At 65.7% G+C, this 57,671-nt stretch carries 50 protein-coding genes, 2 tRNA genes and 3 pseudogenes (2 of these 55 running past the window's edge); 43 read left to right on the top strand and 12 right to left on the bottom strand.

The window, feature by feature from the left end; all coding sequences use genetic code 11:
• The 4 genes from G6N15_RS00885 to G6N15_RS00870 all read left to right on the top strand — a co-directional run.
• Positions 1 to 320, top strand: partial view of a ribose-5-phosphate isomerase gene (locus tag G6N15_RS00885; protein WP_083084603.1) — the 3' portion only. Its footprint begins 172 nt before the window's first position; the window shows 320 of its 492 coding nt (coding positions 173-492); the start codon falls outside the window, past its left edge; the stop codon is at positions 318 to 320.
• Positions 321 to 323: 3 nt separating this feature from the next.
• Positions 324 to 1,130: an Fpg/Nei family DNA glycosylase gene (locus G6N15_RS00880; RefSeq protein WP_083084307.1), complete on the top strand. Its 807-nt coding sequence runs from the start codon at positions 324 to 326 to the stop codon at positions 1,128 to 1,130.
• Between the two features lie 96 nt (positions 1,131 to 1,226).
• Positions 1,227 to 1,577 (top strand): hypothetical protein, encoded by a 351-nt coding sequence (locus tag G6N15_RS00875; RefSeq protein ID WP_083084606.1) that lies wholly within the window; start codon positions 1,227 to 1,229, stop codon positions 1,575 to 1,577.
• A gap of 195 nt (positions 1,578 to 1,772) precedes the next feature.
• Positions 1,773 to 1,997 (top strand): hypothetical protein, encoded by a 225-nt coding sequence (locus tag G6N15_RS00870; RefSeq protein ID WP_163747882.1) that lies wholly within the window; start codon positions 1,773 to 1,775, stop codon positions 1,995 to 1,997.
• Here G6N15_RS00870 and G6N15_RS00865 read toward each other — a convergent pair.
• The gene (locus G6N15_RS00865; protein WP_083084312.1) at positions 1,967 to 3,151 is read right to left on the bottom strand and encodes a serine hydrolase domain-containing protein; all 1,185 of its coding nucleotides are present in this window, start codon (positions 3,149 to 3,151) and stop codon (positions 1,967 to 1,969) included. The two genes, G6N15_RS00870 and G6N15_RS00865, sit on opposite strands and share 31 nt — an antisense overlap.
• Before the next feature lie 53 nt (positions 3,152 to 3,204).
• A tRNA-Gly gene (locus G6N15_RS00860) sits at positions 3,205 to 3,275 on the bottom strand.
• A gap of 125 nt (positions 3,276 to 3,400) precedes the next feature.
• Between G6N15_RS00860 and G6N15_RS00855 the strand changes: the two genes are divergently transcribed.
• From G6N15_RS00855 to clpP2, 4 genes are all read left to right on the top strand, one after another.
• A tRNA-Pro gene (locus G6N15_RS00855) sits at positions 3,401 to 3,477 on the top strand.
• Positions 3,478 to 3,532: 55 nt separating this feature from the next.
• Positions 3,533 to 4,945 (top strand): trigger factor, encoded by a 1,413-nt coding sequence (gene tig, locus G6N15_RS00850; protein ID WP_083084314.1) that lies wholly within the window; start codon positions 3,533 to 3,535, stop codon positions 4,943 to 4,945.
• Positions 4,946 to 5,100: 155 nt separating this feature from the next.
• Positions 5,101 to 5,685 carry an ATP-dependent Clp protease proteolytic subunit gene (locus G6N15_RS00845; protein WP_139797678.1) on the top strand — a complete coding sequence of 195 codons (585 nt, stop codon included), beginning with the start codon at positions 5,101 to 5,103 and terminating at the stop codon, positions 5,683 to 5,685.
• Positions 5,682 to 6,317, top strand: coding sequence for an ATP-dependent CLP protease proteolytic subunit ClpP2 (clpP2, locus tag G6N15_RS00840; RefSeq protein ID WP_083084318.1), 636 nt, complete (start codon positions 5,682 to 5,684; stop codon positions 6,315 to 6,317). The genes G6N15_RS00845 and clpP2 overlap by 4 nt, the downstream gene beginning before the upstream one ends.
• Positions 6,318 to 6,357: 40 nt before the next feature.
• Here clpP2 and mmuM read toward each other — a convergent pair whose 3' ends face one another.
• Positions 6,358 to 7,245 (bottom strand): homocysteine S-methyltransferase, encoded by an 888-nt coding sequence (gene mmuM, locus G6N15_RS00835; RefSeq protein ID WP_083084321.1) that lies wholly within the window; start codon positions 7,243 to 7,245, stop codon positions 6,358 to 6,360.
• A gap of 253 nt (positions 7,246 to 7,498) precedes the next feature.
• On the opposite strand from mmuM, the gene clpX reads away from it, so the two are divergent.
• The 5 genes from clpX (at position 7,499) to G6N15_RS00810 (ending at position 14,495) form a co-directional block, all read left to right on the top strand.
• Positions 7,499 to 8,782: an ATP-dependent Clp protease ATP-binding subunit ClpX gene (gene clpX / locus G6N15_RS00830; RefSeq protein ID WP_083084323.1), complete on the top strand. Its 1,284-nt coding sequence runs from the start codon at positions 7,499 to 7,501 to the stop codon at positions 8,780 to 8,782.
• A gap of 304 nt (positions 8,783 to 9,086) precedes the next feature.
• Positions 9,087 to 11,045 (top strand): 2-oxoacid:acceptor oxidoreductase subunit alpha, encoded by a 1,959-nt coding sequence (locus G6N15_RS00825; protein WP_083084326.1) that lies wholly within the window; start codon positions 9,087 to 9,089, stop codon positions 11,043 to 11,045.
• Positions 11,042 to 12,130 carry a 2-oxoacid:ferredoxin oxidoreductase subunit beta gene (locus G6N15_RS00820; RefSeq protein ID WP_083084328.1) on the top strand — a complete coding sequence of 363 codons (1,089 nt, stop codon included), beginning with the start codon at positions 11,042 to 11,044 and terminating at the stop codon, positions 12,128 to 12,130. The genes G6N15_RS00825 and G6N15_RS00820 overlap by 4 nt, the downstream gene beginning before the upstream one ends.
• Position 12,131: 1 nt before the next feature.
• The gene (gene mobA / locus G6N15_RS00815) at positions 12,132 to 12,776 is read left to right on the top strand and encodes a molybdenum cofactor guanylyltransferase (protein WP_083084331.1); all 645 of its coding nucleotides are present in this window, start codon (positions 12,132 to 12,134) and stop codon (positions 12,774 to 12,776) included.
• Positions 12,777 to 13,931: 1,155 nt separating this feature from the next.
• Positions 13,932 to 14,495 (top strand): transglycosylase family protein, encoded by a 564-nt coding sequence (locus tag G6N15_RS00810; RefSeq protein WP_083084332.1) that lies wholly within the window; start codon positions 13,932 to 13,934, stop codon positions 14,493 to 14,495.
• Between the two features lie 60 nt (positions 14,496 to 14,555).
• Here G6N15_RS00810 and G6N15_RS00805 read toward each other — a convergent pair.
• A pseudogene (locus G6N15_RS00805) lies at positions 14,556 to 15,713 on the bottom strand (FAD-dependent monooxygenase).
• 59 nt (positions 15,714 to 15,772) lie between these two features.
• Here G6N15_RS00805 and G6N15_RS00800 point away from each other — a divergent pair.
• The 14 genes from G6N15_RS00800 to G6N15_RS00735 all read left to right on the top strand — a co-directional run bounded on the left by G6N15_RS00800 (position 15,773) and on the right by G6N15_RS00735 (position 33,235).
• Entirely contained in the window at positions 15,773 to 17,773 is a 2,001-nt protein-coding gene (locus G6N15_RS00800; RefSeq protein WP_083084333.1) for a S9 family peptidase, read from the top strand.
• On the top strand, positions 17,770 to 19,023 hold the full coding sequence (locus G6N15_RS00795) for a saccharopine dehydrogenase family protein (RefSeq protein ID WP_083084334.1): 1,254 nt from the start codon (positions 17,770 to 17,772) through the stop codon (positions 19,021 to 19,023). The genes G6N15_RS00800 and G6N15_RS00795 overlap by 4 nt, the downstream gene beginning before the upstream one ends.
• Positions 19,024 to 19,119: 96 nt before the next feature.
• The gene (locus G6N15_RS00790) at positions 19,120 to 19,704 is read left to right on the top strand and encodes a DUF937 domain-containing protein (RefSeq protein WP_083084335.1); all 585 of its coding nucleotides are present in this window, start codon (positions 19,120 to 19,122) and stop codon (positions 19,702 to 19,704) included.
• 170 nt (positions 19,705 to 19,874) lie between these two features.
• Positions 19,875 to 20,486 carry a LysM peptidoglycan-binding domain-containing protein gene (locus G6N15_RS00785; protein WP_083084338.1) on the top strand — a complete coding sequence of 204 codons (612 nt, stop codon included), beginning with the start codon at positions 19,875 to 19,877 and terminating at the stop codon, positions 20,484 to 20,486.
• Between the two features lie 102 nt (positions 20,487 to 20,588).
• On the top strand, positions 20,589 to 23,252 hold the full coding sequence (locus G6N15_RS00780) for a valine--tRNA ligase (RefSeq protein WP_083084341.1): 2,664 nt from the start codon (positions 20,589 to 20,591) through the stop codon (positions 23,250 to 23,252).
• On the top strand, positions 23,249 to 24,667 hold the full coding sequence (gene folC / locus G6N15_RS00775) for a bifunctional tetrahydrofolate synthase/dihydrofolate synthase (protein WP_083084344.1): 1,419 nt from the start codon (positions 23,249 to 23,251) through the stop codon (positions 24,665 to 24,667). The genes G6N15_RS00780 and folC overlap by 4 nt, the downstream gene beginning before the upstream one ends.
• A complete protein-coding gene (locus tag G6N15_RS00770; RefSeq protein WP_083084346.1) occupies positions 24,664 to 25,077 on the top strand; it encodes a DUF4233 domain-containing protein in 414 nt (137 codons plus the stop codon). The genes folC and G6N15_RS00770 overlap by 4 nt, the downstream gene beginning before the upstream one ends.
• Before the next feature lie 45 nt (positions 25,078 to 25,122).
• A complete protein-coding gene (gene ndk, locus G6N15_RS00765) occupies positions 25,123 to 25,554 on the top strand; it encodes a nucleoside-diphosphate kinase (protein WP_083084349.1) in 432 nt (143 codons plus the stop codon).
• 342 nt (positions 25,555 to 25,896) lie between these two features.
• Complete coding sequence (locus G6N15_RS00760) at positions 25,897 to 28,701, top strand: Rne/Rng family ribonuclease (protein WP_083084351.1); 2,805 nt, start codon at positions 25,897 to 25,899, stop codon at positions 28,699 to 28,701.
• A 191-nt stretch (positions 28,702 to 28,892) separates the two neighbouring features.
• Positions 28,893 to 29,204: a 50S ribosomal protein L21 gene (gene rplU / locus G6N15_RS00755; protein WP_083084354.1), complete on the top strand. Its 312-nt coding sequence runs from the start codon at positions 28,893 to 28,895 to the stop codon at positions 29,202 to 29,204.
• Positions 29,205 to 29,218: 14 nt separating this feature from the next.
• On the top strand, positions 29,219 to 29,485 hold the full coding sequence (rpmA, locus tag G6N15_RS00750) for a 50S ribosomal protein L27 (RefSeq protein ID WP_083084356.1): 267 nt from the start codon (positions 29,219 to 29,221) through the stop codon (positions 29,483 to 29,485).
• A 73-nt stretch (positions 29,486 to 29,558) separates the two neighbouring features.
• Entirely contained in the window at positions 29,559 to 31,001 is a 1,443-nt protein-coding gene (gene obgE, locus G6N15_RS00745; RefSeq protein ID WP_083084358.1) for a GTPase ObgE, read from the top strand.
• Complete coding sequence (gene proB, locus G6N15_RS00740; RefSeq protein WP_083084361.1) at positions 30,998 to 32,104, top strand: glutamate 5-kinase; 1,107 nt, start codon at positions 30,998 to 31,000, stop codon at positions 32,102 to 32,104. Before obgE ends, proB begins: the two co-directional genes overlap by 4 nt.
• A 51-nt stretch (positions 32,105 to 32,155) precedes the next feature.
• Positions 32,156 to 33,235 carry an NAD-dependent epimerase/dehydratase family protein gene (locus G6N15_RS00735; RefSeq protein WP_083084363.1) on the top strand — a complete coding sequence of 360 codons (1,080 nt, stop codon included), beginning with the start codon at positions 32,156 to 32,158 and terminating at the stop codon, positions 33,233 to 33,235.
• Here G6N15_RS00735 and G6N15_RS00730 read toward each other — a convergent pair.
• Both G6N15_RS00730 and G6N15_RS00725 read right to left on the bottom strand, forming a co-directional pair.
• Positions 33,213 to 34,073, bottom strand: a complete 861-nt coding sequence (locus tag G6N15_RS00730) for an NAD-dependent protein deacetylase (protein WP_083084608.1) — start codon at positions 34,071 to 34,073, stop codon at positions 33,213 to 33,215. The genes G6N15_RS00735 and G6N15_RS00730 overlap by 23 nt on opposite strands.
• 97 nt (positions 34,074 to 34,170) lie before the next feature.
• Positions 34,171 to 34,710, bottom strand: coding sequence for a cysteine hydrolase family protein (locus tag G6N15_RS00725; protein ID WP_083084365.1), 540 nt, complete (start codon positions 34,708 to 34,710; stop codon positions 34,171 to 34,173).
• Between the two features lie 58 nt (positions 34,711 to 34,768).
• Between G6N15_RS00725 and G6N15_RS00720 the strand changes: the two genes are divergently transcribed.
• Positions 34,769 to 36,811 (top strand): NAD(+) synthase, encoded by a 2,043-nt coding sequence (locus G6N15_RS00720; RefSeq protein ID WP_083084367.1) that lies wholly within the window; start codon positions 34,769 to 34,771, stop codon positions 36,809 to 36,811.
• Positions 36,812 to 36,909: 98 nt separating this feature from the next.
• Positions 36,910 to 37,188 carry a hypothetical protein gene (locus G6N15_RS00715; protein ID WP_139797669.1) on the top strand — a complete coding sequence of 93 codons (279 nt, stop codon included), beginning with the start codon at positions 36,910 to 36,912 and terminating at the stop codon, positions 37,186 to 37,188.
• A gap of 18 nt (positions 37,189 to 37,206) precedes the next feature.
• On the opposite strand, the gene G6N15_RS23005 is transcribed toward G6N15_RS00715, so the two are convergent.
• Positions 37,207 to 37,563: a hypothetical protein gene (locus G6N15_RS23005; RefSeq protein WP_139797670.1), complete on the bottom strand. Its 357-nt coding sequence runs from the start codon at positions 37,561 to 37,563 to the stop codon at positions 37,207 to 37,209.
• A gap of 109 nt (positions 37,564 to 37,672) precedes the next feature.
• Positions 37,673 to 37,888, bottom strand: a pseudogene (locus tag G6N15_RS23690) (serine hydrolase domain-containing protein); the annotation flags it as partial.
• Between G6N15_RS23690 and G6N15_RS23000 the strand changes: the two are divergent.
• Positions 37,836 to 37,991, top strand: a complete 156-nt coding sequence (locus G6N15_RS23000; protein ID WP_232070319.1) for a hypothetical protein — start codon at positions 37,836 to 37,838, stop codon at positions 37,989 to 37,991. The pseudogene G6N15_RS23690 and the gene G6N15_RS23000 sit on opposite strands and share 53 nt — an antisense overlap.
• A gap of 159 nt (positions 37,992 to 38,150) precedes the next feature.
• Here the strand turns inward: G6N15_RS23000 and G6N15_RS00705 are convergent, their stop codons facing one another.
• Together G6N15_RS00705 and G6N15_RS00700 are read right to left on the bottom strand one after the other, a co-directional pair.
• A complete protein-coding gene (locus G6N15_RS00705; RefSeq protein WP_083084372.1) occupies positions 38,151 to 38,984 on the bottom strand; it encodes an enoyl-CoA hydratase/isomerase family protein in 834 nt (277 codons plus the stop codon).
• Between the two features lie 14 nt (positions 38,985 to 38,998).
• The gene (locus G6N15_RS00700) at positions 38,999 to 39,844 is read right to left on the bottom strand and encodes a PfkB family carbohydrate kinase (RefSeq protein WP_083084374.1); all 846 of its coding nucleotides are present in this window, start codon (positions 39,842 to 39,844) and stop codon (positions 38,999 to 39,001) included.
• A gap of 272 nt (positions 39,845 to 40,116) precedes the next feature.
• Here G6N15_RS00700 and G6N15_RS00695 point away from each other — a divergent pair, with 272 nt between their 5' ends.
• From G6N15_RS00695 to G6N15_RS00680, 4 genes and pseudogenes are all read left to right on the top strand, one after another.
• A complete protein-coding gene (locus G6N15_RS00695; protein ID WP_139797671.1) occupies positions 40,117 to 42,222 on the top strand; it encodes an adenylate/guanylate cyclase domain-containing protein in 2,106 nt (701 codons plus the stop codon).
• Positions 42,219 to 43,655: a mechanosensitive ion channel domain-containing protein gene (locus G6N15_RS00690; protein ID WP_083084376.1), complete on the top strand. Its 1,437-nt coding sequence runs from the start codon at positions 42,219 to 42,221 to the stop codon at positions 43,653 to 43,655. Before G6N15_RS00695 ends, G6N15_RS00690 begins: the two co-directional genes overlap by 4 nt.
• A 281-nt stretch (positions 43,656 to 43,936) precedes the next feature.
• A pseudogene (locus tag G6N15_RS00685) lies at positions 43,937 to 44,572 on the top strand (class I SAM-dependent methyltransferase); the annotation flags it as partial.
• A gap of 9 nt (positions 44,573 to 44,581) precedes the next feature.
• Entirely contained in the window at positions 44,582 to 46,111 is a 1,530-nt protein-coding gene (locus tag G6N15_RS00680; RefSeq protein ID WP_083084378.1) for a serine/threonine-protein kinase, read from the top strand.
• A gap of 7 nt (positions 46,112 to 46,118) precedes the next feature.
• On the opposite strand, the gene G6N15_RS00675 is transcribed toward G6N15_RS00680, so the two are convergent.
• Both G6N15_RS00675 and G6N15_RS00670 read right to left on the bottom strand, forming a co-directional pair.
• The gene (locus tag G6N15_RS00675; RefSeq protein ID WP_083084379.1) at positions 46,119 to 47,129 is read right to left on the bottom strand and encodes a phospholipase D-like domain-containing protein; all 1,011 of its coding nucleotides are present in this window, start codon (positions 47,127 to 47,129) and stop codon (positions 46,119 to 46,121) included.
• A 26-nt stretch (positions 47,130 to 47,155) separates the two neighbouring features.
• The gene (locus G6N15_RS00670; RefSeq protein ID WP_083084380.1) at positions 47,156 to 48,934 is read right to left on the bottom strand and encodes an ABC transporter ATP-binding protein; all 1,779 of its coding nucleotides are present in this window, start codon (positions 48,932 to 48,934) and stop codon (positions 47,156 to 47,158) included.
• A gap of 553 nt (positions 48,935 to 49,487) precedes the next feature.
• Here G6N15_RS00670 and G6N15_RS00665 point away from each other — a divergent pair.
• The 9 genes from G6N15_RS00665 to octT all read left to right on the top strand — a co-directional run.
• Positions 49,488 to 50,186, top strand: coding sequence for a hypothetical protein (locus G6N15_RS00665; protein WP_083084381.1), 699 nt, complete (start codon positions 49,488 to 49,490; stop codon positions 50,184 to 50,186).
• Between the two features lie 184 nt (positions 50,187 to 50,370).
• Complete coding sequence (locus G6N15_RS00660; RefSeq protein WP_083084383.1) at positions 50,371 to 51,663, top strand: serine hydrolase domain-containing protein; 1,293 nt, start codon at positions 50,371 to 50,373, stop codon at positions 51,661 to 51,663.
• 67 nt (positions 51,664 to 51,730) lie between these two features.
• A complete protein-coding gene (locus G6N15_RS00655; RefSeq protein ID WP_083084385.1) occupies positions 51,731 to 52,978 on the top strand; it encodes a glutamate-5-semialdehyde dehydrogenase in 1,248 nt (415 codons plus the stop codon).
• A 23-nt stretch (positions 52,979 to 53,001) separates the two neighbouring features.
• Positions 53,002 to 53,877, top strand: coding sequence for an AAA family ATPase (locus tag G6N15_RS00650; RefSeq protein WP_083084388.1), 876 nt, complete (start codon positions 53,002 to 53,004; stop codon positions 53,875 to 53,877).
• Positions 53,877 to 55,319 (top strand): vWA domain-containing protein, encoded by a 1,443-nt coding sequence (locus G6N15_RS00645; RefSeq protein WP_083084390.1) that lies wholly within the window; start codon positions 53,877 to 53,879, stop codon positions 55,317 to 55,319. Before G6N15_RS00650 ends, G6N15_RS00645 begins: the two co-directional genes overlap by 1 nt.
• A 145-nt stretch (positions 55,320 to 55,464) precedes the next feature.
• The gene (gene nadD / locus G6N15_RS00640) at positions 55,465 to 56,091 is read left to right on the top strand and encodes a nicotinate-nucleotide adenylyltransferase (protein WP_083084393.1); all 627 of its coding nucleotides are present in this window, start codon (positions 55,465 to 55,467) and stop codon (positions 56,089 to 56,091) included.
• Positions 56,088 to 56,456: a ribosome silencing factor gene (rsfS, locus tag G6N15_RS00635; protein WP_083084395.1), complete on the top strand. Its 369-nt coding sequence runs from the start codon at positions 56,088 to 56,090 to the stop codon at positions 56,454 to 56,456. Before nadD ends, rsfS begins: the two co-directional genes overlap by 4 nt.
• Positions 56,453 to 57,115 carry a glucosyl-3-phosphoglycerate phosphatase gene (gpgP, locus tag G6N15_RS00630; RefSeq protein ID WP_083084398.1) on the top strand — a complete coding sequence of 221 codons (663 nt, stop codon included), beginning with the start codon at positions 56,453 to 56,455 and terminating at the stop codon, positions 57,113 to 57,115. Before rsfS ends, gpgP begins: the two co-directional genes overlap by 4 nt.
• Positions 57,105 to 57,671, top strand: partial view of a diglucosylglycerate octanoyltransferase gene (gene octT / locus G6N15_RS00625; RefSeq protein WP_083084401.1) — the 5' portion only. 222 nt of this gene lie beyond the right edge of the window; only the first 567 of its 789 coding nucleotides appear in the window; its start codon is at positions 57,105 to 57,107; its stop codon lies off the right edge, out of view. The genes gpgP and octT overlap by 11 nt, the downstream gene beginning before the upstream one ends.

The raw sequence follows: 57,671 nt of genomic DNA, 5'->3' as shown, positions 1-57,671 counted from the left end.
CGGGCAGCTTGGGCATTGTGCTGGGTGGGTCGGGCAACGGCGAGCAGATCGCTGCCAACAAAGTGCCAGGCGCCCGGTGTGCCCTGGCGTGGAGCGTCGAGACCGCGACGCTGGCACGCGAGCACAACAACGCCCAGCTGATCGGCATCGGCGGCCGCATGCACACCGTTGGGGAGGCGCTTGCCATCGTGGATGCCTTCTTGACCGCACAGTGGTCGAAAGCCGAACGGCACCAACGTCGTATCGACATTCTCGACAAATACGAACGTACCCACCAACCCCCGCCGCTGCCCGGCGCTGAAGCCCCGACGGCGGGCTGACCGTTGCCCGAAGGGCACACGTTGCACCGGCTAGCACGGCTGCATCAACGCCGTTTCGCCGGCGCGCCGGTCGCGGTGTCGAGCCCGCAGGGCCGGTTCGCGGGGCAGGCCTCCGCTGTCGACGGCCGGGTACTGCAACGCACCAGCGTTTGGGGCAAGCACCTATTCCACCACTACGTCGACGGCCCAACCGTGCATGTGCACCTCGGTCTGTACGGTCATTTCACGGAATGGGCCCGTCCGCCCGGACTCGCGATGCCGCCACCGGTAGGGCAGGTGCGGATGCGTATGGTCGGCGCCGAATACGGCACCGATCTACGCGGTCCGACGGTGTGCGAACTGCTCGACGATGCCCAGGTCGCTGACGTCGTGTCGCGGCTTGGACCCGATCCGCTGCGCCGCGACGCGGACCCGGCGTGGGCCTGGACGCGGATCGCCAAGTCCCGCAGGCCGATCGGCGCACTGCTGATGGACCAGACAGTGATCGCCGGCGTCGGCAACGTCTACCGCAACGAGCTGCTGTTTCGACACGGCATCGACCCCTACCGGCCCGGTCGGACGATCACCGACGCGCAATTCGACGCGGCGTGGCGAGATCTGGTGGAGCTGATGAAGATTGGCCTGCGCCGCGGCAAGATCACCGTCGTGCGCCCCGAGCACGACCACGGCGCACCGTCATACCTGCCGGACCGACCCCGCACCTACGTGTACCGCCGTGCCGGTGACCCGTGCCGCGTGTGCACCACCACAATTCACACTGCCGAGCTGGAGGGTCGCAATATCTTCTGGTGCCCAACATGCCAACGGTGAAGATGGCATCCGGCTAACCCTAGCATATTGGCAGCACGTTACCAGGAAGCTATGGCGAAAATCACTGTTGCCCAAGAGCTTTCCGGCCAGGTCGGCATGGTATTGGTGAAACGTGAAGAAATACACGCGATTGCCGCAACAACAGCCGTTATGGCCGCCGGCTTAGGGCTGGTCGGTTTGGGCGCAGCAACCGGTGCCCAAGCCCAGCCTCGCCCGTTGCCTGACTACCACTGGTGCCCGGGCCAGTTCTGGGATCCAGGCTGGGGTCCCAACTGGGACTGGGGCAACTGCCACGACGACCATCACCGAGACATCGACGGACCCGACCACGGCCGTGATTACTGGGGTGGTCCCGGCGACAACCGGGGACCTGACGATCGCGGACCTGGCGACTGGCACCCAGGCCCCGGTGGACCTGACGACCACGGGCCCGGCCCCGGACGCTAACCCCTAACACCTACCCGGGCCGGACGGCTGCCTCACTGTGCTTCCGAGGGGCGGGTACGCGTTCGGGTATGAGGAAAACAACGCGGTTTGCAGCAGTGACGATCATGACCGCCGGTTTGGGCCTTAGTGGGCTCGGCGTGGCGAGCGGTATTCAAGCCCAAACGCCGTTCCCGAGCTACCCGTGCAACCCTGGCGATGACTGGAACCCCGGCAACGGGCCGTATTGCAATAACCCAGGGCCCGGACCCAATGGCCCGGGCGGTTACAACAATGGAGGCGGCGTCGGCGGCCCCGGCGGCCAGGGTGACAACGGTGCTGGTGGCCGTCAAACCGGCGGCGGACACGACGGCGGCGGCGGTGGCGGCGGACATTAGCGCCGCCGAATTCGCTCAGCCGTTTCTGACACCCAAGGCCGTGTAGACCTCGTCGCTCAAGGCGACACTGCGCGGATCGGCGTTGGCTTTGGTGGCGTCGTAGCGATTCATGACATACGCGTAGCCGATCCGGTACTCCAGGTCGACGAACGCGAATGACCCGCCCAGGCCGCCGTGCCCGAAAATCCCCGGGTTGGGTCCGTTGAGACAGCGCTGGTTGAGCATGTATCCCAGGCCCCACCCGTGGTCGGCGACCCGAGGGCCCAGCACCAGATCAGTTTCGAAGCCGCCCTGGCACACCCGCACGAGTTCCATGTGGCGGCGGGTCAGCAGCTTCTCTTCGGCCAGCGCGTTGTAAAAGGTCGCCATGCCGAGCGCCGACACCTGCGCATTGTTGGCGGGGAACTCCAGTTCGCGCCACAGCATCAGGTCGTTGGAGCCCAGTTCGTCATCGGGCGCGAAGCCCATTCCGACGGCCAACCCGGCTTTGGGGTGTTCGTCGAGTGAGGAAGGGCACGTCGGTGCCTGGGCGGACGCCAGGATTTCGCGGATGTGCGGCTTGTTCACCGGATCCGCACACCGGTGATGTTCGCTGGCGGGCAGGCCGATGTGGACGTCAATACCCAGCGGCTCCGCGATCTCGTTGCGCAGGTACTGACCAACCGTGGTGCCGGTGATTCGACGGAACACCTCGCCGAGGATGAAGCCAAAGGTGAACATGTGGTAGCCCTGCGCGGTATTGGGCTTCCACCACGGCTCGCCGGCGGCCAGCCGGTCGCACACCAAATTCCAGTCGGCCATCTGCTGCCACGGCACGGGCTTGCGCGGCCCAATGACGCCCGATCGGTGGTTCATCACCATCGCGACGGTGATGTCTTCCTTACCTGCCTGGCCAAATTCCGGCCAGTAGCGGGCGACCGGTGCGTTCAGGTCGATCTCACCGCGCTCAGCAAGCTGGTGCACACACGTGCTCGTCAGGCCTTTGGTGCCGGACAACACGGTGGCCAACGTGTCTTCATGCCATGGCCGCGTACCGGCGGCATCGGCCGAACCGCCCCACAAGTTGACGACCAGGTCGCCGTCCACCCAAACCGCGATGGCGGCTCCGACCTCGTTGCGCTGGGCAAAGTTCTGCTCGAACGCGTCACGTACCCGCTCGAAGCGCGGCGCGCACGTTCCGCGAATGTCGACGTCGGCCATCTGCTTGATCGACGTCCTCCTCAGCTTTATCGGCTATCGGGAGCCCGGGTCCGAGCGGGCGACGGGAATCGAACCCGCGTCGCTAGTTTGGAAGACTAGGGCTCTACCATTGAGCTACGCCCGCAGAAAATTCTCGAGCGCGACTGTACGTCGGGGCAGACATCAAATCCAAATGAGTCCGTCCCGTGACTTCGCTGTGAGGCAGCTGCCGGGACGGCGGAGTCGCGCCGTAGGATCGCGAGGTCAGCGCGGGGTGTAGCGCAGCTTGGTAGCGCATCCGCTTTGGGAGCGGAAGGCCGTGGGTTCAAATCCCGCCACCCCGACCAGCCCAGCCCGCATCCATGAGCCACCAGCCACGAATCGACACCGAGGAGCACAGCAGTGAAAAGCACCGTTGAGCAGTTGAGCCCCACCCGGGTTCGGATCAATGTGGAGGTGCCTTTCACTGAGCTCGAACCGGATTTCGAACGGGCCTACAAGGAGCTGGCCAAACAGGTTCGGCTGCCGGGTTTCCGTCCCGGCAAGGCGCCAGCCAAGCTGCTCGAAGCGCGTATCGGACGCGAAGCGATGCTCGATCAAGTCGTCAACGAGGCGCTGCCCAGCCGCTACGGGCAGGCGGTGACGGAGACGGATGTCCGCCCGCTGGGCCAGCCCGAGATCGAGGTGACCAAGAAGGAATACGGCAAGGACCTGGTTTTCACCGCCGAGGTCGACGTTCGCCCGGAGATCACGCTTCCAGACTTGAGCTCGCTGAAAATCACGGTGGACCCGGTAGAAGTCACCGACGAGGATGTCGAGTCCGAGCTGCAGTCGCTGCGCTCCCGCTTCGGCACCCTGACCCCGGTTGAGCGGCCCGCCGCCAACGGGGACATTGTTTCCATCGACCTGTCCGCCAGCGTCGATGGTGAGGAAGTCCCGGAAGCGACGACCGAAGGCCTGACCCACGAAGTCGGTTCCGGCCAGCTCGTCGATGGTCTCGACGAGGCGATCATCGGCCTGTCCGCCGGCGAGTCGCGGGTGTTCACCACCAAGCTGGCCAACGGACCGCACGCCGGCAAGGAGGCTCAGGTCACCGTTACGGTCGGCTCGGTCAAGGAACGTGAGCTGCCTGAGCTCGACGACGAATTCGCCCAATTGGCAAGCGAATTCGACACTATCGAAGAGTTGCGCGCCAACGTCGTCGAGCAAGTCCGCCGGGTCAAGCAAATCCAGCAGGCCGAAAAGATTCGCAACGCCACACTCGACACCCTGGTGGAGCAGGTGGACATCCCGCTGCCGGAGGCGATCGTGCAGGCGCACGTCGATGAGACCCTGCACAATGCGCTTCACGGCCTCGATCACGACGAGGCCCGGTTCGCTGAAGCGCTGGCCGAGCAGGGCTCCTCGCGCGAAGAGTTCGACACCGACGCCCGCTCCGCGGCCGAGAAGACCGTCAAGACTCAATTACTGCTCGACGCCTTGGCAGATGAGCTCGACATCCAGGTAAGCCAGGACGACATCACCGAACGCCTGGTGATGATGTCTCGGCAGTACGGTGTCGAGCCGCAGCAGCTGTTGTCCTTCCTGCAGCAGAACAACCAACTGCCGGCCATGTTCGCCGACGTACGGCGTGGGCTGACGCTGGCCGCGGTGGTCGAAGCGGCAACGGTCACCGATACCGATGACAACGTCGTCGACACCAGTGAGTTCTTCGGCAGGCGCGCGTCGCAGGCTCCGGAGGCTCACGAAACCGATGAGGCTGAAGACACCGACGAGGCCGGTGAGTCCGAAGCGGCCGCAGCCGACGAGGCTTAACCGCATGTGTCTGCACCTTGGGGTAGTGAAGTGTCCGGCGTCACCGCGCCACGCTGTGAGCGAACGCGCCCACTTCGGGGAGTGCATCGCGGCGCTGGTTGGTTAGTGTCGGTGCAGACGCAACTCGAGAAAGCAGGTATTCCGTCGTGACAGACATGCGTTCGAATGCGCTGGGTCTCAACCTCACCGATTCGATCTATGAGCGTTTGCTCGCCGAGCGCATCATCTTCCTGGGCTCGGAGGTCAACGACGACGTCGCCAACCGGCTCTGCGCACAGATTCTGCTGCTGGCGGCTGAAGACTCGGGCAAGGACATCTCGCTGTACATCAACTCCCCGGGCGGGTCGATCAGCGCCGGCATGGCCATCTACGACACCATGGTCTTAGCGCCCTGCGACATCGCGACCTACGCGATGGGTATGGCCGCATCGATGGGCCAGTTCCTGCTCGCCGCGGGCACCAAGGGCAAGCGCTATGCGTTGCCGCATGCTCGGATCCTGATGCACCAGCCGCTCGGCGGTGTGACCGGCAGCGCCGCCGACATCGCCATCCAGGCCGAGCAGTTCGCGCTTATCAAAAAGGAGATGTTTCGGCTCAACGCGGAATTCACCGGTCAGCCCGTCGAACGCATCGTGGCTGACTCTGACCGCGACCGCTGGTTCACCGCCCCGGAAGCCCTGGACTACGGCTTTGTCGACCACATCATCACCAACGCCCCAGTCAACGGAGCACCATCATGAATCCCGAAATCCAGCCGCAGGCCCGCTACATCCTGCCGTCGTTCATTGAGCACTCCAGTTGGGGCGTCAAAGAATCCAACCCCTACAACAAGCTGTTCGAAGAACGCATCATCTTCCTCGGCGTGCAGGTCGACGACGCGTCGGCCAACGACATCATGGCCCAGTTACTGGTGCTCGAGTCGTTGGATCCCGACCGCGACATCACGATGTACATCAATTCCCCCGGCGGCGGGTTCACCTCACTGATGGCGATCTACGACACCATGCAGTACGTGCGCGCCGACATCCAGACGGTGTGTTTGGGACAGGCGGCCTCGGCCGCGGCGGTGTTGCTGGCCGCCGGAACGCCGGGCAAGCGGATGGCGCTGCCCAACGCGCGGGTGCTGATCCACCAGCCGTCGTTGGCCGGTGTGATCCAGGGTCAGTTCTCCGATCTGGAGATCCAGGCCGCCGAGATCGAGCGGATGCGCACGCTGATGGAAGTCACGCTGGCCCGCCATACGGGCAAGCCCGCCGACGTGATCCGCAAGGACACCGACCGCGACAAGATCCTGACCGCCGAAGAGGCCAAGGACTACGGGATCATCGACACCGTGCTGGAGTACCGCAAGCTTTCTGCGCAGACCGTCTAGCCGCGACGAGCAGACGCAAACGCCCCAAAAATCGCGTTGTTTAGGGTGCTTTTGCGACTGCTCGCGCTACCGAGGCGATGTCGGCCGGCCGAACTCGACAGCACCCGCCGATCACGCGTGCTCCCGCCGACACCCATTGCGTCGCCAGCGCGGCCGAGAATTGTGAACGCCCGACCCATGCTCGCCGCGCGGTGTCCCAGCGCTCTCCGCTGTTGGGGTAGACGATCACCGGCTTGTCGGTCTGCCGGGCTGCCGCGATCGCCGGCCGCACATCGTCGGGCGCACAGCAGTTGACGCCGACCGCGATGATCTGCGGAACCCCGGCAACCACCCCGAACGCCTCGGCAAGTGGTTGCCCCGCACGGGTGCGAGTTCCTTCGATGGTGTAGCTGAGCCAGGCCGGGACCGCTAGGCGCCGCACCAAATTCACCAGCGCTTCGGCCTCATCGACGTCGGGCACCGTTTCCAGCGCAAGCACGTCGGCGCCCGCCTCGGCCAGCACTTCCAGCCGTGGCCAATGCCACCTCTGCAACGCAGCAACACTGAGGCCGTAGCGGCCGCGATACTCCGACCCGTCGGCGAGCGCCGCGCCGTACGGTCCGACCGAGGCGGCCACCCATCCCGCGCCGACCTGATTGCGCGCGATAGCGGCAAGCTCGACGCTGCGCCGCAGCAGCCGGACGGCGTCGTCGCGTCCGATCCCGCGAGCGGCGAAGCCCTCGAACGACGCCTGATAGCTCGCCGTGGTGGCGATGCTGGCGCCGGCGCGAAAGTAGTCAGCATGCACCGCGATGATCTCCTCCGGCGCGTCGACGAGCAGCCTCGCCGACCACAATGCGTCGGAAAGGTCATGGCCGCGCGCCTCGAGCTCGGTGGCCAGCCCGCCATCGCCGATCAAGACGGTATCGTCGGGCACGGCGAATCCCACGGACTCAACTGTAGGGTCGGTGGACGCGCCGCCTCTCGGTCGAGTAACAGCCGCGACACGCCAGGGACACGTCAGCGCGTTCCGGGCTGCCAGGCGCCGAATAACGGGATATGTTCGCAGCAGAACAAGCACGAATACCACCGACGCTATTCGCCGCTATCGGTCGCGTCGTGCCCGAGCAAGCGGGTAGCGTCGGGAAATACACGCGGCACTGTACGACGGACGGCGAACAGGAAGTAGGCACTGACGCACCATGGCGCGCATCGGAGACGGCGGTGACTTGCTGAAGTGCTCCTTCTGCGGAAAGAGCCAAAAACAAGTCAAAAAGCTCATTGCGGGGCCCGGGGTCTACATCTGCGATGAGTGCATCGATCTCTGTAACGAGATCATCGAAGAAGAACTCGCCGACGCCGACGACGTCAAACTCGACGAACTGCCGAAGCCGGCTGAGATCCGCGAATTCCTCGAGAGCTACGTCATCGGCCAAGACAACGCCAAGCGGACACTGGCCGTCGCCGTCTACAACCACTACAAGCGCATCCAGGCCGGCGAAAAAGGCCGCGACTCACGCTCCGGTGAGCCGGTCGAGCTGACCAAGTCCAACATCTTGATGCTCGGTCCCACCGGCTGCGGCAAAACGTACCTGGCCCAGACGCTGGCCAAGATGCTCAACGTGCCGTTCGCCATCGCCGACGCCACCGCGCTCACCGAGGCGGGCTACGTCGGCGAAGACGTGGAAAACATTCTGCTCAAGCTCATCCAAGCCGCCGACTACGACGTCAAGCGCGCCGAAACCGGGATCATCTACATCGACGAGGTCGACAAGATCGCGCGCAAGAGCGAGAACCCGTCGATCACCCGAGACGTGTCCGGTGAAGGCGTGCAGCAGGCGCTGCTGAAGATTCTCGAGGGCACCCAGGCGTCGGTCCCGCCGCAGGGCGGCCGCAAGCACCCGCATCAGGAGTTCATCCAGATCGACACCACCAACGTGTTGTTCATCGTGGCGGGCGCCTTCGCCGGGTTGGAAAAGATCGTCGCCGACCGGGTCGGCAAACGCGGACTGGGCTTTGGAGCCGAAGTGCGGTCCAAGGCCGAGATCGACACCACCGACCACTTCGCCGAGGTCATGCCCGAAGACCTGATCAAGTACGGCCTGATCCCGGAATTCATCGGCCGGCTACCGGTTATCGCTTCGGTGACCAACCTCGACATGGATTCTCTGGTCAAGATCTTGTCCCAGCCCAAGAACGCCCTCGTCAAGCAGTACACACGGCTGTTCGAGATGGACGGCGTGGAGCTGGAGTTCACCCAGGATGCGCTTGAGGCGATCGCCGAGCAGGCGATTCACCGCGGCACGGGCGCTCGCGGCCTGCGGGCGATCATGGAAGAGGTCCTGCTGCCGGTGATGTACGACATCCCCAGCCGCGACGACGTCGCCAAAGTTGTGGTCACCAAGGAGACCGTGCAAGACAACGTGCTGCCGACGATCGTGCCGCGCAAGCCGTCGCGTACGGAGCGCCGCGACAAGAGCGCCTAACTCAGTGACTGAGTGCTAGCTAACGTTACCGGCGCGTAAGTAAAGTTCTTAGAGTTGGGGTGCCAGCAAAAGTGACCAACACCACAGTTTTGCCTACCCGGCGTGGTGTCCGTGGCTATGACCTTGGTGTTTGATTGCATAGCGGTGGCGCGTTACGCCGCGTCGGCGTCAATGAATGCTTAAGAGCAGTGCCATAATCGGTACTGCCGGTGACATAAAAATTGGGCGGGTCCACTCCGACGGCGGATACTGGAAGTCGTAACGCAGAGTGGCCGTGCGGAGAACAGCAACGGAAGGCGGAGACGTGGGTCCGAACGGCGACGGAGCCGGTTCAGAATCTCATATCGCTGAGACGGCGGCGCCACGGCGGCAGCAGCTGGAAAGAGTCGTCATCCGCTTCGCCGGGGACTCCGGTGACGGCATGCAGCTCACCGGTGACCGATTCACTTCCGAGGCAGCGCTTTTCGGCAACGACCTGGCCACCCAACCGAACTATCCCGCCGAGATCCGTGCACCCGCCGGCACACTGCCCGGCGTCTCGTCCTTCCAGATCCAAATCGCCGACTACGACATCCTCACCGCCGGTGACCGGCCCGACGTGCTTGTGGCCATGAACCCCGCCGCGCTGAAAGCCAACATCGGCGACCTGCCGCGTGGCGGAGTGGTAATCGTGAACACCGACGAGTTCACCAAGCGCAATTTGGCCAAAGTCGGTTATGAAACCAATCCGCTGGACAACGGCGAGCTGTCTGAATACGTCGTGCACTCGGTGCCGATGACCACGCTGACGCTGGGCGCCGTCGAGGCGATTGGCGCGTCGAAAAAGGACGGGCAACGCGCGAAAAACATGTTCGCGCTTGGCCTGCTGTCGTGGATGTACGGCCGGCCGATCGAAACCAGCGAGCGATTCATCAGGGAGAAGTTCGCCCGCAAGCCCGACATCGCTGAGGCCAACGTGCTGGCGCTCAAGGCCGGCTGGAACTACGGCGAAACCACTGAGGCCTTCGGGATCACCTATGACATCTCGCCGGCCAAGCTGCCTGCGGGCGAGTACCGACAGATCTCGGGCAACACGGCTTTGGCCTACGGCATCGTCGCCGCCGGTCAGCTGGCCGGCATCCCGGTGGTGCTCGGCAGCTATCCGATCACGCCGGCGTCGGACATCTTGCACGAGCTGTCCAAGCACAAGAACTTCAACGTGGTCACCTTCCAGGCCGAAGACGAGATTGGTGGCGTCTGCGCGGCGCTGGGCGCGGCCTACGGTGGCGCGCTCGGGGTCACCAGCACGTCGGGACCGGGTCTGTCGCTCAAAGCCGAAGCGATCGGCCTCGGTGTGATGACCGAGCTGCCGCTGCTGGTCGTCGACGTGCAGCGTGCCGGCCCGTCGACCGGTATGCCGACCAAGACCGAGCAGGCCGACCTGATGCAGGCGATGTACGGGCGCAACGGCGAGTCGCCGGTCGCCGTACTTGCGCCGCGGTCACCCTCCGACTGCTTTGAGACCGCCCTGGAGGCGGTGCGCATCGCGGTGTCATATCACACGCCGGTAATCCTGTTGTCCGACGGCGCAATTGCCAACGGCTCAGAGCCGTGGCTGGTCCCGGACGTCAGCACGCTGGAGCCCATCGAGCACGCCTACGCCAAGGCTGGCGAACCCTTCCAGCCGTACGCCCGCGACCCCGAGACCCTGGCCCGCCAGTTCGCGATTCCGGGCACTCCGGGGCTCGAGCACCGCATCGGCGGGCTGGAGTGCGCAAACGGTTCCGGCAACATCTCTTACGACCCCGCAAACCACGACCTGATGGTGCGGTTGCGCCAGGCCAAGATCGACGGGATCCGGGTTCCCGACTTGGAGGTCGACGATCCGACCGGTGACGCTGAGCTGCTGTTGATCGGCTGGGGCAGCACGTACGGTCCAATCGGCGAAGCGTGCCGGCGTGCACGCCGCAGAGGCATCAAGGTCGCGCACGCGCATCTGCGTTATCTCAACCCGTTCCCGGCCAACCTCGGTGAGGTGCTGCGCCGCTACCCGAAGGTGGTGGCGCCCGAGATGAATCTGGGTCAGCTGGCGTTGTTGCTGCGGGCGAAGTACCTGGTCGACATCCAGTCGGTGACCAAGGTTCAGGGTGTCGCGTTCCTGGCCGATGAGGTGAGCCGCATTATCAGCGCCGCGCTGGGCGGGACGCTGGCCGAGATCGAGGAAGACAAAACCACAGTGGCCAGATTGGCAGTGGCGACGGTTGGAGCAGGAGCTGACGCATGACCGACTTGATCGGGGATCTGACGGGCGCGGATCTTTCACTGACGCCGTTGTCCAGAAACACCGGCGTACCCACCACCGATCAGCCGCAAAAGGCTAAAGACTTCACCAGCGACCAGGAGGTCCGCTGGTGCCCGGGCTGCGGCGACTACGTCATCCTCAACACCATTCGTAACTTCCTGCCAGAGCTCAGGCTGCGCCGCGAAAACATCGTCTTCGTCAGCGGGATCGGGTGCTCCAGCAGGTTCCCGTACTACTTGGAGACCTACGGTCTGCATTCGATCCACGGTCGCGCACCGGCCATCGCGACCGGTCTCGCGCTGGCCCGCCCCGACCTGTCGGTGTGGGTGGTCACCGGCGATGGTGATGCGCTGTCGATTGGCGGCAATCACCTGATCCACGCGCTGCGCCGCAACGTCAACCTCACGATCCTGCTGTTCAACAACCGCATCTACGGCCTGACCAAGGGGCAGTACTCGCCGACTTCCGAAGTCGGCAAGGTCACCAAGTCGACCCCGATGGGATCGCTGGACCAGCCGTTCAACCCGGTGTCGCTGGCACTGGGCGCCGAGGCGAGTTTCGTTGCCCGAGCGCTTGATTCGGACCGCAACGGCCTCTCGGAGGTGCTGCGCGCCGCGGCCGAGCACCGAGGATCCGCCCTGGTCGAGATCCTTCAGGACTGCCCGATCTTCAACGACGGTTCGTTCGACGCGCTGCGGAAGGAGGGCGCCGAAGAGCGGGTGATCCATGTCCGGCAGGGCCAGCCGATCACGTTCGGCGCCAACGATGAATACTGCGTGGTGCGCTCCGGGTTCGGGCTCGACGTGGCCAAGACCGCCGACGTCGCCGCCGAGAGCATCGTGGTGCACGATGCGCACACCGAAGACCCCGCCTACGCCTTCGCCCTCTCGCGATTGTCCGACCAGAACCTCGAACATGCCGTGATGGGCATTTTCCGGCAAATCAGCCGGCCGACCTACGACGACGCGGCCCGCGCTCAGGTCAGCGCCGCGAAGAAATCGGCTCCTAGCGACCGCACGGCACTGCAATCCCTGCTGCGCGGGCGCGACACCTGGACCGTCGCCTGACGTGGCGCGAATCTCGACCCAGCCAATCGCGTTGGCGGGGGTGGTATTGGCTGGCGGTGCATCGCGCCGAATGGGCCGAGACAAGGCCACATTGCCGTTGCCCGGTCCGGTTCCCGGATCGACCGCTGCAACGAACGAGCGCCCCGGCACCATCACGATGGTCGAACACGTCGTCGGTGTTGCCGGTCAGCGGTGCAAGCCGGTTTTCGTAGTAGCCGCGCCGGGTCAACGGTTGCCGACGTTGCCGGCCCAGGTGGTGCGCGACGAAGCGCGTGGACTCGGGCCACTGATCGCGACCGGGCGGGGGCTTCGAGCCGCCGCCGAAGCCGGCGCCACCCACGCGTTCGTGTGCGCTGTCGATATGCCACTTCTGACGACCGATCTGATCGACGAGTTGGCCAACCGGGCCGCACAGGTGGACGCCGATGTGGTCTTGCCATGGGATGGCCGCGACCACTACCTGGCCGCGGTCTACCGCACCGAGTTGACCGAGCGCATCGATGCGCTGGTAGCGGCTGGGGAGCGCGCGATGCGCGCGTTGGTCGACAGCGTCGACGCTCAACGGGTCGTGGTGTCGGACTCGCGAGCGCTGGCCAACGTCAATTCGGCTGACGATCTGAACACTCTGCTGCAGCCCAGTCGCTGAGACCTGGCGTCGGCTGCCGGCGTCCGGGCGCGCGTAAAATTCTCTCTAGCAAATTACGTTGTCGGCTGGCAACAAATTCTCTAACGCGTTTCCGTCCTATTCTATTACGTCGTTGGCGCTGTTATTAAACCAATTATCGTCTGCATAATAGAGCCTGAATGTCCCGCAATTCGTGCAGAGATATGGGCCCGGATTCGCTGTCGTGTCAGTGATGTTGGCCTGTAACACCTTGGGCCAGCATCGATTCGAGCGTAGAGCGATCAAATGACAGGAATGCCACGGTTAGTCAAGCTATGCCGAAACAGAATAACTCTGTGGCCCCTGGCTAATTGCGATGCTGGCCGGAGCCAACTCGGCTGGGCCCGAACGACACACCGCTTGGGAGTCGAGCTGTGACGACAGCAGCGGTGGCGTCGTCATCGTGGAGATACCTAGCGAAATCACCTGCCGCACAGTATATTTAGAACACTGCGACACTCCAGAATAGCAACTGGATCTGACTGGCCGGCACTCAGCGTGCTTTCGCTTCGGCTGACGAGGGCCAATGAAATATGCTGGCGCACTGAGCATTACAGCATCAGCATCGGTAGTTCGGTTAACGGCCCACACGCGGCGTTGCTACGGTATGGACGACCAATCAGCTAACTGCTTCCGCAGCAGATCGTCTGCGCGCGCAGCGATCTGCGTGTGAAAGGTCCAGTCAGCGGACAGCAGCTGCTGGAAATCCCGTGTTGCAGCTCACAAAATCCCCGTGATTTGGCTCACGATAGGTTTGGACACCTGCTGCACTGCAACGAACGCGGAAGTCCCGATTGACCTGCGAAGACCGCGAGCTGGCCTCGCCGTGATTGTGCCGTAACTGAACCGAGATAGGGCGTAAGGCGAGATGACGAATGCGGCGAAGTTTCGTACGGTCCCTCTCGGCCCTAAAACAGGGCAAATAAAAATCGAATCCACCGACCGCGTGTGAGCGGGGCTGCGGACGGCAACAGTGTGCCTCCCAGCCGTCGGGCATGAGCCCGCCGGGCGAACCGTGCCCCCGCTGTCGTGCCGGAACCGAGACGGCACTCCCCGAAGCAGCAGTTCCGCCTGAACACAGGCGATCACCCACATTCGTGGGCTTGCTTCGGCGCGCGCAGCGCGAAAGGAACGAGGTTGAAGAACGTCCACAAGACGCTCATCTTTGCGGGGATCGCAGGGTTTCTCGCCGCGGCGCCGACTGCGCCGTTCATCGCGAGCGCCTATGCGGAAGGCGAGGCCTGGGACGCCAACGCGGCCCTCGGCACCGCTCCCGATGGGCTGGTAACCGACGCGGCGGCTGCTGAGGCTCCTGAGGCGCCCGCGCCTGAGGCTCCCGAGGCACCCGCTCCCGAGGCACCTGAGGCCCCTGCGCCCGAGGCTCCTGCCCCGGCTCCGGAGGAGGCTGCTCCTGCGCCCGACGCACCGGCCCCCGCTCCGGAGGCGCCTCCTGCCCCGCCGGTCAGGGCGTACAGCGTCAACTGGGACGCGATCGCGCAGTGTGAGTCCGGCGGGAACTGGTCGATCAACACCGGCAACGGCTTCGCCGGTGGCCTGCAGTTCACGCAGAGCACCTGGTCGGCGAACGGTGGTTCGGGATCCCCGCACAACGCGAGCCGCGAGGAGCAGATGCGGGTGGCCGAGAACGTCCTGCGTACCCAGGGCATAGGCGCTTGGCCGGTCTGCGGCAAACGCGGCTGATCTGACGAGTGCAAGCTGGTGCCGGGCCTTCGGGCCCGGCACCGCCGCATATGCGGGGTACTAGGCCGGGTTATCCGGCAAGACGAACGCCGATCGCGCCGCCACCGAGGCCATATGGCGGGTCAACACCGCCTCGGGGACCAAAACGGTGGCTCGGCTGACCATGGCACTCAAGAAGGTGGGCCGTAGGTTGACGATCCTGCCGAACATGGCCGACTCGCGCACGAGCGGGCTGACGCGCGGTGGTCGGGATGCGGCGTACCGGGCGAAGGCGCTCGGCAGGTCGGTGGCCCGCTCGACGCAGGCGGCCAGAATCGCGGCGTCTTCAAGTGCCTGGCAGCCGCCCTGGCCGAGGTGCGGGCGCATCGGGTGGGCAGCGTCACCGACCAGCACGATTGCCCCGCGTGCCCACCGTCGGGCCGGGGTGCGGTCGTAGAGGTCGTTGCGCAAGACATCGGCGGGTTCCGTGGCCGCCAGCATGGCCGGTATGGGATCGGGCCAGTCGGAGAACTTCGCTTGCAGGTAGGGCAGTTCTCCGTCGGGCGCGCGCTGCCCCTCGGGACTGCGTTCGGTGGCAAACGAGTAGGTGTGATCCGGCCCCATCGGGACGTGACCAGTTTCGACGCCCGGCCCGAGCGTCTCGCCGGCCAGCTCCGGGTCCATCGCATACCTGGCGACGCCGCGCCAGGCCGTGTAGCCGGCGTAGCGGTCGGAGAGCGGGCCATTGAGGTGGAGCGCAATCACCGACCGTGTTCCGTCGGCGCCGACCACCGCGCGTGCGGTGCGCACCGTGCCGTCCGACAACTCGACCCGGACCCCGGCGTGGTTGTCGACTACGTCGATGGCGCGCAGCCCGTATTCCACGGTGCCCGGCTTCAACGCCCCCGCAAGGATGTCGCGCAGCGCTGCCCGTTGCACTACCACCAACGGCTCACCCAGCGCCTTGACGATCCGCTCGGGCGCGGGGCGCCGCAACCACGAGCCGTCTCGCCAGCGCGGCGCACCGGCGGTGACACGGCCGCCCGCCTCGCGGACCGCGTCGCCCAAACCGATGCAGTCGAGTGCCGCTAATGCGTTGGGCCAGATGCTGATTCCGGCCCCCGTCGACGTGTCGGTTCGCTCTTCGAGGACCGTGACTTCCTAACCACACCGCTGCAGGGCCACCGCGCTTGCCACGCCTGCGATACCCGCGCCGACCACCAGGATGCGTTGCGCCATGGGCAGTGAACCTATCGGGGGGCACGGACGACACCAACCGCGTGTGCTAGGCAAGACGCATGACCGCAACGGCGTTTGACAACCTCGATGACTACCTCGCGCTGCCGCGGGTAGCCGGTCTGGCGGTCTCAGCCGACGGCTCGCGAGTAGTCACCACGGTGGCTAGGCTCAACGACAAACGCAGCGAATACGTCACTGCGATCTGGGAAGTCGACCCGGCGGGCCGGACGCCTGCGCGCAGGTTGACCCGCTCGGCCCACGGTGAGTCGTCGCCGGCGTTCACCGCCGACGGCGATCTGCTGTTCGTCTCGTCGCGGACCACATCCGACAAGGCGGACGGTAAGGACAAACCGCCCGCCTCGCTGTGGCGGTTGCCGGCCAGCGGCGGTGAAGCCGTCGAGGTGCTCGCCATGCCGGGCGGCGTCTCCGTGGTACAGAGTGCTCGCAGCGCCGAGGTGACAGTGGTCGGCGCGCCGCTGCTGCCGGCTGCCGACGACGTCGATGACGATCGGCGGCTGCGCGACCTCCGCAAAGACTTGAAGGTGACGGCGATCTTGCATGCGGGATATCCGGTTCGCTACTGGGACAAGGACCTCGGCCCGGACGAGCCTCACCTGCTCGAGGTGAGCGGCCCGCGTGATCTGACCCCGCAACCCGGTGTGGCGCTACGCGAAGCCGGATTCGACGTCAGTGCCGATGGTCGATTCTTGGTGACTACTTGGCGCGTCGCCGGGGCGGGGCCCAGCGCGCGCTCGGTGCTGCTGCGAGTCGACATCGAATCCGGCGAACGCACCGTCATCGCCGACGATCCCGGCGCAGATCTGGAGCATCCGGCGATCTCCCCGGACTGCTCGGCGGTGGCCTTCACCCGCGAAACGATCGCCACTCCCGATTGCGCGCCGCGAAGAACGTTGCAGTGCTTACGGTTTGGTGAAGAACCGGTTTCCGTCGCTGCGGAGTGGGATCGCTGGCCGGCATCGCTGACCTGGTCGAAAGACGGCGCCTCGCTTATCGTCACCGCCGACCAGGCCGGCCGCGCGCCGGTGTTCGCCGTCGATTTGACCACATCGACGATCACCCAGCTCACCTGTGACGACTTCGCCTACAGCGACGTCACGGCCGCGCCCGGCGGGGTGCTGTATGCACTGCGCAGCTCGTATGCGACGCCACCGCACCCGGTGCGGATCGACCCCGATGGCGGCGTCACCGTACTGCCGTGCGTTGAATTGCCTGCGTTGCGAGGAACTTTGGAAGAGGCCAACGCCACCACTGCCGATGGGTTCACCGTGCGCTCGTGGCTGGTGCTTCCTGACAACCCCACGCCGGCACCGCTGCTGCTGTGGATTCACGGCGGTCCGCTGGGCAGCTGGAACAGCTGGTCATGGCGATGGAACCCGTGGTTGATGGCGGCCCAGGGCTACGCTGTGCTGCTGCCCGACCCTGGGTTATCCACCGGCTACGGGCAGGAGTTCATCCAGCGCGGCTGGGGAGCCTGGGGCGCGGAGCCGTTCGACGACTTGATGACAGCCACCGACGCAATTTGCGCTCACCCGCGCGTCGACGCCACCCGCATCGCGGCGATGGGCGGATCGTTCGGGGGGTACATGGCCAACTGGGTGGCCGGCCACACCGACCGGTTCGCCGCAATCGTCACCCATGCCAGCCTGTGGGCGCTGGACCAATTCTGGCCGACCACTGACCTCGCCTACTACTGGCGGCGCGAGATGACACCGCAAATGGCCGCGACCCACTCGCCGCACCGCTTCGTCGAGCGGATCAGCACCCCGATGCTGGTTATCCACGGCGACAAGGACTACCGGGTACCGGTCGGCGAAGCCCTTCGACTGTGGTACGACCTGCTGGCCAACTCTGGCCTGCCTGCCGGCGCGGACGGCCGCAGCCCGCATCGCTTCTTGTACTTCCCGTCCGAAAACCACTGGGTGCTGGGCCCACAGCACGCCAAGATCTGGTACGACGTCGTCATCGCGTTTTTGGCCGAACACGTGCTCGGCAAGACCGGCAAACTGCCCGAAACCCTCGGAGTAGCGTCAGTCCGGTGACAGCATCGCAGCGCGAATTCGACATCGTCTTGTACGGGGCGACCGGCTTTGTCGGAAAGCTGACCGCCGAATACCTGGCCAGAGCGGGATCGGGTGCCCGTATTGCGCTGGCCGGCCGGTCGACCGACCGGTTACGTGCAGCGCGCGAAACTCTTGGCGAGTTAGCGCAGTCCTGGCCGCTGGTGCAGGCCGACGCCGCTTCCCCGTCGACGCTGGATGCGATGGCGACGCGCACCCAAGTGGTGATCACCACCGTCGGCCCGTACACCCGCTACGGGTTGCCACTGGTGGCCGCATGCGCGGCGGCAGGCACCGATTACGCCGACCTCACCGGTGAGGCGATGTTCGTGCGCAACAGCATCGACCAGTACCATAAACAGGCCGTCGACACCGGCGCACGCATCGTGCATGCGTGCGGATTCGATTCCATCCCTTCGGATTTGAGTGTCTATGCGCTGTACCGCGCGGCACGCGACGACGGCGCCGGCGAACTCACCGACACCCATTTCGTGTTGCGCCGCTTCGCCGGCGGATTATCCGGCGGCACCATCGCCTCGATGATGGAGGTGCTGCACAGCGCTTCCACCGATCCCGACGCACGGCGCCTGCTCGCCGATCCGTACACGCTGAGTCCCGACCGCACCGCCGAACCCGACGTGGGCCCGCAGCCGGATCTGCCCTTGCGCCGCGGCCGCGACATCGCCCCGGAACTGGCCGGGACGTGGACCGCGGGATTCATGATGGCACCGTATAACACTCGAATTGTTCGGCGCAGCAACGCATTACTGGACTACGCGTACGGCAGGCAATTCCGCTACGCCGAGCACATGAGTCTGGGCTCCTCGCGGGTTGCCCCCGCGGCGTCCGCTTTGGTCACCGGCGCAGGCATCGCGGTGTTCGGGCTGGGCAGCCGTTATTTCCGGCTGCTGCCGCGGCGGCTGGTCGAACGGCTGGCGCCCAAACCCGGCACCGGCCCCAGCGCCGCCGCCCGGGAACGCGGCTACTACCACGCCGAGACCTATGCCACCACGACCACCGGCGCGCGTTATCGGGCGACCATCGAGCAGCAGGGCGATCCGGGCTACAAGGCGACCTCGGTGTTGTTGGGGGAGAGCGGCTTGGCGCTCGCGTTAGACCGGGACAAGCTCTCCGACCTACGCGGCGTGCTCACTCCGACGGCCGCGATGGGCGACGCGCTGATGGCGCGTTTCCCGGCCGCCGGGGTGTCACTGCAGACCAGTCGGCTCTGATTGCGTCGGGCCGCGTCGAAGGCTGTTGGTACAGCTGACTTAGGTCTAGTGTCGTAATCGATTTCGACAATCTCCGGTGACGAAAGTTGACACGAAATGGCTGGTCTCGATGATCTTTTCGCACAGATTCCAACACGCGAAATCGCAAGCAGGTTAGGCGCTGACGAAGCAGAAGTGAACAACGCGATTCACACATTGGTTCCCGTGCTCGTCGGTGGAGCGCACGAAAATGCGCAAAATTTCGACAAAGCGTCAGACATCGAGTCGGCGGCCAGCAGCCATGCTGCACGAGGGCTGCTGGATACCGGTGCCACGGTGGATCAACTCGACAAGTCCGACGGTCAGAATGCGATAGCGACGATCTTTGGGGGCGCTGACAGCAGTCAGGTGGCCGCGGCGCTGTCGGGCGCTGGTGGCGGCAACAGTGAGTTGATCCAGAAGCTCTTGCCGATCCTGGCACCGATTGTGTTGGCGTACATCGGTAAACAACTCAGCGACAAGAAATCTCCCGCACAGGAGCAGGCTTCCGGGGGCGCCCTTGGCGAGGTGCTGGGCAGCATCCTCAGTGGAGCCTCGGGCGGCAAAGGCAACAGGTCGTTGGGCAGCATCCTCGGCGATGCGGTGGGAAGCAAAGCGGGCGACATACTCGGCGGCTTGCTCGGCGGCAAGAACAAGAAATAACGCACGGACGCACTGCCATTGCACCGGTTCGTCATCGGCAATTCTTCGGCCGTTTCGATTCACGTGAGTTGAACGCGTTCGCGAAAACATTGACGTCAGTAGGCTCATATTTGTTCGGCGAAGCAACGCGGGGCTGCTGTGGCCCGCACGAGGAGAAGGGAGTGAGTGACGTGGGAGACACACTGAATGCGGGACAGAAGTTAGTAAGGGGAGAGTCGCTCACCTCCAACAACGGGGCCTATACCTTGACGCTGCAAGATGACGGCAACCTGGTGCTGGCGGTGCGCGGCAAGGCCATTTGGGCCACGGGGACCAACGGTCAAGACGTGGTGCGTGCGGAGGTCCAACCGGACGGCAACTTCGTGCTCTACACCGCGGACAAGCCAGTGTGGGCCACCAACACCAAGGGCAAGAAGAACCCCCGTCTCGTGCTACAGGACGACCGCAACCTGGTGCTCTACGCCGACGACGGGGCAGCATGGTCCACCAAGACCGAGACTGATGCGCCGCCGCCTCCGGCTCCCGAAGAGCCGGCCGCTGCGGCGGCACCCGCTGCGCAAGAGGCTGCTCCCGAACCAGAAGCGGCCCCGGCCGAGGCGCCGCCGGCACCCGAGCCAGCTGAACCGGCCGCCCGGACGTACACCGTCGAATCCGGCGACACCCTGTGGGCCATCGCGGAGCGCTTTTACGGCGACGGCGGCAAATACCAGGTCATCGCCGACGCCAGCGGGGTCCCGAACCCGGACCTGATTCAACCCGGGCAGGTGCTGACGATCCCCTGATCGTAGCGCGTTCGACGATGTAGCGGCTCAGGTCGACAGGACTGAGCCGCTACAGCGGAACTGCTTGGCCGGTCGAGTGAGCGGGCTTCCTAGAATTGTGCGGTGACCCCCAACCCGAAGCCCGCTGTTAGCGCTGCGGCTGAAGCCTTGCCGAAGTCGTGGGACCCGGGCGCGGTCGAGAGCACGATCTATCAGGGCTGGGTGGACGCCGGATACTTCACCGCTGACCCGGCCAGCACCAAACCGGGTTTTTCCATCGTGCTGCCACCGCCCAATGTGACCGGCAGCCTCCACATGGGGCACGCGCTGGAGCACACCCTGATGGATGCCTTGACTCGCCGCAAGCGCATGCAGGGATATGAAGTGCTGTGGCTGCCGGGTACGGATCACGCCGGGATCGCCACCCAAAGCGTGGTGGAAAACCAGCTCGCGCTCGACGGCAAGACCAAAGAAGGCTTGGGCCGCGAGCGGTTCATCGAGACGGTGTGGCGATGGAAGCGTGACTCCGGCGGCGCAATCGGCGCCCAGATGCGCCGCCTTGGCGACGGCGTCGACTGGAGCCGCGACCGGTTCACCCTCGACGAGGGCCTTTCGCGCGCGGTGCGGACGATCTTCAAACGGCTCTACGACGCCGGACTGATCTACCAGGCCGAGCGGCTGGTGAACTGGTCACCGGTGCTGGAAACGGCCATCTCCGATCTCGAGGTCAACTACGAAGACGTCGAAGGCGAGCTGGTGTCGTTTCGATACGGCTCGCTCGACGACTCCGAACCCCACATCGTCGTGGCCACCACCCGGGTCGAAACGATGCTGGGCGACACCGCGATAGCGGTGCATCCCGACGACGAGCGCTACCGCCACCTGGTCGGCACCAACCTGCCGCACCCTTTCGTCGACCGAACCCTGGTCGTCGTCGCCGACGAGCATGTCGACCCCGAATTCGGCACTGGCGCAGTCAAAGTCACCCCCGCGCACGACCCCAACGACTTCGAGATCGGATTGCGGCACCAATTGCCGATGCCCACGATCATGGACACCAAGGGCCGAATAGCCGACACTGGAACACAATTCGACGGCATGGACCGATTCGAAGCCCGCGTAGCGGTGCGGGAGGCGCTGGCGGCGCAAGGCCGCATCGTCGAAGAGAAGCGCCCGTACCTGCACAGCGTCGGGCATTCCGAGCGCAGCGGCGAGCCGATCGAGCCGCGGCTCTCACTGCAGTGGTGGGTGCGGGTGGAGTCGCTGGCCAAAGCGGCTGGCGACGCTGTCCGCAACGGACAGACGGTGATTCACCCAGCCAGCATGGAGCCCCGCTGGTTCGGCTGGGTCGACGACATGCACGACTGGTGCATCTCGCGTCAGCTGTGGTGGGGCCACCGTATCCCGATCTGGTACGGGCCCAACGGCGAAAAAGTGTGCGTCGGTCCCGACGAAGCCCCGCCCGAAGGTTGGGAGCAAGACCCCGACGTGTTGGACACCTGGTTCTCCTCTGCATTGTGGCCGTTTTCGACGATGGGCTGGCCCGAGCGCACGCCTGAGCTGGAAACGTTCTATCCGACAAGCGTTTTGGTCACCGGGTACGACATCCTGTTCTTTTGGGTGGCCCGGATGATGATGTTCGGCACCTTTGTCGGCGGCGACGACGCCATCACCCTCGACGGCCGTCGCGGACCACAGGTGCCGTTCACCAACGTGTTCCTGCACGGGCTGATCCGCGACGAGTTCGGCCGCAAGATGAGCAAGTCCAAAGGCAACGTCGTGGATCCGTTGGACTGGCTGGACAAGTTCGGGGCCGACGCGCTGCGGTTCGCGCTGGCCCGCGGTGCCAGTCCCGGCGGTGACCTGACCATCGGCGAAGACCACGTGCGGGCCTCGCGAAACTTCGGCACCAAGCTGTTCAACGCCACCCGGTTCGCGCTGCTCAACGGTGCCCGCCCGGCGCCGCTGCCCGACCCCGCCGACTTGACCGATGCCGATCGATGGATCCTTGGACGGTTGGAAGAGGTTCGCGCCGAAGTCGATTCGGCTTTCGACGGCTACGAGTTCAGCCGCGCCTGCGAATCTCTCTACCACTTCACCTGGGACGAGTTCTGCGACTGGTACGTCGAACTGGCCAAGACGCAGCTTGCCGACGGCATCACGCACACCACCGCTGTGCTGGCCGCCGTGCTCGACACGTTGCTGCGGCTGCTGCATCCGGTGATCCCGTTTCTGACCGAGGCGCTGTGGACCACACTGACCGGTCAGGAGTCGCTGGTGATCGCCGACTGGCCGCAGCCGTCCGGGATTGCCCTGGATCCGGTTGCCGCGCAGCGCATCACGGACATGCAAAAGCTGGTGACCGAGATTCGGCGGTTCCGCAGCGACCAAGGACTGGCCGACCGACAGAAAGTGCCTGCCCGGCTGTCGGGTATCGACGGCGCGGATCTGACCAGCCAAGTGCCGGCGGTGACGTCGCTGGCGTGGTTGACCGCGCCCGGGCCGGACTTTAACGCGTCGGCGTCGCTGGAGGTGCGGCTGAGCGACAGCACCGTCGTCGTCGAACTCGACACCTCCGGCACCATCGACGTCGCCGCCGAACGTCGCCGGCTCGAAAAGGATTTGGCCGCAGCGCAAAAGGAACTCGAGTCGACGACAGCCAAACTGGCCAACCAGGACTTCCTGGCCAAAGCGCCTCCGGCGGTCGTCGAGAAGATCCGTGACCGCCAACAGGTGGCCCGCGACGAAACCGACCGGATTGCGGCCAGGCTGGCCGGGCTGCAATGACCTCCGAGCCGCTCGGGCGGCCCTCGCCGGAACCCACACCCGACGAGATGGCGTCGATGTTGCAGGTCGAGCACTTGCTCGACCAGCGCTGGCCCGAAACCCGCATCGAGCCGAGCCTGACTCGCATCAGCGCGCTGATGGACCTGCTCGGATCGCCGCACCGCGGCTACCCGTCGATCCATATCGCGGGCACCAACGGCAAAACGTCGGTGGCGCGGATGGTGGACGCGCTGCTGAGAGCGCTGCACCGGCGCACCGGCCGGACCACCAGCCCGCACCTGCAGTCGGCGGTCGAGCGCATCGCGATCGATGGTCTACCGATCAGCCCGGCCCAGTACGTCGCGACGTATCGCGATATCGAGCCCTACGTCCAGATGATCGACCAGCAGTCGGAGGCCGCCGGCGGGCCGGCGATGAGCAAGTTCGAAGTGCTCACTGCGATGGCGTTCGCCGCGTTCGCCGATGCCCCGGTCGACGTCGCGGTGGTGGAGGTCGGTCTCGGTGGCCGCTGGGACGCCACCAACGTCGTCAATGCGCCGGTGGCCGTCATCACCCCGATCAGCATCGACCACGTCGAATATCTCGGCGACGACCTCGCCGGCATCGCCGGTGAAAAGGCGGGCATCATCACAAAAGCCGAGGGTCCCGTCGACACGGTCGCGGTCATCGCCCGCCAGGTGCCGGAGGTGATGGAGGTGTTGTTGGCGCAGTGTGCGCGCGCCGATGCCCAGGTCGCCCGGGAGGACTCCGAATGCGCCGTGCTGGACCGCCGGGTCGCCGTCGGCGGTCAGCTGCTGCAACTGCAGGGCCTCGGCGGCGTCTACTCCGACGTGTACCTGCCGCTGCACGGCGACCACCAAGCCCATAACGCGGCCGTGGCGCTCGCGGCTGTCGAGGCGTTCTTCGGCGCCGGGGCACAGCGCCAACTCGACGTCGACGCCGTCCGCGCCGGGTTCGCCGCCGTGACCAGCCCGGGCCGGCTGGAGCGCATGCGCAGCGCACCGACGGTGTTCATCGACGCTGCGCACAATCCCGCCGGGGCCGAGGCCCTCGCGCGGGCATTGGCCGACGAATTCGACTTCCGCTTCCTGGTCGGTGTGGTCAGCATGCTGGCGGACAAGGATGTCGGCGGCATCCTCGCCGCGCTGGAACCGGTGTTCGACCGAATCGTCTTGACCCACAACGGATCGCCGCGGGCACTTGATGTCCAGTCGCTGGCGCTAGCGGCCGAGCAGCGCTTCGGCCCGGACCGGGTGGTCACCGCCGAGAACCTGCGCGATGCCATCGACGCCGCGACCGCGCTGGTCGACGACGCCGCCGTCGACGGGGACGCGTCCGGTACTGGCATCGTGATCACCGGCTCCGTGGTCACCGCCGGCGCTGCGCGCAGTTTGTTTGGTCGAGACCCCGAATGACGCAGCAACCCGAACGCAGCGACGAGGCGCGGCCCCTGCCGCCTGACCCGTGGAAAAGCTTTCGCGGAGTGATGGCCGGCACGCTGATCCTGGAAGCGGTGGTGATCTTGCTGGCGCTGCCAGTGGTCGGCGCTGTCGGCGGCGGACTGACTGGGGTATCGCTGACGTATTTGATCGGGTTGGCGGCGGTTTTGCTCTTGCTCGTGGGAGCGCAGGGCCGGTCCTGGGCCATCTGGGTTGATCTGGCCGTGCAAGCAGCGGCGATTGCCGGGTTCGCGGTGTATCCGGGCGTCGGGTTTATCGGTGTGCTCTTCACTTTGGTGTGGGTGTTGATCGCCTACATGCGCGCCGAGGTGCGGTGGCGGCAGCAGCGGGGCCTGCTGCCCGGACAGCGGCAGCCGCCGGACTGATCTGGCGGGCAGGTTGAGCGGCGCCGGTTCGGTACGCTGTGCGCCGTGACACGCGCCGGCGACGATGCAGAGCGGACCCTCCTGTTGATCAAGCCTGACGCCGTCGAGCGGCGGCTGGTTGGCGAGATCATCAGCCGCATCGAGCGCAAAGGCCTCACCATCGCGGCGCTGGAGCTACGAGCTGTCAGCGACGAACTTGCCCGCCAGCACTATGCCGAACATGAAGGCAAAGCGTTCTTCGCATCGTTACTGGAGTTCATCACCTCCGGAGCGGTAGTTGCAGCGATCGTGCAAGGCCCGCGAGCCGTGGCGGCGGTACGGCAGCTCGCCGGTGCCACCGACCCGGTGGCAAGCGCGGCACCCGGCACGATCCGCGGCGACTTCGGGCTGGAAACACAGTTCAACCTGGTGCACGGCTCAGATTCCGCGGATTCTGCCCGCCGCGAGATCGAGCTGTGGTTCCCGGGCACGAGCTAGCTCGACGACGATGCGGCCCGTGCAGCGGCCCGAGGAGAAGTCGGGCAATTGAAGCGGTGCAGAGCGTGGTCCGTCCCAGGGCAACCGTGTGGGATACTGATATCGGGTGAACGTCGCCGGACCGGTGGCCGACACCCGAATGAAGACCTAGACAAGCGCGACCATCGCTGCGCGCGGTGCGGCGCCCACTGTCCAGCCATCATTCAGCCGGGCGCCGAGTCGGTTCTACGCGGGCCGCTCGGCGCGAGACCATTACAAGCTCGGGAGAAGTGACCCGGGCACATAGTGAAGCCCTCGCGTGGCCGCGTCGTCACGACGCGCCCGGGGGCTCGAGGAGACTACGTGGTAGACGGTGCCCCATCTTCAGACGTATCAGGAAATCCGACACAGCACGAGGACCTGCCGGACAAGTTAAGGGTCCACTCGCTGGCACGTGCGCTGGGAACCAGCAGCAAGCGGGTGCTCGACGCGCTCACCGAACTCGACGGGCGGGTCCGCAGCGCGCACTCCACGGTGGACCGGGTCGATGCGGTTCGGGTGCGCGACCTGCTGGCCGCGGCGCCGGGCCAGCCCGATGAGCCCGAGCCAGCAGAGGCCGACGAGCCGGAATCCCGGTTGATGCTCGAGACGACGGTTGAGCGCCCGGAGTACCTGCCGCTGTTCGTCGCCCCGCAACCGCTCGAGGCCGAACCGGACGTGTCGGACGACGCCGACGACTCCGATGACTTCGATGATGCCGACGTCGACGACGAACAGGCGGAGCGTCCGGCCGGCCGGCGGCGCCGCCGCGGCCGCCGTGGCCGTGGCCGCGGACGCGGTGAGGCGGGAGGCGACAACCGCGGCCAAGGTGATGACGGCGAGGCCGACTCCGCCGATACCGAAGCCGATGCCGGCGACGGCGGCGACTCCGACGACGGCGACACCGGCGACGACTCGCAAGAGGTGAGCAGCCGGCGCCGGCGACGGCGGCGTCGCCGCAAATCCGGCTCGGCCGACGACACCGACGGGGGCCCCTTATCGGGCCCATTGCCCGACGACCCGCCCAACACCGTCGTCCACGAGCGGGCGCCGCGCGCAGCCGACAAGGCCGACACCGACGACAACGACCCGGCGACCGCGGAGATCCAGGGCATCGACGGCTCTACCCGGCTGGAGGCGAAGCGCCAGCGCCGCCGCGACGGCCGCGATGCAGGACGCCGGCGCCCGCCGGTGCTCAGCGAAGCCGAGTTCTTGGCCCGTCGCGAGGCGGTCGAGCGGGTGATGGTGGTGCGCGACAAGGTCCGCACGGAGCCGCCGCACCCCGGCGCCCGCTACACCCAGATCGCAGTGCTCGAAGACGGCATCGTCGTCGAGCATTTCGTGACTTCTGCCGCCTCGGCGTCTCTGGTGGGCAACATCTACCTGGGCATCGTGCAGAACGTGCTGCCCTCGATGGAGGCGGCTTTCGTCGATATCGGCCGCGGCCGCAACGGCGTCCTCTACGCCGGCGAAGTCAACTGGGAGGCCGCCGGTCTGGGCGGGGCCAACCGCAAGATCGAGCAGGCCCTCAAACCGGGTGACTACGTCGTCGTTCAAGTCAGCAAGGACCCGGTCGGGCACAAGGGCGCACGTCTGACCACCCAGGTGTCGCTGGCCGGCCGCTACCTGGTTTACGTTCCCGGCGCGTCGTCGACGGGTATCAGCCGCAAGCTGCCCGACACCGAACGCCAACGGCTCAAGGAGATCCTGCGCCAAGTGGTGCCGCCCGATGCCGGGGTGATCATCCGCACCGCGTCGGAAGGCGTCAAAGAAGACGACATCCGCGCCGACGTGAACCGGCTGCAGGACCGGTGGGCTCAGATCGAGGCAAAGGCCGCCGAGATCAAGGAGAAGGCCGCCGGGGCAGCGGTGGCGCTCTACGAAGAACCTGACGTTTTGGTGAAGGTCATCCGCGACTTGTTCAACGAGGACTTCGCCGAGCTCATCGTCTCCGGCGACGAGGCCTGGAACACGATCAATGAATACGTGAAATCCGTTGCGCCCGAACTTCTTCCGAAGCTGACGAAGTACGAGTCGCCAAGCGCCGACGGGCCGGACGTCTTCGCGGTGCACCGCATCGACGAGCAACTGGCCAAGGCGATGGACCGCAAGGTGTGGCTGCCGTCGGGCGGGACGCTGGTGATCGACCGGACCGAGGCCATGACGGTCATCGACGTCAACACCGGCAAGTTCACCGGATCGGGGGGGAACCTCGAACAGACGGTCACGAAGAACAACCTCGAGGCCGCCGAGGAGATCGTGCGCCAGCTACGGCTGCGCGACATCGGCGGGATCGTGGTGATCGACTTCATCGACATGGTGCTGGAGTCCAACCGTGACCTGGTGCTGCGGCGGCTGACCGAGGCGCTGGCCCGCGACCGGACCCGTCATCAGGTGTCCGAAGTGACGTCGCTGGGGCTGGTGCAACTGACCCGCAAGCGGCTGGGAACCGGTCTGATCGAGGCATTCTCGACGCCGTGTCCGCACTGCGGCGGGCGCGGGCTCATGCTGCACGCCGATCCGGTCGATTCGACGCAGGCGAGCGGTCGCAAATCCGAGTCGGGCGGCCGTCGCGGCAAACGGTCCCGCAAGAGCCGCGCCGACGAGTCGTTGGTGACCAAGCTGCCTGAGCATGCCCCTGGCGAGCATCCGATGTTCAAGGCGATGGCCGCCGCCAACGGCCGCCAGGACGGTGAGCCCGGCGAGTCCGAAGAAGAGCTTGTGCACGCGGCCGTCGACCGCGAGTCGGAGGAGGAATCCGACGCGCAGACCGCCCAACAGGTCGCCCGCGAGGTCGCTGAGGAGGACCTGCTCGACACCGACGAAGACGACTTCGAAGACACCGACGAAGACGACACCGACGAGGACGAGGTCGACCTCGACGAAGAGGAAGACCTCGGCGAAGAGGACGATCTCGACATCGACGAGGACCTCGAGGTGGTCGACGGCGACGACGAGGACTCCGATGACTCCGAGGACGCCCTGGACGAGGATGTCGACGACTCGGGAACCTCAGATCAGGGCACCGGTGACTCCCCGGTTCCCGCGGCCGCCGTCCCGCCGTCACCAGGGCCACGCCGGCGTCGCGCTGCAGCGCGGCCGGCAGGTCCACCGATCCACGGGGACTAGCCCGCGGTTTGACCCTGTAGTCGCTGGTCACGTACCCTGGATCAGTTGTCGCCGGGCTCGCCCGATGACGATGCGGCCCGCCTGGCGGGCCGAGGAGGAGTCGGGCAATCAGGCCTTGCCTGGCGCTCCCCAGACCCGCTGCGCGTACCCGGTGGTAGCGCGCGCCCTGAAGAATGAGGTAGACACCCACGATGGCGACCTACGCAATCGTCAAAACCGGCGGCAAGCAGTACAAGGTTGCCGAGGGCGACGTGCTGAAGGTGGAAAAGCTCGACTCCGAGCCTGGCGCGAAGGTGACACTGCCGGTTGCCCTGGTCGTGGATGGCGCCAATGTCACCACCGATGCCGCCGAGTTGGCCAAGATCGCGGTGACCGGCGAGGTGCTCGAGCACACCAAGGGCCCCAAGATCCGTATCCACAAGTTCAAGAACAAGACCGGCTACCACAAGCGTCAGGGTCACCGCCAGCAGCTGACCGTGTTGCGGGTCACCGGAATCAAGTAACGGAGGCGACAGACATGGCACACAAGAAGGGTGCGTCCAGCTCGCGTAACGGTCGTGATTCCGCTGCCCAGCGGCTAGGCGTCAAGCGGTTCGGCGGCCAGGTCGTCAAGGCCGGCGAAATCCTGGTGCGCCAGCGCGGCACCAAATTCCACCCCGGCGTCAACGTCGGCCGCGGCGGCGATGACACCTTGTTCGCCAAAGCGGCCGGGGCAGTGCAGTTCGGCGTCAAGCGCGGACGCAAGACCGTCAGCATCGTCCCGGCCGGCACCACGGCCAGCTGAGCCGCGCGAATGTAACGCAGCGGCGGGCAGGCCGTTTTCCGCCCTGGCGTTACGTTCCAAGGAGTGACCCCCGATGCCCCGGTTTGTCGACCGCGTTGTCATCCACGTGCGGGCGGGTTCCGGCGGTAACGGCTGCGCCTCGGTCCACCGCGAGAAATTCAAGCCGCTCGGCGGCCCCGACGGCGGCAACGGCGGCCGCGGCGGCAGCGTCGTCCTGGTGGTCGATCCGCAGGTGCACACCCTGCTGGACTTTCATTTCCGCCCCCACATCGTCGCCCCTTCGGGCAAGCCAGGCATGGGCGGCAACCGTGACGGGGCGGCCGGCGCCGACCTGGAGGTCAAGGTGCCCGACGGCACCGTGGTCCTCGACGAGAACGGGCGCTTGCTGGCCGACCTGGTCGGGGCTGGGACACGATTCGAAGCCGCGGCCGGCGGCCGCGGCGGCCTGGGCAACGCCGCGCTGGCCTCGCGGGCCCGCAAAGCTCCCGGCTTTGCGCTGCTGGGCGAAAAAGGACAAGCCCGCGATCTGACACTGGAGCTGAAAACCGTCGCCGACGTCGGATTGATCGGTTTCCCCTCGGCGGGCAAATCCTCACTGGTGTCGGCGATTTCAGCAGCCAAACCCAAGATCGCCGACTACCCGTTCACCACCCTGGTGCCGAACCTCGGCGTGGTCTCGGCCGGGGATACGACCTTCACCGTCGCCGACGTGCCCGGGCTGATCCCCGGTGCATCACAGGGCCGCGGCCTCGGGTTGGACTTCCTGCGACACATCGAGCGGTGCGCGGTGCTGGTGCACGTCGTCGACTGCGCCACCATCGAGCCGGGCCGCGATCCGGTGTCCGACATCGACGCGCTGGAAGCCGAACTGGCCGCGTATACGCCCACGCTGCGCGGGGACGCGGCGCTGGCCGACCTCGCCGAGCGGCCGCGAGCGGTGGTGCTCAACAAGATCGACGTTCCCGAAGCTCGCGAGCTGGCCGAGTTCGTCCGCGACGACATCGCCGAGCGCGGCTGGCCGGTGTTCGCGGTGTCGACCGCCAGCCGGGAAGGCTTGCAGCCGTTGGTCTTTGCGCTGGCCGACATGGTCTCGGCGTATCACGCCGCGCAGCCGGAGCCCACGCTGCGGCGCCCGGTGATCCGCCCCATACCCGTCGACGACAGCGGCTTCACAGTCGAACCGGATGGCCACGGCGGATTTGTGGTTCACGGGGCGCGCCCGGAACGATGGATCGACCAGACCGATTTCGACAACGACGAAGCGGTCGGCTACCTCGGCGACCGCTTGGCGCGCCTCGGTGTCGAAGAGGAGCTGCTGCAGTTGGGCGCCCAACCGGGCTGCGCTGTCACCATCGGGGGCGTGACGTTCGACTGGGAGCCGCAAACGCCCGCCGGTGTCCCCGTCACAATGTCCGGCCGCGGCACCGACCCGCGCCTGGAACACACCGAGCGCGTCAGCGCCGTCGAACGCAAGGCGGCTCGGCGCCGGCGCCGGGAGCGCGGTGAGCAGTCATGACCAGCCCGCACCGGGAAGCCATCCGTGTCGCGCGGCGCGTCGTGGTCAAAATCGGCACCACCGCGTTGACCACCCCCTCCGGCATGTTCGACGCTGGCAGCCTGGCCGGGCTCGCCGACGCGATCGAGGCTCGGATGAAGGCGGGCTCGGACGTCGTCATCGTGTCCTCCGGGGCCATCGCCGCCGGCATCGAGCCGCTCGGATTAACACGGCGCCCAGCGGATCTGGCGACAAAGCAGGCGGCGGCCAGCGTCGGGCAAGTCGCGCTGGTGAACTCGTGGAGTACGGCGTTCGCCCGCTACGGCCGCGCCGTGGGTCAGGTGCTGCTGACCGCACACGACATTTCGATGCGAGTCTCACACACCAACGCCCAGCGCACCTTGGACCGGCTGCGCGCCCTGCACGCGGTGCCGATCGTCAACGAGAACGACACCGTGGCCACCAACGAGATCCGGTTCGGCGACAACGACCGGCTTTCGGCGCTGGTGGCGCACCTGGTCGGCGCCGACGCCCTGGTACTGCTGTCCGATATCGACGGCCTCTACGACACCGATCCCCGCAAGGCAGCCGAGGCGCGCTTCATTGCGGAGGTGTCCGGTCCGGACGACCTCGCCGGCGTGGTCGCCGGGCGGGGAGGGCACTTGGGCACCGGCGGGATGGCGTCGAAGGTGTCGTCGGCGCTGCTGGCTGCCGACGCGGGGGTGCCGGTGCTGCTGGCCGCTGCGGCTGAGGCCGCCACTGCCCTGACCGATGTGTCGGTGGGTACGGTGTTCGCTGCCCGGCCCAACCGCATGTCGGCGCGCCGGTTTTGGGTGCGCTACGCCGCCGAAGCAGCCGGCTCGCTGACGCTGGACGAAGGGGCCGTGCGCGCGGTGCTGCGGCATCGCCGGTCACTGCTGCCCGCCGGGATCACCGCGCTGTCAGGCCGCTTCCACGGCGGTGACGTCGTCGAGCTGCGCGGGCCCGACGCCGCTGTGGTGGCCCGCGGTGTGGTCGCCTACGACGCGGCGGAACTGGCCACCATGATGGGCCGGTCGACGTCGGAGCTGCCCGCCGAACTGCGGCGGCCCGCCGTGCACGCCGACGACCTCGTCGCCGTTTAGCGCGGTCGTTTCAGCGAATTTTCCCGCGCTGAACGGGTATTGCTATCTGGTATGCCGACACGAATCGTGATCACCGGCGCGAGCGGGAACATCGGCACCGCCTTACTGAAACGGTTGGCTGCCGCCGAAGGCGATTACGCGCTGCATGCCGTGGCGCGACGCCGGCCACCACCGGTAGGGGTCTACCGTGCGGCGCGTTGGCATCAACTCGACCTGGCGGACCGGCACGCCGTCACTCGCCTGCAGCGAGTGTTCACCGGCGCGCAGTGCGTGATCCATTTGGCGTGGGGATTTCAGCCAACCCGTAATACCCGTTATCTCGACGCGGTGGGCATCCACGGCAGTTCGGCAGTACTGGCCGCGGCGCGAGCCGCCAGAGTCGCCCAGCTGGTGCACATGTCCTCGGTGGGAACCTACGCCGCGGGACGCTACGGCCAGCGCGTCGACGAATCGTGGTCTACCACCGGCATCTCCAGCTCGCCGTACAGCCGAGCCAAAGCCTCGGTGGAAGCCATGCTCGACGACTACGAGCACGGCACAGGTGACGGCGTCGTGATCACCCGTATGCGGCCGGCATTCGTGGTGCAACGCGACGCCGCCGAGGGGCTGCGGCGCTACACGATTCCGGCCTACATCGACCCGGCATGGCTGCGGCTGTTGCCGGTGCTGCCCATGGACCGATCGCTCACGGTTCCCGTCATCCACGCCGACGACGTCGCCGACGCCATCGTCAAAGCCGTCGAACGCCGCGCCGCCGGGCCCTTCAACCTCAGCGGCGAACCGCCGGTGCATCGAGATGACATCGCACGGGCCATGGGCGCCAAGCCAATCCACGTCCCGTCGACCGTGCTGCGGACGCTGATGCAGGCCAGTTGGATGGCGCGGCTGCAGCCGATCGACCCCGGTTGGCTGGATCTGGTCTATGCGGTCCCGCTGCTGGACACCCAACGCGCCCGCACGCTGCTGGACTGGTCCCCGAAGCATGACGCCCTGCAAGCCGTCGCCGAGGTCATCGACGGCTTCATCCACCACAGCGCAACCCCGAGCCCGGTGCTGAGCACCCGCTCGTTCGTCAACAGCATTCGGCGTGACCTGTCCAACGGACCGATCACTGTTCGCAAACTGCCCTGAGTGCACAGCCGAGCTCGTCGGCCAATAGCGCCAGCACCTCCGAGCAGCCGCCGTCCACCTTGACGGTGGCCAGGTCGTCGCCACGAGTGCGGCCGCGGTTGAGGATCGCGATCGGCATGCCCAGCGATGCGGCGTGGCGCACGAACCGGTAGCCGGAAAACACCGTCAGCGACGACCCGGCGACCAATACTGCGTCGGCATTATCAACCAGCGAATACGCTTGGGCCACACGGTCTTTGGGCACATTCTCGCCGAAGTAGACAATGTCGGGTTTGAGCATGCCGCCGCAGGACGGGCAGTCGAGGTAGCGAAACCACGCGGTGTCGGTGACGACGGCGTCTGCGTCGGGAGCTACTGCCAGCCCGCCCACCGCCTCGGCTTGTTCGATGAAGCCGGGATTCAGAGCTTCCAGCCGCTCGGCTAGCGCTGCGCGGCTCATCGTGTAGCCGCAGCTCAGGCACACCACCTGCGCATAGCTGCCGTGCAGATTGACGACGTTGCGGCTGCCCGCCTTCGTGTGCAGCAGGTCGACGTTCTGGGTGACGATCCCGCTCAGCACACCTGACTGCTCGAGGTTGGCCAGCGCCCGATGCCCCGCGTTGGGCCTCGTGTCGTCCATGTGCCGCCAGCCGACATGGTTGCGGGCCCAATAGCGCTGCCGAAACGCCGGATCGCCGACGAACTGGCGGATCGTCATCGGATTACTCGGCGGCGAATCCGGTCCCCGGTAGTCCGGAATGCCCGAGTCCGTAGAGATCCCTGCGCCGGTCAGCGCCACCACCCGGCGCCCGGTCAGCAGTCTGACCAGCTCAGGCACGGCGACGTCGGTGACCTGCACCAGCTCGAGGCTAGTCACCCAGGCGAGCGTGCGTGTTTGTGCGCCGACACGCCGATCGGAGTGGCATTTTGCGCACGCTCGCGGCAGTAGGCCGGGGCTAGTCCAGGCAGCGCGCCGCTGTCGTCAGCTCGGCGTCCATGTTGCGTTCCATCATCTTCAGGGCAGCCGCCCCCAGCTCGGGGTCGATGTGCGCGACGGCGTCTTTGGGCACCACCACCGGAATGTGACGCACGTAGGCGTCGAGCGCGCTGTAGAGAATGCACTGCTCGGTGACTTGCCCGGTCAGGATCAACCGTTTGGTCTCAAGCCGCCCGAGCAGGTACGCCAGCGGGGTGGAATAGAACACGCTGTGGCGGACCTTGGTCACCACTCGGCAGCCCTCGGGGGGGACGATCGGCTCCACCAGATCTGGCCGTGCCCCATCGAGCGCCGAGCGGACGATGTCGGAGAACTCGGCGGTGAAATCGCCGTAGTTGTCGTTGACATACACCAGGTCGACGTCGTCGCGGGCACGCGCGCGGCGCACCACATCGGCCAGCGGGTCGATGATTTCCGCGACATTGGGTATCAGAACGTCGGCGTCGGGATGCTGATAGCTGTTCAGCATGTCGACGACCAGGACAGCGGTGTCGCTCATGATCTGTTCATACCCGGTGGCCGGGTATTGACACCGGCCGGGCAAGAATGTGAGGGCAATGGACTTCTACTCTGCCTACAGCCACGGGTTTGTGCGGGTCGCCGCCTGCACACACCACACCACGATCGGGGACCCCGCGGCCAACTCCGAGTCGGTTTTGCGGATGGCCCGCGAATGCCACGACGACGCGGTGGCGCTGGCCGTATTTCCCGAGCTGACGCTGTCCGGCTACTCGATCGAGGACATCTTGTTGCAGGACGCGCTGCTCGACGCCGTCGAAGATGCGCTGCTCGACATCGTCGCGGCCTCCACCGACCTGCTGCCGGTGCTGGTGGTAGGCGCGCCGCTGCGCTACCGACACCGCATCTACAACGCCGCGGTCGTCATCCACCGCGGCGTCGTGCTGGGGGTGGCGCCCAAGTCGTATCTGCCGACCTACCGCGAGTTCTACGAGCACCGCCAACTCGCGGCCGGAGACGACGAACACGGCACCATTCGCATCGGCGACACCGAGGCCCCGTTCGGGCCGGATCTGCTGTTCGCCGCTACCGACCTGCCGGCCTTCGTGTTGCATGTCGAAATCTGCGAAGACATGTTTGTGCCGGTTCCGCCCAGCGCGCAAGCGGCGCTGGCTGGGGCGACGGTGCTGGCAAACCTGTCCGGCAGCCCGATCACCATCGGGCGCGCGGAGGATCGCTGCCTGCTGGCGCGCTCGGCGTCGGCGCGGTGTCTGGCCGCCTACGTCTACGCCGCCGCCGGGGAGGGCGAGTCGACGACCGATCTGGCGTGGGATGGCCAGACCATGATCTGGGAGAACGGGGTGCTGCTCGACACGTCGGAGCGCTTCCCCAAAGGGGAACGCCGTTCGGTCGCCGACGTCGACACCGAGCTGCTTCGCTCGGAACGACTACGGATGGGCACCTTCGACGACAACCGGCGCCATCACCGGGCGCTGGCCGAGTCGTTCCGGCGCATCGAGTTTCGGCTCGATCCGCCGCTCGGCGACATCGGGCTGCGCCGCGAGCTCGAGCGGTTCCCGTTCGTGCCGTCCGATCCCTCGAGGTTGGAACAGGACTGCTACGAGGCGTACAACATCCAGGTCGCCGGCCTCGAGCAGCGGCTGCGTGCGCTGAACTACCCGAAGATCGTCATCGGGATTTCCGGCGGGCTGGACTCGACACACGCGCTGATCGTCGCGGCGCGCGCAATGGATCGCGAAAAGCGGCCTCGCAGCGACATTCTGGCATTCACACTGCCCGGATTCGCGACGGGGGAGCGCACAAAGGCCAACGCGGTCAGGCTGGCGCGGGCACTGGGCGTCACCTTCGAAGAAATCGACATCCGCGACACCGCACAGTTGATGCTGTCCACGATCGATCACCCGTTCGGCCGCGGCGAGAAGGTCTACGACGTCACCTTCGAGAACGTCCAGGCCGGCTTGCGCACGGACTACCTGTTCCGGCTGGCCAACCAGCGGGGCGGCATCGTGCTCGGCACCGGTGACCTGTCCGAGCTGGCGCTGGGCTGGTCGACATATGGTGTCGGAGACCAGATGTCGCACTACAACATCAACGGTGGTATCCCCAAAACGCTGATCCAGCACCTGATCCGCTGGGTGATCTCTTCCGGCCAGTTCGACGAGGAGGTGTGCGCCACGCTGCAGTCGGTGCTCGACACGGAGATCACCCCCGAGCTGGTGCCCAGCGGCGAAGAGGAGAAGATCCAGAGCAGCGAAGCAAAAGTCGGACCCTATGTGCTGCAAGACTTTTCGCTATTCCAGGTGTTGCGCTTCGGGTTCCGCCCCTCGAAGATCGCTTTTCTGGCCTACCATGCCTGGAGCGACTCGAATCGCGGCAACTGGCCGCCCGGCTTTCCCGAGGACAAGCGGCCGTCGTACTCGCTGCACGAGATCCGGCACTGGCTGAAGGTTTTCGTCGAGAGGTTCTATTCGTTCAGCCAGTTCAAGCGGTCCGCTCTGCCCAACGGCCCCAAGGTATCTCATGGCGGGGCATTGTCTCCGCGCGGCGACTGGCGCGCGCCGTCGGACATGTCGGCGCGGATTTGGCTCGACGAGATCGAGCGCGAGATCCCCGAGAAGTAGCCGCAACCTCAGGCGTTCCGCTTTACCGTTGGGTGGAGGACCCGTAGCGGGGGAGCTAGAGCAATGGACAGGTTCGCAAACGGTGCAATGGCCATAGGGTGGCGCGCGGTGGCGGCCTCGAAGCGGTCGCGGCCATGGCGGTGTATCCGCTGATCGGATCCGCCCTTGCGGAACCGCCAGCCACTCAGGTGATCACGGTGGTGGCTGTCGGCCCGAACGGCGAACCCAAGCCAGGGTCCCGGAACTTGTCTGGATCGCTCTACCCGACATGGACGGTCAAAGTCGGGCAGCTCGGTTCACCTAACGAGCACTTCCCGCCGCCACAGACCCGTGCGGTGACCACCGCATGGTTGGCCGGCAATGCCACGCCCACATGACGTTCGCTCGGCGGTCGATCAGGTCCATTGACGGCCGCACGGTTGCTTGGGCGCCAATGCCAAGATGATCGGGTGGGCGAAACCGTTGGTGCTGACCGGAAATGCCCTGTTGGAGTTCGACAGGAAAGTGATCCCCCAGCAGGTGTCCGGGAACAGGTAGGTGTGGGAGTACATACCCCACGTACCGCCGTCCTTGGACAGCATCGGAAATCCGCTGACCGAACCGGGGTCGCGCGGCGGCGTGATCATCCACGCCAGTCCCTGACACGTGCCGCAATCCGGTCCGATGCCCTGACCGTTGTGCGTCAACCGCAGGGCGGCCGATATTGCGGGCGCGCTGTTGAAGCCAAGGTTGGCGGCGGTGAACGCGGCCATGTCCGCGATCGTCGACACAAGTGCGCGCCGCCGCCGGCGTATGCGTTGACGTTGTTCCAGTAACAGGGGGTGGCAACGCCGGCTTGTGAGTTGCTAGCTCGCGCAGCGTAATTGGTGACGGGTTGGAGTTTACGCAGCTGTTCGCCGGTGCGACGTAGGGCTGCGGTAAGAACGACTGCAGGGTGTCGTCGAGCTGCACCACACCCCGTAATGACAGTCCGGCAAGCGCGGACCCAGTGAAAACCTTGGTTTCCGAGCCGAGTTCGTAGACGGTGTCCGAGGTTGTGGGTGTCGTTCCGTCGACGGCGGTGACGCCGCAGTTGATGATCGCGGTGCTCGGTACCGACGGGTTGTCCGCCGACGGCGACACCACAGCCAGCGACACTCCCGGCGTGATTGATCTGGGGTGTCGCCCTAGGAATCTCTGAACATTGGACTGCACAACCGGAAGGATCGCCTGGGCGGCAGGGCTGGCGGCGCGGCACTGCTGCGCCGGGTTCGGCTGGGCGTGGGCGCTCGGATCCCCGATGGCAGTCGTCGCTGCGAGCGCCGCGATCAGCAGCAGGGCGTGACGGCGCTTGCCACAGCTACAGGCGACCATCGAGCCGCAGCTCGGGATGCACCCAGTTCGGAGATCTCCGTTCGGCGAATGCCCGGAATCCCTCGACGGCTTCAGCGCTTTCGATGCTGGCTTCCATCCCGATCCGGTCATAGAGGCCTAGGTAGTTGTCCAAGCTCGACTTGACGATGCGGCGTGCCCCAGGTGCAGTTCGGCAACACTGGGCCAGCACCTCGCGTGCCCTGTCCATCAGTTGGTCATGCGGCACCAGCCGCGCCACCATGCCCCACTCGACCGCCTCGGCCGCGGTCAGCGTCCGCCCAGTGAACATCAGGTCCCGGGTGCGGATCGGCCCCACGATGCGTGCCAGCATCTGGCTGTAATAGGTGTCGGCGATGCCCCGGTACAACTCCGGAACGCGGAACGTGGCGCGGTCACTGACCACCGCCACATCGCTGCACATCGCAATCTGCAGCCCACCGCCCTGGCACAACCCGTTGACCGCGGAAACCACCGGTTTGGCCGACTTTCGCAACGTGTCGAATGGCGTCACATCCATCGACAGAGCCGAGCCGAACTGCAGCCAGTTGTCCTCGCCGCGGCCACCACCGCCGAGATCACCACCGGGGGCGAACACGTCGCCGGTTCCAGTGATCAGCAGCCCAGCCAGATCCGGGTCGGAGTCGACCCGGCTGATGGCATAGCGGATGCCGAAATACATCGCCGGCGTCATGGCGTTCCGCGCTTGCGGGCGGTCCAGCGTAACGATCGCGAATGGGCCCTCCCGGGTGAACTTCAGGAACTTCGTTCCCAACCAATCGCCCTCGGGTGGGCGTGGGCTGCTGTCGTCGGCTGTCGGCATGGACAGACGTTAACTCAGTCCCGCACGACGCCGTCGATGGCGTCGCTGCGCGGAGCACAGTCACCGGCTCCGGGTACCAGCGTGGCCAATGCTCCCGCAGCGCAGGCCCGCCGAAGCGCATGCTGGACGTCGCCGGTCCAGCTGGCGGCCAGGACCCCGGCGAACACATCGCCGGCTCCCGTCGAATCCACGGGCTTCACCGCTGGTGCGGGTACGGTGAATTCGGCGCTCTCACCGACATAGGACGCACCGCGTGCTCCGCGGGTGATGACCAGATGCGGGACCGGCCAGTGCCACTGCGCTGCCTCGGATTCGTTGACGACCACTACATCGGCCAGCCCGGCAAGCTCGGCTAGGTTCGCGGCGGGCGGCGAGGCGTTGACCATGACGACCGCTCCGGCCGCGCGCGCCTCCGTGGCGGCGACCACAGCGGTGGCCACCGGAATCTCCAACTGCAGCAACAACACATCGCAACCGGCGACGACTACCCGTACTCGCGAGGACTCCAGCGTCAGACGACCGTTGGCGCCGGGCGCAACGGCGATCAGGTTCTCCCCGGCAGAATCCACCAAGATCACCGCGTTGCCGCTGGGACCAGGCAGTGTGATCAGCCCGTCGGTGCCCACGCCGTTAGCGTGCAGATGTTCGCGCAGCTGCGCAGCCGCCGCGTCGTCGCCCAGTGCACCGACAAACTCGACGTGTGCGCCGGCCCGTGCCGCCGCCACCGCTTGATTAGCGCCTTTGCCGCCGGGCTGCGACCGCGCCGACGCCGCCAGTACCGTCTGGCCTGGGCGGGGCAGAGCGTCAACCTTCAAAACGGTGTCCAGATTCACGCTGCCCACGACGCACACCCGTGTCATTGCGCCGACGCTAAAGAGTCCCAGCGGCTTTCACAACGGTCGGTTCGGGCGATAACGGGCTGTCAACGGCCGACGCGATTGGGCGTGTCGGGCTCTGAACCTCACTTTTCGGCAAACGGCCTTTTCCCCACGTCTTCGCGCTAGTCTGCTGCAAGATCGGCGCTTCGTGAGGCGCGCCAGCGAAAGGAAGCCGATTGACCTCAGAGCAGCTGACGGAAGCGGACCCGGACCCCCAACCGGTTCGCTCCGCGAAACCAAGACACCGACTACGGATGCTGTCGCTGCTGAGCATCCAGTCCAAAGTCATGGTGATGCTGCTGCTCTCGAGCATCGTGTCGGTGGCGGTCATCGGTGCCATCGGGTTCGTGTCCGGTCGCGGCGCCTTACGCACGGCGGCGTCGCAACGCCTGACCGAGCTGCGCGACTCACAGACACGGGCAGTCGCGGCTTTGTTCGCCGACCTGGCGAATTCTCTGATCGTCTACAGCCGCGACCCGACCACGGCCGACGCGGTGCGGCAATTCACTGTTGGCTTCGATCAGCTGGCCAATGCGACGATCACCCCCGAGCAAGAGCAGGCACTGAAGAACTACTACACCAACGAGGTCGTCAAGCCGACCGACCGAGTGACCGGGCAAGACCTCGACGTCCACCTGCTGCTGCCGCAGTCGAACGCGCAGAAGTATCTACAGGCGCACTACACCGCACCGTTTCGGTCCAGCGCCGAATCCAGGAAGGTCGACGACGCCGGCGACGGCAGCGCCTGGTCGGCCGCCGAGGCCCGGTTCAACAGCTTCTTCCGTGACATCGTCACTCGTTTCGAATACGGAGACGGGTTGCTGCTGGACACCAACGGCAATGTCGTCTACTGCGTGAACAAGGATGCCGACCTGGGAACCAACATTCTCACTGGTCCGTATCGCGAATCCAACCTACGGGACGCATACGAAAAAGCTTTGGGCTCCAACGACGTCAACTTCGTCTGGATCACCGACTTCCAGACCTATCAGGCGCAACAGGGCGCGCCCACCGCGTGGTTGGTGTCGCCGGTGGGCGGCCAAGGCAAGATCGACGGCGTACTGGCCCTGCCGTTGCCGTTCTCGAAGATCGACGCGATCATGACCGCGAACCGCGACTGGATCGCGGCAGGGATGGGCTCGACAACCGAGACGTATCTGGCCGGCCCGGACACCTTGATGCGCTCTGATTCACGGCTGTTCATCGAGGACCCGAAGGAATACCAGAGTGAGGCGATAGCGTCTGGTACCCCCCGCGACGTCGTCAACAAAGCGGTCCAATTGGGCACCACCACGTTGGTTCAGCCCGTCGACACCGCGGGCTTTCGCGCCGCACAGCAGGGACAGACCGGCGTTATCAGCGCCACCGACTACACGGGTAACAGGGAGCTGGAGGCTTACGCCCCGTTGACCGTGCCCCACTCGGATCTGCGCTGGTCGATCCTGGCGACCAGGGACAATTCCGAGGCCCTCGCGCCGATTGCCTCGTTCACTAAAACCATCGTATTAGCCACCACTGCAATCATTTTCGTTATCTGTGTGGCGGCCATGCTGCTTGCCCAGCTGTTCGTACGACCGATTCGCCGGCTGGAGGAGGGCACCAGGAAGATCAGCGCGGGCGACTATGACGTCACAGTCCCGGCCACGTCGCGCGACGAAATCGGCGACCTCACCAAGGCATTCAACGAGATGAGCCGGAATCTTCAGATCAAAGAGGAGCTTCTCAAGGAGCAGCGCAAAGAAAACGACCGCCTGTTGCTGTCGTTGATGCCCGAGCCGGTCGCGCAGCGTTATCGGGGCGGCGAGCAGACCATCGCCGAAGAGCACCAAGACGTCAGCGTCATCTTCGCCGACATCGTGGGATTCGACGAGTTCTCTAACGACGTGTCGTCCGACGTATTCGTGCGAGGCGTCGATACGCTGCTTCGGCAGTTCGACTCAGCGGCCGAATCCCTTGGCGTCGAACGGATTCGCACCCTGCACAACGGATACCTGGCGAGCTGTGGAGTGAATGCTCCTCGACTGGACAACGTGCACCGGACGGTGGATTTCGCGGTCGAAATGCAGCGCATCGTCGACCGATTCAAAGCCCAGACCGGTTACAACCTGGCCCTTCGGGCCGGCGTCACCACGGGCAAGGTCGTCAGCGGGTTGGTAGGGCGATCAAGCGTCGTCTATGACATGTGGGGCGCTGCGGTGAGTCTGGCTTACCAGATGCACCGCGGCTCACCCCAGCCGGGAATCTACGTCACCTCACAGGTATACGAAGTGATGCGCGACATCCGGCAGTTCACGCCGGCCGGCACTATTTCGGTCAACGGGGTAGAGCAGCAGATCTGGCGATTGTCGGAGCGACAATGAACTTCGTTCACGCGCCCTGGTTTTTCTGGGCCATCGGTGTGGCGATCGGCTTGCCCGTCGCTTTGATCGTGTTGACCGAATGGCACCAGACCCTCGCCCACAAGAACAGCCATCTGGCCAGACCCGTCCACCTGTTGCGCAGCTACGTACTTCCGCTGGGCGCGCTTTTGCTGCTGCTGGTCAAGGCGACGCAGATCGACGCCCGAGACACCTCCGTGCGGATGCTGGCAACGGTTTTCGGCTTCGTTGTGCTGGTGCTGGTGCTTTCCGGTCTCAACGCCACCCTGTTCCAAAGTGCGCCGCAAGGGTCGTGGCGCGACCGGCTGCCGGCCATCTTCGTCGACGTGGCCCGATTCCTGCTGATCGGAGTGGGCCTGGCGCTGATCTTCTCTTATGTCTGGGGCGTCCGGGTCGCAGGCGTGTTCACCGCGTTGGGTGTGACCTCGGTGGTTATCGGCCTGATGCTGCAGAACTCGGTCGGCCAGGTTGTGTCGGGCCTGTTCATGCTGCTCGAACAGCCCTTCCGGATCGGCGATTGGCTGGAGACCCCCGCGGCACGGGGACGAATCGTCGAGGCGAACTGGCGCGCGGTCCACATCGAGACGGGCAAAGGACTACAGATCACGCCGAACTCGGTACTGGCCACCACCTCGTTCACGAATCTGAGCCGCCCGGCCAATGCACACAAACTGGTGATCACCACGACGTTTTCGCCCACTGACCCGCCCGACCGGGTGTGCGCCATGCTGTCGCGAGTGGCCAGCGCGTTGCCGCAATTGAAGGCCGGCGGCACGGTGACGTCGGTGGTCCTCGGTTGCGTCGACTACAGCACGGCGTTGTGCATGCAATACCGCACGTCGATCGCGCTGGCGTCACCGGGCGACGACGGCGCGGCCCAAGCCACGTTCTTGCGCTGGGTCTGGTACGCGTCGCGGCGAGAGGGGCTTCACCTCGACGGCGCCGAGGACGACTTCTCGACGACGGACCGTGTCGAGAAAGCCTTACAGACGGTGGTAGCACCGGCATTGCGGCTGACACCGGCCGAGGAGCAGTCCCTCGTTCCGTACGCGAAGGTCGTCCGCTACGGCGCCGAGGAAGTCGTGCAGTGCGCCGGTGAAGTTCCTCGCGGCATGAGCTTTTTGGTCGCCGGCAGCATCCGGCTGAGCGTGACGGGCGAGGACGGTTCCGTCACCGACGTGGGAACCTTGGACGAAGGTTCGTTCGTCGGGCTGACCGCGCTCACTCGCCAACCGAATCTCTCCGACGCCTATGCGTTGACAGAGGTGACAGCGCTCGAAGTCGATCGGGAGTATCTCGAACGTCTGGTGATGCACAAACCGCTACTGCTGCAGGAGTTCGGCCGCCTCCTCGAGGATCGGCGAAGCCAAGTGTCGCGGGCAGCACGCAGTGAGCCGTTGGGCACCCCGGGGTAGTGGCAGGCGCATCGAGAGATTGAGTGGATTACGTTGGCCAAGCCGCCCAGTCGTGAGCAGGATATGCCGATAGGCGGCCACTACTTCGCCGCGGATGCCGACTCGCACGACGAGCTCGTGCGGTTGCGGCTGTTGGAGGCGGAATGCGATCCGCACACCTACCGTGTGCTCGACGCTGTCGGCGTCAGCGCCGGATGGCGCTGTCTGGAGGTAGGCGCGGGCGCCGGCGCTGTGGCCCGCTGGCTCGCTGAGGGCGTGGGGCCAACGGGGCATGGCTCGCCGCCGACATCGATCCGAAGTACCTCGGTGATGTGCGCGAGCCCAACATCGAAGTGCGCCAGTGCGATATCACGCTCGACCAGGTCGAGTCGGCCTCCTACGACCTGGTCCACAGCCGATTTGTGCTGATGCACCTCGACGACCCCGCAGACGCGTTGCGGCGGATGACCGCGGCACTGCGTCCCGGCGGTTGGCTGGTCGCCACCGAGCCCGACAACGACGTCGCGGGCGCGGTCGATGCCGCCCACCCGATGTCCGAAACGTTCGACTCGTGCTATCGCAAACTGGTCGGCTTCGCCTCAACGGCGGGCATCGCCGATTTTCGTTTCGGCAAGGCGTTACTGCGCTACATCGAGGCGCTTGGGCTTACGGAGATGGCCAATGAGGGCGTTGCGCGCGTGGTCCACGGTGGTGACCCGTTTTCGTATATGTGGATCAAAACCTGGCAACGCATCGATGCGGCCGCAATCGCCAACGGCGCGCTGACCGAGTGGGAGGTGGCCCAGATGCGGCGCGCGTACGAAGACCCGACCTTCACCTACCGGACCCAGCTGAACCAAACCGTATGGGGACGCAAGCCGCCGGTGGACGAATTCGACCAACACAATCGCCGCCATCGAGCCGGTGCGGCTTTGTAGCATGCTCCCATGCCGCTAAGCGATCGCCTCCAAGAAGGCGACGTGTTCGCCGGATACACCATCGTGCGGCTACTGGGCTCCGGTGGGATGGGTCAGGTGTATCTGGCGCAGCACCCGAGGCTGCCGCGCCGTGACGCGTTGAAAGTCCTACCCGCGGATCTCACAGCGGACACCGAATATAGGGAACGATTCCACCGGGAAGCCGACCTGGCCGCGGAGCTGTGGCACCCGAACATCGTCGGCATCCACGACCGCGGCGAATTCGGAGGACAGCTGTGGATCTCGATGGACTACGTCGAGGGCACCGATGCAGCGGAGCTGTTGCGTAATCAGTATCCGTCCGGAATGCCGTCAACGGAGGCGCTCGAGATTGTCACCGCCGTTGCTGACGCTCTGGATTACGCGCATTCCCGCGGATTGCTGCATCGAGACGTCAAACCGTCCAACATCCTGCTCGGCGAGCCGACCACCCGAAAGCGACGGATCCTGCTCGCCGATTTCGGGATCGCCCGACAGGTCGGTGATATCAGCGGTCTGACCGCAACCAATATGATGGTCGGCACACCGGCTTACTGTGCGCCTGAGCAACTCACCGGCTCGGACCTCGACGGGCGAGCTGACCAATACGCGCTTGCCTGCACGGCATTTCACCTTCTGACCGGGTCGGAGCCATTCCAGCACTCCAATCCGGCGGTCGTCATCACCCATCATTTGTCCGCGCCACCCCCGCCGATCGGCGATCGACGACCGGAATTGGCAGAACTCGACCCTGTGATCGCCAAGGCGCTCGCCAAGAACCGCGACGATCGCTACCCGAGCTGTTCAGATTTCGCCACGGCGCTCAGCGGCAAAACAACCAGCGACGCAACACAACTCGCTGCCACCATGCTCGCGCCTGGAGCCACCGTTTCCGCGTCGCAGCAGACCGCCGCCGCCAGCCCCAAAACGCGCCGGGTGCTGCGCCCGGCGGCGCTGATCGGCGCAATAGCTGCGGTCGTGCTGATCGCGGTTGGCGCAGTCGTCGGCGTGCGCCTGCTCAGCAAGCCCGAAACCCCACCAGCCGCAAGCGGGTCCCAGGCGGCACCACCCTCGGTCAACAGCGCTCCATCTCAGCCGGCAGCGGCGCCGGGCAACAGCGGCCCCCCGCAGGCCGCGACGTCGATCAAGCTCACCCCGTATCTCACCGACCAAGCAGGAGTACTGGCCGCGCCGGGCCGCACCGCGGTCGAAACTGCGCTCACCAAGCTCTACTCCGAGCGCAACGTCCACCTTTGGGTCGTCTACGTCACCAATTTCTCCGGCATGACACCATTCGGTTGGGCTGAACAAGCCATGCGCGACAACGGATTCACCAACAGCGACGCTCTGCTGGCCGTCGCCACCGAAGGCCCGAGCTTCGCCTTCCGGGTACCGCCGGCGGTGGCCGGTCCCGTTGCGGTCGAAGGCATCCGCCGACAGATCGCGCCGGCCTTGAGCCGCAACGAATGGGCCCGCGCGGCGGTCGCGGCCGCCAACGGACTGGAGACTGCAGCCGGGTAACCGCGCGCTAGCCTTGTGATTTGTGCTTGTGGTGATGTTCCTGCAACGCCAGCTTCTCCACGCTGTCGGCGTAGCGTGCTTCGAGGTCAGCCAGTAGCCCTGTGTCGCTCAGATCCAGCGGGCGCGAGTTCTCCCAGTCGTGTTGCGCCACTTTGTGCAGGCGTTCGGTGACATGCTCGTCTCGCACCTCGATCGCGAGTTCCCGGCGGCTGTCGAAGCTGCCCGGCGCCAGGTTGATCGACCCGACGATGCCCCGAACCCCGTCAGCCAAAATCATTTTGGCGTGCAGCTTAAGATGCTTGAGCTTGTGGATCTTGACTCCCACGTCATCGAGGATGCGCAGACCACCGACGCCTTCAATGAGCTTGTCCTTCTTGAGGGTATGCGGCGGCCGCGCCATGATGTGGACTTTCACCCCGCGGCGGGCAGCTCGCACGAGGCGCTCGATGATGATGGGATCTTGATAGCGCTCGTTTTGCACGAACAGGAAATGCCTGGCGTCGTCGATGAATTCGGCAATTCGATCCCGACCGTTGATAGGACACCAAATGAGCCTGGAGAAGTGGCCAGGATCAAAGGTCTGCCGGCTCCAGTCGGCCTCGAAACAGTCGATGATCTCCCTGACCTCGAAGTCATGGGACGTCGCGACCGCGTAATCCCTTGTCTCGGTGAAGTTCTCCGTCGCCCAGTTCAACGACTTGACGAATGCGTGCTCGTCATCGACCACCATGGACTTCTCGTGCGTGAGGTCGAAAGCGGGATTGCTGTCAAGCACCTCGACCCCGCCCTCGGTCAGCCTGGCGCGTGCCTCCTCGTTGTCCTCTTCACCGCTGCGGCGCGCCGGATTCAGCATCACCCGCACCTGCACGCCACGCTTTTGCGCCGCGATCACCGCATTTAACAGCTCCGGGTCGGAAAAGACGAACATCTTGATTCGCAGCGACTTCGTCGCCCCGTTGACGGCATCGAGTACCGGGCGAGCCGAGTCGTCGGGCAGAACGATGATGGAACGCGACATGTGACCTCCGCCGGGTGGCTCGGAACTTATGCCGAGGTTTCTTGATACTGGATGCGGTGCAGGCCGGCGTAAACGCCGCCCAGCGCCAGCAATTCCTCGTGGTTGCCCGTCTCCGCGACCACCCCGTCTTTGAGCACGATGATGTTGTGCGCATCGCGGATGGTGCTCAGCCGATGGGCGATGGTGATGACGGTCCGGCCTTTCATCAGCCGTTCCAGTGCCTCGATTACCAACTCTTCGGACTCGGTGTCCAGCGCCGCGGTGGGCTCGTCGAGGATCAGAATCGGGTTGTCGCGGATGATGGCGCGCGCGATCCCGATGCGCTGCCGCTGCCCCCCGGAGAGGGTAAGACCCCGTTCGCCCACCGGGCTGTCGTAGCCGTGCGGCATGCGGCTGATGAACTCGTGCGCGTTGGCGAGCTTGGCCGCCTGGACGATCTCGTCTTCGGTGGCGCGGGGATGGCCGTAGGCGATGTTGTCACGCACAGTTCCGCGGAATAGCACAGTGTCTTGCAGAACGAAGCCGATGTGCTGGCGCAGTTCGTGCAGCTTGTAGTCCCGGATATCCACGCCGTCGATCTTGATGCTGCCGGCGTTGGGATCGTAGAACCGCGGGATGAGGCTGACCACAGTGGACTTGCCGCTGCCCGTGGGACCCACCACCCCCACCATCTGGCCCGGCTTGATGGTGAAGCTGACGTCGCGCAAAACCGGTTGTGCCGCATCGTAACCGAACGACACGTGGTCAAATTCTACTTGGCCGCGCAATGTTTGCGGCTCTATCGCATCGGGGCGCTCCGGAATAATGGCGTCGGCGTCGAGGATCGCCCGGACGCGCTCCACCCCGACCGACGTCTGCGCGATGGTGTTGGTCATCGTGGCCAGATCCTGCACCGGTTTGAAGAACATGGCCAAATACGACAGGAAGACGGTGAGAGTGCCGACCTCCATCGCGCCTGCCAGCACCAGCGACGTACCGCGCCACAGCACCAGCCCGGTGCAGGCAGCGACGACAATGTTGACGATCGGTGTTAGCAGTGCCTTGATCTTTCGGGCCTGCAGCCCTGCCTGGACGGTCTGTATGCCGACCCGTCTGAGTTCTTCCTCCTGGAGGTCCTCCCGCTCGAATGCCTGCACCACTCGGACCGATTCCAGGCCCTGCTGCACTGTGCTGACGATATCGGCCTGGCGGAGGCGTACCTGGTGGGTTGCCTTTTTCACCGCCTTTCGGACTCGCGACACGAAAAAGAGCAGGAAAGGCGTCACCGCGACGGCGATCAGCGCGAAATCCCAGCGGATCGCGAACATCACGGCCAGGATCCCGACAATTTGCAGGATGTCGATAATGATGTCGGTTACCGACTCGGAGGCGAAGTCCTGGATTGTGTCGACGTCGTCGTTGATGGTGCTGACAATTGCTCCAACCTGGTGGCTGTCGTAATAGCTCAGTGAAAGCCGTTGGAGATGGTGGTATGTCCGCGTGCGCAGATCGTAAGCGACCCACTGGCCGACGACCTCGGTGTAGTAGTTGCCGATATACGTCGAGATCGCGTTCAAGACGGCGACGATGACGAAGAAGATTGCCGCCAGCTCTGCGATATGTGCTCTGCTGGTGCCGCCGAGCGCCGGCAGCAGGCCTGCCATCCATTGCGGCAGAGGGTGTTTCGTAACGACGACGTTGTCGAGAATGATCTTGAGCGGCCACGGCCCGGCCAGGTTCATGGCCGTCTGCACGAGCATGGCGGCCAGGATGATGCCGATAATCCAGCGGTAAGGCCGGATCAGTTCAAGAACCAGCCGCGTCATAGCAACCTTCTTCCCTTGGCTGGGCAGACACGCAGGCCGACATCGTCGTTATAGCGGAGACCCCTAAACGGTGTCGTCGTTGCGGACCGCTGCGCTGGCTGCCGCCGTTCTCAGCGGGGCTCATTTGAGCCGCGGGCGATGCGCAATGCGGTGGCGGCGTCACGCATGGTGACACCTGAGGCGTGAATCCGAGACCGAGTCATCCAGGGTGACCTTCCCAGGACTGGAGGTAGGCGTCGTTGGTCAGAAAACTACCGTGGACAGGAAATCGCCGCGCACTTTTGCTCATATCAGCGCTGGTGAATGCAGCTGGCAGTATTCCTGCTGCCGGCCAAGCTCGGTGACCACGTCGGGCGGTAAGGACCTTTATAGTGGCCCATCGAATTCGATTGTTGTCGCCGCCTCGCCTTCCGTGAAAAGCAGCATGCTGACAGATTTTGACCCGTCCGGCGAATTTCCGGAGCCGACGCGTTTTGGGCAAAGCGCCCATGCACCGCTCTGTGGGCTTTACCCTTCACTGGCAGTCTGACGAGCACCGCAGCGTGGAGGTTCAATGCACGGTGTCGGAATTCGGGCGCGGCGGGTTTGCACCTGGCGCGTCGTTGCACCTGTGGTTGTGCTCGCGGTTGTTCCGCAGTTGGTACCCGCGTCCGTCGCCGCCGAGCCGCCGGCCACACAAGTGATTACCGCAGTGCCTGTTGGCCCCAACGGGGAACCGGTAAACGGTTATCAGGAGGCACCATCGCCAAGCAATGTCACCGATGTGGCGGATTGCACCACTCCGTCGCCAGCTGCCGTGGCCGACGACATCTATTACTGCTCGCCCAGTGCAGCTGACGCAGATGTGTGCTGGCCGTCAACGCCCGGATCGTTATTGTGCGTGGACAATCCATGGGGCCAGCAGCTTCATCGCGTGAATTACCCCGATCCGCTGCCGCAGGTTCAACCCCTGGCGGCACCGCAACCCTTTGCGCTGCTCCTCGATGACGGCACCCGCTGCCGCCTGCGCAACGGGGGTGCCTGGGGCGGTCGCGCCGACGGCTATGTGGGCGCCTATGGTTGCGGTGCGGTCAACTCAAATCTCGCGGTTCTGGTGCTGCCCAGCCAGGGTGCCACTTTCGCGATCGATCGCTCCATGCCGGTGTGGACAGTCAAAGTAGGCCAAATCGGCACGCCGAACAGTCAATTTCCGCCGCCTCAAACACATACGGTGAGCACCGCATGGTTTGCCGGCAATTTTGTGCCGGTCTGAAAAACGTCGCTTCATCGCAATATCCGTAGCGGTAACAATCGGCCGAAATAGCGCTACAGCCCCTGTACTCAGGCCTAAACTCCACGCCCAAGAGGTCATCGTTCCAACGAGCACTTACCCCACGGCCACGGGCTAGCCGGCCTCGACCCCTCTGCAGCCGCGCGGGAACGGGGAAGGTCAGCACATGAGCGGGATGTCGCGGCGCGAGTTCGGGCGGCTTGCAGCCGGGGTGGGCGCGCTGGGGCTTAGTGGGGCGGCGGCATGTAGCGCGCAGCGCTCCTCGCAACCGCCTGAGCAGACCGAGACCGCCAATCCTGGTCTGGACGCTCGCACCCGGCCGATCAGGCTGACCCAGGCCCAGCTGGACCGGATCATCGGCAACCAGGCGAACACGCTGCTCGACAACCTGCGGGCCAAGACGCCGGGAGTGAACTACGCGCTCGCGGTGGCGTTCGCGTATCCCAACCACCAATTCAATCCCTATTACATGTACGGCACGGTGGCCGACCAGGGGCCGCCCACTCCGAGAACGATTTATGCCATCGGCTCGATCACCAAGACCTTCACCGCCGCGATGTTCGCCAACGGAGTCGTTACCCGCCCGGACTGCTTCGACTGGGATGCGAGCCTGAGCCGCTATCTCAACCAATACCTAGGCGGCAACGGCGATCTGAGCGCGACGATGCAAAAAATCACGCCGCGGATGCTTGCCCAACACACCTCGGCTCTGCCCCGCGAATCACTTGGTCCGCAAGACGGCGTCGGGCTCTTCGAAACCAGCCCCTCGGCCCCGCCGCCCGACCTGCTGAATTTCTGGCGCACCCACAACGGACCGCAACCGGGCAGCTGCTGGCGCTATTCGGACATGGGGTTCATCACGCTGGGGTTCACCACCGTGTCCGCTTACGGTTGTGCCGCGGGGGCGAGTCCCGGCGGTCCGCCGGGCCAGGCCTATGCCAACCTGCTGCAGCAGCAGATCACCGGGCCGCTGAACATGCCCGACACCATGACGATGGTGCCCAACGGAGCGCCGCTGGCGCCGGCGTTTCCCAACGGCGGCCCGCAGGTGTCGTCCAGCGGCGCGTCGGACATCAAGTCATCTGCCACGGACATGCACACCTGGTTGCTCACAAATCTGACGGCTGCCAACCAATCGTCACCGTTGATGAAGGCGCTGGCTTCGACGACCCATTACACGCCCTTGTCGGTCAACATGTGCGGCGAATCCCAGCGCGGACCGGCGAACATGGGCCTGGCCTGGGACGTTAAACCCGGCCAGCCGCCTATCGTCTGGAAGAACGGCCTGACGTCCTTGGGCGGCTGCTCATGTTGGATCGGTATGACGATGCCCGGCCCCACCCAACAGCCGCTCGGCATCGCAGTCCTGCTCAATGGCTACTGGCAAAAGGGCCAGCCGAACATCGTGGCCGACGACGCCGGATTCGCGATGCTCAGGCAGATCTCCAGCGCCATCTAGTTCTGCGCCGCGGCTGCCGTGGCCCGGGCGTTCGCGGCTGGTGTAGCTAGCCCGATACGCTGGGGTAATGAGTCTGCAAGCTCCGTCGCGTCGCGACTTGCGTCAAGAAGTCCATGACGCCGCGCGCCGAGCCCGCGTCGCCGCCCGCGCCCTGGCGTCGCTGCCCACCGCGGTCAAGAACCAAGCGCTGCACGCATCCGCGGATGCGCTCCTGGCCAACGTCGACAAAATCCTGGCCGCCAACGCCGAAGACCTCAACGCCGCCCGCGACGCCGGCACACCGACGGCGATGCTGGATCGCCTGGCGCTGAACCCGCAGCGCATCGACGGAATCGCCGGCGGACTGCGCCAGGTCGCCGGGCTGCCCGACCCGGTCGGTGAAGTGCTGCGCGGCTACACGTTGCCCAACGGCTTGCAATTGCGTCAGCAGCGGGTTCCGCTCGGCGTGGTCGGCATGGTCTACGAGGGCCGCCCCAACGTCACGGTCGATGCGTTCGGGCTGGCGCTCAAGTCGGGTAACGCCGCGCTGCTGCGGGGCAGTTCGTCGGCCGCTCGATCCAACCAGGCCCTGGTCGACGTGCTGCGTGGCGCCTTGCTCAAAGAAGACCTGCCACCTGACGCGGTCCAGTTGCTGGACAGCTCCGATCGCTCGACCGTCACTCATCTGATCCAGGCGCGCGGGCTGGTCGACGTGGTGATTCCGCGCGGGGGAGCGGGTTTGATCGACGCGGTGGTCCGCGACGCGCAGGTGCCCACCATCGAAACCGGCGTCGGCAACTGCCATGTCTACGTCCACGAGGCCGCCGATCTCGAGGTGGCCGAACGGGTGCTGCTGAACTCCAAGACGCGCCGCCCCAGTGTCTGCAATGCCGCCGAGACGCTGCTGGTGGACGCCGCGATCGCCGACGAGGCCATGCCGCGACTGGTCGGCGCGCTGCAGGACGCGGGGGTAACCGTGCACCTTGATCCGGACGAGGACAATCTGCGCCGGGAGTACCTCTCGATGGACATCGCGGTGGCGGTGGTCGACGGCGTCGACGCGGCGGTCGCCCACATCAACGAATACGGCACCGGACACACCGAAGCCATCGTGACCACGAACCTTGCTGCTGCGCAACGGTTTACCGAGGGGGTGGATGCGGCCGCGGTGATGGTAAACGCATCGACGGCGTTCACCGACGGCGAGCAGTTCGGGTTCGGCGCTGAGATCGGCATCTCCACCCAGAAGCTGCACGCCCGCGGGCCGATGGGACTGCCCGAATTGACCGCAACCAAGTGGATCGTGTGGGGAGACGGCCACACCCGCCCCGTCTGACCCCTGTTAAGGAGACTCGCATCGTGACCGTGCCCGCCCGACCCATCCCGCTGTTCGCTGATATCGACGATGTCGCTCGGCGGCTGGCCGAGACCGGCTACTTGCCCGACACCGCCACGGCGACTGCGGTGTTTCTCGCCGACCGGCTCGGCAAGCCGCTACTGGTCGAAGGCCCCGCCGGGGTCGGAAAGACGGAGCTGGCCCGCGCGGTCGCGCAGGCCACCGGGTCCGGGCTGGTCCGCCTGCAGTGTTACGAGGGCGTCGACGAAGCGCGCGCGCTTTATGAGTGGAACCACGCCAAGCAGATCCTGCGCATCCAGGCCGGCTCCGGGGATTGGGAGGCGACCAAGGCCGACGTGTTCAGCGAGGAGTTTCTGCTGACCCGCCCACTGCTGACGGCCATCCAGCGCAGCGAGCCGACGGTGCTCTTAGTCGACGAGACCGACAAGGCCGATATCGAGATGGAAGGGCTGCTGCTGGAGGTATTGAGCGATTTCGCGGTGACGGTTCCCGAGCTGGGCACCATCACCGCGGAGCGGGCGCCGTTTGTGGTGCTGACCTCCAACGCCACCCGCGAGCTATCCGAGGCGCTCAAGCGGCGGTGCTTGTTCTTGCACATCGACTTTCCCAGCCCGGAAATGGAACGACGCATCCTGTTGTCGCGTGTTCCCGAGCTGCCCGTGCATCTGGCCGACGAGCTGGTACGCATCATCGGTGTCCTGCGCGGGATGCAGCTGAAGAAGGTGCCCTCGATCGCCGAGACCATCGACTGGGGCCGCACGCTGCTGGCGCTGGGCTTGGACACCATCGACGACGCGACGGTGGCGGCCACCCTCGGCGTGGTCCTCAAACACCAGTCCGACCAGCAGCGCGCGGCCGGCGAACTGCGCCTGAACTGATGGCCGTTCGCCGCGTTCGCTCCAGCCAGCCGTTGGCCCCCCACGGGCTGCCCGGCCACCTGGTGGGCTTCGTGGAGGCCTTGCGCGCACAAGGCATTTCGGTTGGCCCGTCGGAAACGGTGGACGCGGGCCGAGTGCTGGCCACCCTGGGGCTGGGAGATCGGGAAGTGCTGCGCGAGGGCATCGCGTGCGCCGTACTGCGCCGACCGGATCATCGGGAAACCTACGACGCCATGTTCGACCTGTGGTGGCCGGCGGCGTTGGGTGCGCGAGCGGTGGTCACTGAGGAGGCGGCCGGTGAACGCGAACTGCAGCTGGCGCCTGACGACATCGAAGCGATGCGGCAGATGCTGGTCGATCTGCTGACCGTCAACGAGGACCTGGCCGACATGGACGAGCGGCTGGTGGCCATGATCGCCCAAATCGTCGAGGCTTACGGCAAGTACAGTTCCAGCCGCGGCCCGTCGTACTCGTCGTATCAGGCGCTCAAGGCGATGGCGCTCGACCAGCTCGAAGGCCGGCTGCTGGCGGGACTGCTCGCCCCTTACGGCGACGAGCCCACCCTTACCCAGGAACAGATCGCCAAAGCCCTTGCCGCCCAGAGGATCACCCAGCTGCGCAAGCTGGTCGACGCAGAGACCAAGCGGCGCACCGCCGAGCAGCTTGGCCGTGACCATGTCCAGATGTACGGCATCCCACAGCTTTCCGAGAACGTCGAGTTTCTGCGCGCGTCGGCTGACCAGCTGCGGCAGATGCGTCGAGTGGTGGCACCGCTGGCTCGCACCCTGGCCACCCGACTGGCCGCCCGTCGGCGCCGCGCCCGTGCCGGGGCGATCGACCTGCGGAAGACGTTGCGCAAGTCGATGTCCACCGGGGGAGTACCGATCGACGTAGTGCTGCGCAAGCCGCGCCCCGCCCGGCCCGAGCTTGTGGTGCTGTGCGACGTGTCGGGATCGGTGGCCGGATTCAGCCACTTCACCCTGCTGCTGGTGCATGCTCTGCGCCAACAGTTTTCCCGCGTGCGGGTATTCGCGTTCATCGACACCACAGACGAGGTGACTCACCTGTTCGGGCCCGACGCGGATCTGGCGGTGGCGATCCAGCGCATCACCCGAGAGGCCGGTGTCTACACCCGCGACGGGCATTCCGACTACGGCAACGCGTTCATCTCGTTCACCGAGGGCTATCCGCATGTGCTGTCACCGCGCAGCTCGTTGCTGGTGCTCGGCGATGGTCGCACCAACTACCGCGACCCGGCCCTCGACGTGCTGGCGCACATGGTGACCGCCAGCCGGCACGCGCATTGGCTCAACCCGGAGCCGAAGCATTTGTGGGGCAGTGGCGATTCAGCGGCGCCGCGCTACCAAGACATCATCACCATGCACGAATGCCGGTCGGCCAAACAGCTGGCCGCGGTGATCGACCAGCTGTTGCCCGTCTAGTTACATCTGCCACAGAAGTCTCTCCGCAGAAGGAATGCACTTTTGGCGGGCAACCTGGTCTATGGGCGGACGCGGTGTTCCTGGGACAGGTGTGACAATCCTGCGGCAATGGGACCGCGACACTGCTCCAGTAAGCTGGCAAATCGTGCAAAAGCGGCGCCGCAGGCTGGGAGTGATGGGTGGGACGTTCGATCCCATCCATAACGGCCACCTGGTCGCCGCCAGCGAGGTTGCCGATCTGTTCGAGCTTGACGAAGTGGTCTTCGTGCCGACCGGCCAGCCCTGGCAGAAAGATCGGCACGTCAGCGCCGCCGAAGACCGCTACCTGATGACGGTGATCGCGACCGCCTCCAATCCCCGCTTTTCGGTGAGCCGCGTCGACATCGACCGCGGCGGGCCCACCTACACCAAAGACACCTTGCGCGACCTGCACGCACTCAACCCCGACTCCGAGCTGTACTTCATCACCGGCGCAGACGCACTCGCATCGATTTTCTCGTGGCAGGACTGGGAAGACATGTTCACGCTGGCGCGATTCATCGGCGTGAGTCGCCCCGGCTACGATTTCCGGCGCGAACATCTCGGCGACATCCTCGACGGCCTGCCCGATGACGCATTGACGTTGGTTGAGGTTCCTGCGCTGGCGATCTCGTCCACCGACTGCCGCCGCCGTGCCGAAGAGCATCGCCCGCTCTGGTACCTGATGCCCGACGGCGTCGTGCAATACGTATCCAAGCGGCGGCTGTACAGCAAACCGGGGGATCAGAGGTGACGGCCAGCCAAGAGGCCATCGACATGGCCACCGTGGCCGCCAGCGCCGCCGCCTCGAAGCTCGCCGAGGATGTCGTGGTCATCGACGTCTCCGGGCAGCTGGTGATCACCGACTGTTTCGTCATCGCCTCGGCATCCAACGAGCGGCAGGTCAACGCCATCGTCGACGAGGTGGAAGAGAAAATGCGCCGCGCGGGTTACAAGCCGGCCCGGCGCGAGGGCGCCCGCGAAGGCCGCTGGACGCTGTTGGATTACGTCGACATCGTCGTGCACATCCAGCATCAAGACGAACGCAACTTCTATGCCCTGGACCGGCTGTGGCGGGACTGCCCGCAGGTGGCCGTCGATCTGGAACGCACGTCATGACCACGCGGCTGTTGGTGATGCTGCGTCATGGGCAAACCGAGTTCAACGCCGACACCCGGATGCAGGGCCAACTGGACACCCAGCTAAGCGAGCTGGGCCGCGCCCAGGCCGTCGCCGCCGCCGAGGTGCTGGGCAAGCGCCAGCCGCTGCTGATCGTGTCGTCGGATCTGCGGCGCGCCTACGACACCGCGGTCGTGCTGGGGGAGCGCACCGGTCTGCCGGTCCGGATCGATACCCGGTTACGCGAGACCCACCTCGGCGACTGGCAAGGGATGACGCATGCGCAGATCGACGCCGAGGTGCCGGGCGCGCGGCTGGCCTGGCGGGAGGACGCCTCGTGGGCACCTCATGGTGGGGAGAGCAGGGTCGACGTGGCTGCACGCAGCCTGCCCGTGATCGGCGAGCTGGTCGGCGCGGAACCCGAGTGGGGCAGCGACGATCGGCCCGTGGTTGTGGTGGCGCACGGCGGTCTGATCGCCGCGCTGACGGCTGCGCTGCTGCGGCTGCCGGTGGACAACTGGCCCGCCTTGGGCGGTATGGGAAACGCTAGTTGGACCCAACTGAGCGGGCACTCCGGCGATGACGCCGACTTCGACCACATCAGCTGGCGTCTTGACGTGTGGAACGCTTCGGCCCAGGTCGCGGACGATGTCTACTGAGTCGCGGCCCGTCCTGCTGATCTTCGCCGATTCGCTGGCTTACTACGGGCCCACCGGCGGCCTGCCGGCCGACGACCCCCGGATCTGGCCCAACATCGTTGCCTCACAGCTGGGTTGGGATGTCGAACTGCTGGGCCGGATCGGCTGGACCTGCCGCGACGTGTGGTGGGCCGCCACCCAGGATCCGCGGGCATGGGCGGCGCTGCGCAAAGCTGGCGCGGTGATCTTCGCGACGGGCGGGATGGATTCGCTGCCCTCGGTGTTGCCGACGGCGGTGCGCGAGCTCATCCGCTACGTGCGTCCCCCGTGGCTTCGGCGCTGGGTACGCGACGGCTACGGGTGGTTGCAGCCGCGGCTCTCGCCGCTGGCTCGTCCCGCTTTGCCACCGCATCTGACCGTCGAATACCTCGAACAAACTCGCAGCGCAATCGATTTCAACCGCCCGGGTATACCGATCGTCGCATCGCTGCCGTCGGTGCACATCGCCGAGACCTATGGCAGGGCGCACCACAGCCGGCCGGCGACGGCGGCCGCTATCACCGGATGGGCTGAGCAG

Origin of the sequence: Mycobacterium noviomagense (assembly GCF_010731635.1) — a bacterium.
GTDB lineage: Bacteria > Actinomycetota > Actinomycetes > Mycobacteriales > Mycobacteriaceae > Mycobacterium > Mycobacterium noviomagense.
Note: the sequence above shows the minus strand (reverse complement) of the source record. Positions and strands in the feature narration are given on the sequence as shown.

Coding starts and splice junctions, on each gene's coding strand:
- G6N15_RS23005 (WP_139797670.1), bottom strand. CDS start 37,563: ATGGCCGCGTTCACCGCCGCCAACCTTGGCTTCAACAGCGCGCCCGCA.
- G6N15_RS00735 (WP_083084363.1), top strand. CDS start 32,156: ATGCCGACACGAATCGTGATCACCGGCGCGAGCGGGAACATCGGCACC.
- G6N15_RS00875 (WP_083084606.1), top strand. CDS start 1,227: ATGGTATTGGTGAAACGTGAAGAAATACACGCGATTGCCGCAACAACA.
- G6N15_RS00865 (WP_083084312.1), bottom strand. CDS start 3,151: ATGGCCGACGTCGACATTCGCGGAACGTGCGCGCCGCGCTTCGAGCGG.
- clpX (WP_083084323.1), top strand. CDS start 7,499: ATGGCGCGCATCGGAGACGGCGGTGACTTGCTGAAGTGCTCCTTCTGC.
- obgE (WP_083084358.1), top strand. CDS start 29,559: ATGCCCCGGTTTGTCGACCGCGTTGTCATCCACGTGCGGGCGGGTTCC.
- G6N15_RS00680 (WP_083084378.1), top strand. CDS start 44,582: ATGCCGCTAAGCGATCGCCTCCAAGAAGGCGACGTGTTCGCCGGATAC.
- G6N15_RS00870 (WP_163747882.1), top strand. CDS start 1,773: ATGACTGGAACCCCGGCAACGGGCCGTATTGCAATAACCCAGGGCCCG.
- G6N15_RS00725 (WP_083084365.1), bottom strand. CDS start 34,710: ATGAGCGACACCGCTGTCCTGGTCGTCGACATGCTGAACAGCTATCAG.
- folC (WP_083084344.1), top strand. CDS start 23,249: ATGACCTCCGAGCCGCTCGGGCGGCCCTCGCCGGAACCCACACCCGAC.
- G6N15_RS00690 (WP_083084376.1), top strand. CDS start 42,219: ATGAACTTCGTTCACGCGCCCTGGTTTTTCTGGGCCATCGGTGTGGCG.
- G6N15_RS00720 (WP_083084367.1), top strand. CDS start 34,769: ATGGACTTCTACTCTGCCTACAGCCACGGGTTTGTGCGGGTCGCCGCC.
- G6N15_RS00800 (WP_083084333.1), top strand. CDS start 15,773: ATGACCGCAACGGCGTTTGACAACCTCGATGACTACCTCGCGCTGCCG.
- G6N15_RS00700 (WP_083084374.1), bottom strand. CDS start 39,844: ATGACACGGGTGTGCGTCGTGGGCAGCGTGAATCTGGACACCGTTTTG.
- G6N15_RS00670 (WP_083084380.1), bottom strand. CDS start 48,934: ATGACGCGGCTGGTTCTTGAACTGATCCGGCCTTACCGCTGGATTATC.
- G6N15_RS00665 (WP_083084381.1), top strand. CDS start 49,488: ATGCACGGTGTCGGAATTCGGGCGCGGCGGGTTTGCACCTGGCGCGTC.
- G6N15_RS00695 (WP_139797671.1), top strand. CDS start 40,117: ATGCTGTCGCTGCTGAGCATCCAGTCCAAAGTCATGGTGATGCTGCTG.
- rplU (WP_083084354.1), top strand. CDS start 28,893: ATGGCGACCTACGCAATCGTCAAAACCGGCGGCAAGCAGTACAAGGTT.
- G6N15_RS00660 (WP_083084383.1), top strand. CDS start 50,371: ATGAGCGGGATGTCGCGGCGCGAGTTCGGGCGGCTTGCAGCCGGGGTG.
- gpgP (WP_083084398.1), top strand. CDS start 56,453: ATGACCACGCGGCTGTTGGTGATGCTGCGTCATGGGCAAACCGAGTTC.
- G6N15_RS00820 (WP_083084328.1), top strand. CDS start 11,042: ATGACCGACTTGATCGGGGATCTGACGGGCGCGGATCTTTCACTGACG.
- clpP2 (WP_083084318.1), top strand. CDS start 5,682: ATGAATCCCGAAATCCAGCCGCAGGCCCGCTACATCCTGCCGTCGTTC.
- G6N15_RS00645 (WP_083084390.1), top strand. CDS start 53,877: ATGGCCGTTCGCCGCGTTCGCTCCAGCCAGCCGTTGGCCCCCCACGGG.
- G6N15_RS00705 (WP_083084372.1), bottom strand. CDS start 38,984: ATGCCGACAGCCGACGACAGCAGCCCACGCCCACCCGAGGGCGATTGG.
- G6N15_RS00655 (WP_083084385.1), top strand. CDS start 51,731: ATGAGTCTGCAAGCTCCGTCGCGTCGCGACTTGCGTCAAGAAGTCCAT.
- proB (WP_083084361.1), top strand. CDS start 30,998: ATGACCAGCCCGCACCGGGAAGCCATCCGTGTCGCGCGGCGCGTCGTG.
- G6N15_RS00770 (WP_083084346.1), top strand. CDS start 24,664: ATGACGCAGCAACCCGAACGCAGCGACGAGGCGCGGCCCCTGCCGCCT.
- G6N15_RS00675 (WP_083084379.1), bottom strand. CDS start 47,129: ATGTCGCGTTCCATCATCGTTCTGCCCGACGACTCGGCTCGCCCGGTA.
- G6N15_RS00790 (WP_083084335.1), top strand. CDS start 19,120: ATGGCTGGTCTCGATGATCTTTTCGCACAGATTCCAACACGCGAAATC.
- rpmA (WP_083084356.1), top strand. CDS start 29,219: ATGGCACACAAGAAGGGTGCGTCCAGCTCGCGTAACGGTCGTGATTCC.
- G6N15_RS00845 (WP_139797678.1), top strand. CDS start 5,101: ATGCGTTCGAATGCGCTGGGTCTCAACCTCACCGATTCGATCTATGAG.